Source organism: Brevibacterium epidermidis NBRC 14811 (assembly GCF_001570805.1).
Lineage (GTDB): Bacteria > Actinomycetota > Actinomycetes > Actinomycetales > Brevibacteriaceae > Brevibacterium > Brevibacterium epidermidis.
The window spans coordinates 460,972-516,958 of sequence record NZ_BCSJ01000015.1 but is presented as its reverse complement, the minus strand read 5'-3'; the positions used below and the strand labels follow the sequence as shown (position 1 = coordinate 516,958).

The window sequence follows — 55,987 nt, the reverse complement described above, 5'->3', positions numbered from 1 at the left end:
GAAACCGTGTTCTCGATCCGTTGAATGCTGAAGTGGAAGAAGTGGGTGCCGAAGAGGCAGGAAACATAGGAACCAGGCGAGACCTGGCAGAAAGACCGACGGCCCCGAACCAGCAGTTCGGGGCCGTCGTCGATCACCGTGGCGATCGGTCAGTCACAGACGTGACCGGAGTCTTGAGTTGACGCTGCTCAGGCGGCGTCGGTCTTCGCTGCGTTGACGTCAGCAGGAAGAGCATCCTTGGCGACCTTGACCAGGTGCGCGAAGGTGGCCGAGTCGTTCACGGCGAGCTCGGCGAGCATGCGACGGTCGACCTCGACTCCAGCGGCCTTGAGGCCCTGGATGAAACGGTTGTAGGTCATACCGTTGGCGCGAGCACCAGCGTTGATGCGCTGGATCCAGAGACGACGGAAGTCGCCCTTGCGCTTGCGGCGGTCACGGTAGCTGTAGACCAGCGAGTGGATGACCTGTTCCTTGGCCTTGCGGTACAGGCGCGAGCGCTGTCCGCGGTAGCCGCTTGCCCGGTCGAGGATGACCCGGCGCTTCTTGTGAGCGTTGACCGCTCTCTTCACACGTGCCACGTGTTACTCCTTTAGAAAGTTCGTATCTGCCGGCAGTGCCGGACTCTGATTCAAGCTGTGGGAGTCGATATCGACTGCCCGTGGGGGTCCCGGAGACTGTCCGGGAAAGGAAGACCCGAAAGGGGTCTCACCTGCCCTTGAGCTTGCCCAGAAGCTTGCGGGCCATGGCGCGGTCGCCGCCGGTGATCTCCTGGTCGGTGGACACGCGGCGCTTACGAGCCGAGGACTTGCCCTCGAACTTGTGCTGGTTGTTCACGCCTTCACGCATGATCTTGCCACTGCCAGTCACGCGCATGCGCTTCTTGGCGCTGCTGTTCGTCTTCTGCTTCGGCATAGTGCCGTTCTCCTTTGCAATTCGTCGCCGGCGTCAACCGCCGGCAACTACTTCACACGCACAGACCAGGACGGACCTGGAACGCGACGTACTTAATTTCTCACGCGTCCGGGCGAGCTGAGTTCTTCTCTGCAGCCACCCGGTCGCGACGGGACTTCACCTCGGCGGACTTGCCCTTGGCATCTGCCGATGCCTTCCGGGCCTCCGCCTTGGCGTCAGACTTTGACTTGTGCGGGGCGATGACCATCACCATGTTGCGTCCGTCGACTCGCGGTGAGGATTCGACGGAGCCGAGGTCGGACACATCTTCGGCCAAGCGGTTGAGCAGCTTGATGCCCATCTCGGGGCGGGACTGCTCACGTCCGCGGAACATGATCATGACCTTGACCTTGTCGCCGCCTTCGAGGAAGCGGGTGACGTGGCCCTTCTTCGTCTCGTAATCGTGTTCGTCGATCTTGAGACGGAAGCGGATCTCCTTCAGCGCAGTGTTCGCCTGATTCTTCCGGGCTTCTCTGGCTTTCTGGGCAGATTCGTATTTGAATTTTCCGTAGTCCATGAGCTTGGCTACGGGTGGCTTCGCCTGCGGGGCTACCTCGACGAGGTCGAGGCCAGCTTCGCCGGCGAGATCGAGTGCCTTGCGAATGGCAACGATACCGACCTGCTCACCGTTGGGTCCGACCAACCGGACCTCGGGAACCCGAATCCGGTCATTGATGCGCGTCTCGCTGATGTGTTCACTCCTTTTGCTCAAATGTGGTCGTGACAACGAAAAAGGCTCCCGTTGACACATGCCAAGGGAGCCTGCACACACGAGCAGTACGGTAGACGTACGTTCAGTGAATACACCTCGATCTGGACCCGATCAGACTTTGCCTGACGGACAGATCTTCGGACCCGATCGCTCTTCGCGATCAAGGTGGGAGACAGACTCCGCTTCGCACCAGCTACCAGTGTACTACGCTTCATGACTCTTCGCACATCGAGGCCCTGGTGTGATCGCCGCATTGATTTATATGTCAAGCTTATGGCATGAGTTCTGAAGAATCCGTTCCCGCCGAGGCGATCGCCGACGTTACGCGCGACATCGCCGAGGTCCCCGCTGTCGAGGTCATCACCTCCAGCGCCGTCCACCTCATGTCCGCCGCCGCCGTCAAGTGCGGTCTTGCCGAGGACACCGCCGAAGGCCGCGGTGCCGACCTCCAGGACCTCGACGAGGCCCGCAAGCTCATCACCGCACTGGCCGGGTTCGTCACCGGTGCCGCCACCGTCATCGGCGACCACCATGCCCGCCCGCTGCGCGATGGTCTGCGCAGCCTGCAGCTGGCCTTCCGCGAGGCTTCGGAATACCCCGACGCCCCCGGCGAAGGCCCCGGAGAGAAGTTCACCGGCCCCGTCCGCTGACTCTCCCCCGCTGACCGTTCAGGCCGCGGCCCTCGATCGACGATCGGGGGCCGTTGTCATATCCTCATTCGCCGAGGCGGCCGTGTCCTTGCCCGCAGACGTTCACCGATTCACGCTCCGAGGCGGCCGATCACCTCGGACATGAGATCGTCTTCGACGTGGTCGAATCCCGGCCCGAACTGGCCGAACCGCAGACCGTTGATCAGCCCGATCACAGCAACCCAGATCGTGATGGTCTCCAAAATCACGTGATCGTCATAGTCGAGACCGAGTTCCGCAAGCCCGTCCCGCAGAGGCTGCAGCGCGGCCTCCATCCCTCGCTGCTCCCTATTGGCCCGTGAATTCTTCGCCGCTGATCCGCTCGCTTTCGCACCGCTCTCAGTTGCCACCTCGGTGTCGTTCTGAGTTGCCGCGATCAGCTCCGCGAGCGTCACCATGATCCGAGTCCCCGGCACCACGGTCTGCTCACGCGGTGCCTCATAGTCGGCGATCGGGGTGCCGTAGATGAGCGCCCATCGATTCGGGTAGGCGCGAGACCACTCGAGCATCCTCACGGCGAGAACCTCCACGCTCCGCTCCCCCTCCATGGCTTCGTCGACAGCGTCGGCGATCTGGGTGTAGGCGTCGCGAATGAGGATCGTCAGCAGTTCATCGCGGCTCTTCACGTAGCGGTAGACCGCACTGGAGACGACTCCGAGCTCGCGAGCGATCGCCCGCAGTGACAACCCGTCGACGCCGTCATCGTCGACCATCCTGTTGCCGATCGCGGTGATCTGAGCTTCCGTCTCGATCCGGGCGCGCTGTCGTGGGGTCGTCTCCGTCATGGCTTCACCCTACTTTCCGAGAGCAAAGATAACAATAGTGATCACCGCTCTTGAATTGAACAGCTTCGAGGCCTACGCTGATTTCCGAGAGCACCGCTCTCTGAATAATTGGGACATCCTCGGAAGGACTCGCTATGAGAACAGCCCTCATCATCGGAAACGGACAGATCGGTTCGGAGATCGCCGCCCAACTCGGTGGATCCGGCGTCGCCGTGCGCATCGCCACCCGTTCGGGCGGCAGGGCGCCCGGCGCAGCGCTCTCGGACGATGGAGCACCAGCTGCCACCTCTGACACGCTCCCCACTGAATCGGCTCACCCGTCATCGGGTCCGACCACGGTCTGCGCTCCGGTCCATGTCAAAGCCGATGCGAGTGACCGCAATCAACTGGTGAAGGCTGTCGCCGGGTCAGATGTGATCTTCGCCTGCGCGCACGCGGCCTACGACAGTCGGAAATGGGAGCGGCTCCTCCCCCGACTCGACGCCGCGGTCCTCGACATCGCGGCCGAATTCGACATTCCCGTGGTCTTCCCGGAATCGGTCTATGCCTTTGCCGGCCTCGACGCCCAGATCACCGAGGCATCGCCCTTCGCCCCGGTCGAGGAAAAGGGACGCATCCGACAGCGGCTCATCGAAGCCCGTGCCGCTCATTCGGCGACGTCAGCCAGTGTCATCGCCGGTGATCTGCTCGGCCGCACCGCAGAGAAGTGGTCATCGGTCGTGCGGATGTGCATCACCGAACCGATTTCCGCCGGGCGCCGGGCGATGGTGCCGGCACGCACCGACGTCCCTCACGGCATCACCCTCATCGCCGACCACGCTGCCGCAATGATCCAGGCGGCAGAGGATCTGAAGTCCGTCCCCGCGGGGACGCATCAGCTGCGGATCGCACCGGCATCGAATCCGACCCTGACCGAGATCGCCGACTTCACCGCGGACACTCTTGAGCAGAAGCACAAACGTCCGATCTCGGTGCCGCGCTGGGCGATTCGGGTCATCGGAGCGTTCGAACGCTCCTTTTATGAGCTCAATCAGTTGGCACCGATCTGGCACGAACCCTGCGTCATCGCCCCGGGAGAACTCGCCACCGAGGTCGGCACAACCGACTGGCGCGAAGGTGTGCGGCAGATGCTCTGAGCCGGGTCACGCGGAGACGGCGGTGACATCATTGAGTACGAGCACTGTGTCAGGTAGGACTCTTTCTCAATCGTGGAAGTCTTCCGGCTCCGCTGGGATGCGCTTGGCCATGAGACAGAACTTGTTGCCTTCAGGGTCAGCGAGGACGTGCCAGCTTCCTGACGGCACGACGTCAGTCTTCGTCGCCCCCAACGCCACAAGTCTTTCCAGCTCGTCCGCCTGGCTGCGGTCAGTAGGACAAAGGTCGAGATGCAGAACACTGTCCCCAAATGAATCGTTCGAACGCTCGAAGAGAATGGTCGGAGCATTCAGTGCCCCTGATATTGCGACCCCAGTTTCATCCGTGGCAGCAATTTCGTACCCCAGCGCTTCGCACCAGAATCGGCTCAGCCGATCTGGGTTTCGGGATTTGACTACGAGATCCCCAATTCGACTCACCATGATCAGCCTCCGAGGTGGATTCCGTTGCCCGGTCCCAGCGGCAGGTCGAAGACGAACCAGATGCCCAGCAGCACGGCCCAGGCCAGCCAGAACGGGATGACGAACGGGAACATACGCGAGATCACCGTGCCCAGCCCAGCATTCGGCTCATAGCGGCGGACGAGGCCGAGGAGGACGATCATGTACGGATTGAGCGGGGTGATGACCTGAGTGGCCGAGTCACCGACGCGGAACCCGGCCTGGATGAACGCAGGTTCGTAGCCGAGCAGGGAGAACAGCGGGACGAACACGGCTGCCATGAGCGTCCACATCGACGAGCCGGAGATGATGAACAGGTTGAGCACGCTGGCCAGGAGCATGAAGCCGATGACCGCGGCGAACCCGGTCAGACCGATCGCTTCGAGCCCCGACGCTCCCGCGACGGCGATCCACGAACCGATGCCGGTCCAGTTGAACAGGGCGATGAACTGGCCGAGGATGAACGCGAGGATGAGGAAGGACATCATGTCGATGATCGATTGACTCATCATCCTCACCAGGTCATTCATCGACCGGACGGTGCGCACGACGAAGCCGTAGACGACGCCCATGAGCATGAAGTAGGCGAAGACGATGAACACGATCGACGACAGCAGCGGAGACTCCGGGAGGAAGCCGCCGTCCTCGTTCCGCCATGGTGAGTTCGGGATGAGTACGGAGAACAGGATCACCGCGGTCAGCAGCAGTGCCGCCACGAGCGACCAGATCAGTCCGCGTTTCTCCTCCGGCTCGAGTTCGGCCTTAATCTCGGTGGCATCGTCCTCGCCGGAATCATCTGACGTCGCCGAGGCGTCCCCGTAGGGACTGTCGGGTGCTTGGTATTCGCGGGCCAGGCCGCTCCCCGAAGCGTTCGCGTATTCGCGGGGCACTCCCTTGCGCACCATATTCGGTTCGATGAGCCGGTCGATGATGAAGCCGGCGATGACGGCCAGCACGATCGACGAGGCGATGTTGAAATAGTAGTTCGAGACCGGGTTGACCGCGGTGTAGTCGGTGTTCGGCAGGGTCTCCATCACCGAGGTGGTGATCCCGGCGAACAGTGCGTCGAGGCTCGTGGGGACGATCGACGTCGAATAGCCGGCGCCGGTGGCGGCAAACCCGCCGATGAGGCCGGCCATCGGATGCCGTCCGGCCGCTTTGAATACAAGCGCGGCCAGAGGCGGGATGATGACGAAAGCCGAGTCGGCCATGATCGACCCGACCACTCCGACGAAGCCGACGGCGTAGGGCAGCAGCCATTTCGGACTCTTGCCGAAGGCGATCCGCACGGCCGCGGCGAGCATCCCCGACTTCTCGGCCACACCGACTGCGAGCAGGATCGGCAGCACCGTGGCCAGGGGCGGGAATCCGATGTAGTTGTCACCCATCGTCGTGGTCAGCCACGACAGCCCCTCCCCCGTGAACAGTCCCTTGATCGCGATGGTCTCATCGCCGCCGGGGATGGCCACGGTGACATCGGCCATGGCCATGGCGGTGGACACGAGGCCGGTGATGATGAAGAGCCCGAGGAACAGCGTGAACGGTTCGGGCAGCTTGTTTCCGATGCGTTCGATCCAGTCCAGCGTGCGCTGGCCGAAACCGACCTTCCCATCTGTCGTCGTTGACATGAGCAGTCCTTCTTCTCGGAGGCGAGGGGCTGGGTGTGGAGGTGGCGATCTCAGTCGAAGAAGTGCTCGACGTCGATCGCTCCCCCATCGCGGGCGAATTCGTCGGTCACCGCAGCGGCGAGGGCATCGTCGGCGAGGAAGTCCAAAGCCGTGCACGCGAGACCGTAGGCGCCGTCGAGTGCCGCGGATTCGGCGGCAGGGGTCTTCGCGGCTGCGGCGAATTCACGGGTGTGCAGGGCCACCTCGGCGTCGGCGGTCTTGATGAGGGGATGGATTCCGGGGATCCGGTAGGAGACGTTGCCGAAGTCCGTGGACGCGGCAATCGATTCGTCGAGCACACCGGCGGGAAGCGGTTGGCGCCCGCGCGTCTGTTCGTGTGCGGCCCAACGAGCGGTCAACGTCGAATTCGTACGCACGGGCAACGACGGCGGATGTTCGTCCCAGTCCACGGTGACGCCGGTGCCGGTCATGAGCGCGGCGCCCTTCGCCGCGTCCTCGACCCGGTCGGAGAGCTCTTTGAGCGTCTCGGGGAACTTCGAACGGACGTAGCACTGCACGGTGGCGGATTCGGTGATGATCGACGGCCTCGTCCCGCCGTCGGTGATGACCGCGTGCAGACGGGAGATCGGCGGCATCTGCTGCCGCATCAGGCCGAGTCCCTGATAGAAGAGGTTCGCCGCGTCGAGGGCATTGCGCCCCATGAAAGGCTGCGCCGAGGCGTGGGCGGCGACCCCTGAATATGTGACCTTGAGCAGGCGGCGTCCCAACCACACCTGGTCGGCACAGTCGTATCCGTACCCGTGGACCATGATGGCCGCGTCGACGCCGTCGAAGGCACCGGCCCGGGCCATGACCTCTTTGCCAGAGTGTCCCTCTTCCGCCGGGGTGCCCAGCAGCACGACGGTGCCCGGCACCGCTGCGGGGTCTTTCTCGTACAAGGCGTGGAGGGCGAGGAAGGCACCGACTCCGGCGGTGGCGATGATGTTGTGCCCGCACGCATGCCCGATCTCGGGCAGGGCATCGTATTCGGCGAGGATCGCGATCGTGCGTCCGTCTCCGGATCCCGTCGTCGCCCGCAGAGTGGTCTTCACACCGTAGAGGCCGGTCTCGACGTCGACTCCGTGATTCTCCAGCACCGAGGCGATCGCGGCGACCGAATCGAACTCTTCGAACGCCGTCTCGGCGAGGTCATGGATGGTGTGGAGCAGGCCCGTAAGGTCGCCCTCCGCAGCGTCGAGGCCTGCGGCGATTCCGGACCGACTCGTCTCCGGGGCACCGGTGAAGTCAGAGACCCACTCGGCGGCCTGCTCGGCCCGAGCCCGGGTCTGTCTGGCCATCTCGTCGAGGTAGCTGTCGTCCGGTGCGGTCGAGTGGCCGAGGTCACGGATTTCGCTCATGGGTCACAAGCATAGTTGCCCCGCCGATCTGACACGCCCGGAACGGTCAGACTTCGACGAGGCGGATGGCCAGAGAGTCGATCTTCGCGACGAGTTCCTCATCACCGGCCACGGCTTCTTGGAACCGGCGCACTTCAGCTGGGGCCACCTCGGACTCGACACCGAGAGTGATGCCGAGCTCCGGCCCACCGAGGTGGACGCTGTTGCTGCCGGGGCTCACCCCGATCCGAGCCAACCAGGGGAAGGACTCCGCGATGGCACGCAGACGTTGAGCCACCTCGGCGTCGGCCCAGGACGGAGTCCACGGCTGGGACTGCACGAACGCGAACATGGCCGGGCGACGCAGCAGGAACGAGGACGCGGCTCCCGGGTCGAGGACGACGAGCTGGGATTCGGCTTCGATCGCACCGAGCACGAGCCGTTCGGACTCGATCGGCACGGGGCGGGCGTCGGAATGCCACGCCGTCAGCGGTGGGATTCCGGAGAATCCCGGGGTGCACTCGCGGCCGTCCTCGGCTTGGAGGCGAACCATCGCCATCTCCGAGGAGTTGTCGGCCATCAGCCCGTTGTCACCGACCTCCTGGTCGAGAACCATCGGCACGATCGGGGCGTAGAGCCTGGCCCCGGAAAGGGCCTGGATCACCTGCTGGTGTGCGGCCGGATCCAGGGGTGCCTGAGCGACCTGGGTCATGGCCTCGAGCAGAGCCGCGTCCGCCAGCCCGGTGTCACCGGAGAACGGGTTGGGTTTGAGGTCCCGGCCCTCCCACGCCTGCCCGGCGGAATCCGTCGTGGCGTGGGCGTCGCCTGCCTGGTCGGCAGAGGCGGTGGACCGGGCGTCGTCCGGCTCGTGCGGCCGGTGCGGCTCGTGCGAGTGTGTGCTCACAAGCTCACCGTCCTGCGACGTCGAGGGCTTCTTCCAGAGTGAACTTGCCGGCGTAGAGTGCCTTGCCCACGATCGCCGAGTCGACGCCGAAGGGCACGAGCTCGCGGAGGGCTCGCAGGTCATCGAGGCTCGAGACTCCGCCGGAGGCGACGATCGGAGAGTCGGTCTTCTGCGCGAGATCCTTGAGCAGGTCGACATTGGGTCCCTGCAGGGTGCCGTCCTTGCGCACATCGGTGACGACGTAGCGGGAGCAGCCTGCGGCTTCGAGGGTGGCGAGGACTTCGTAGAGGTCTCCGCCGTCCTTCGTCCAGCCGCGGGCGGCCAGGGTGGTGCCGCGCACGTCGAGGCCGATGGCGACCTGGTCGCCGAAGCGCTTGATCATCTCGGCCGTCCACTCGGGGTTCTCCAGAGCAGCGGTGCCGATGTTGACGCGCTCGGCTCCCGTGTCGAGTGCGCGTTCGAGGCTTTCGGTGTCACGGATGCCACCGGAGAGTTCGACCTTGATCCCCACGGCCTTGACGACCTGGTTGAGCAGGTCGGAGTTCGATCCGCGTCCGAAGGCGGCGTCGAGGTCGACGAGGTGGATCCATTCGGCTCCGCGGTTCTCGAAGTCCTGGGCGGCGTCGATGGGTGAGCCGTAGTCGGTTTCGGTTCCGGCTTCGCCCTGGACGAGGCGGACGGCCTTGCCGTCGGCGACGTCGACGGCGGGGAGGAGGACCAGCTTGTTCGAACTGTCTGTCATTGTGACCTTTCTGCCAGGGTGCCACGGGGTTTGAGGCAACCATAGTCGGTGTGCTCGGTCAGGAGCTGAGTGAGTCTGTGGGGTTGGTGCCGGAGCTGCCGGTGCTGCCTGAACCGCTGCCCGGGCTGCTATCTGCAGAGAATGAGGCGAGCCAGTTGCGCAGCAGCTTCGCGCCCGCCTCGGCGGATTTCTCGGGATGGAACTGTGCGGCCCAGGTGGTGCCGTCCTCGACAGCTGCGATGAAGTCATTGCCGTGGCGGGCGGTCGTCACCGTCGCGTTCGGTGGCGGCTCGGCCGCGGCATAGGAGTGGACGAAGTAGAAGCGTTCGTTCCCGATGCCGGCGAACATGGCCGAATCTGCGGGTGCGTTGACCTTCGACCAGCCCATATGCGGGATGACCGGGGCTTCGAGTGCGGTGACGGCTCCGGGCCACAGGCCGATGCCGTCGGTCTTGACGCCGTGTTCCTCACCGCGGGCGAAGAACACCTGCAGGCCGACACAGATGCCGAGCAGCGGCCGGCCCTGTTCGTGGCGGGCACGGATGAGGTCGACTCCCCCGACGTTCTCCAGTCCGGCCATCACGGCCGAGAAGGCACCGACGCCGGGGACCAGCAGTCCGTCGGAGTCGTTGATGACATCGTGATCGGCCGTGAGCGTGACCTCGGCACCGGCCGCGGCGACCGCACGGACGGCGGAGCGGACATTGCCGGCTCCGTAGTCGAGGACGGCGACCGTCGTCATCGCTTCGCCCCCTTGCTCAGCACCGACCAGATCCTCCACAGGGAGAACCCGAGGACGATGGCACCGAGTGCGGCGACGACCCAGGCGATGGTGTTCCCGCCCAGGGCCAGAGCAATGCCGAAGGCCATCACGAGTCCGCCGAGGACGGCGGCGATGATCCACAGCAGTGCCGTGCGCGCCATGGCTGCCCGGCCCGGGCTCATCGTGGCGGCGCTGGCCTGCAGCTTCGTCATCGAGTCGGTTCTGATACTGCCTTCGACATCGTCTGCGGAAACGGTTTCGAGTAGCAGTCCTTCGAGCACATCCGGCAGGTTCTTCAGCGCCAGACCGGCCGGCACATCGGATTCGCGGGCACCGTGACGGAAGTGGCCGGCATCGATCTGCTCTTCGCTGCGCACGAGGAGGAGGACCTCATGTTTGCCCGCGAGCTTCGAGATCGCTGCGGCCGCCTCGTTGCCGGCTTTGACATCCGTGTCGGCAAGGACGATTCCACTGAATTCGCCGATCGGCACGATGGTGCCGGAGATGTTCGACAGCACGCAGGCGGCGGCCAGCTGCTGGGCGACCCCGAACGGGGTCACGATGACGGTCGTGCTCACAGGACTCCCTTGGTGCTGGGAACGGAGTTGCTTCGCGGGTCGGTCTCGACTGCTTCGCGCAGTGCGCGGGCGAAGGCCTTGAACTCGGCTTCGACGATGTGGTGCGGGTCGCGGCCGCGGACCAGATCGAGATGGACGGTCAGTCCGCCGTTGAAGGCGATGGATTCCAACGAGTGGGAGGTCATCGACCCGGTGAAGTGGCCGCCGATGAGGTGGTACTGCTGGCCTTCGGGTTCGCCTTCGTGGACGAAGTAGGGACGGCCGGAGACGTCGACGACGCACTGGGCCAGTGCTTCATCCAGCGGCACGGCGGCAAAGCCGTAGCGCCGGATGCCGACCTTGTCGCCGAGCGCTTCGCGCAGGGTCTGGCCGAGCACGATCGAGGTGTCTTCGACGGTGTGGTGGACGTCGATGTGGGTGTCGCCGGTGGCGGTGATGTCGAGGTCGATCATCGAGTGCTTCGACAGGGCGGTGAGCATATGGTCGAAGAACGGCACGCTCGTCGAGATGTTCGAAGTGCCGGTGCCGTCAAGGTTGACGGACACGGACACCGTGGACTCGGATGTGGTGCGCGAGTTCTGGGCCTGCCTCATGGAGTGCCTTTCGTCGGGGCGGCTGATGAAGGGGTCTGCGGACGGTCCGCGAGGATGTCCGGGGATTCGGCGAGGATCTCGTCGATGGCGTTGAGGAATGCTTCGGTCTCCCCCTCGGTGCCGGCGTTGACACGGGCGTGACCGGTGATGCCGATATCGCGGATGAGGACTCCGCGGTCGAGCAGCTTCTGCCACAGAACGGCCGGTGAGGAGATGTTCCCGAAGAGGACGAAGTTCGAATCGCTGTCGTGGACGGTGAAGCCCGCCTCGGCGAGGTGGCTCGCCATCCGGTTGCGCGAGTCGATGAGTCGGTCGACGTTGGCCAGCAGCAGCTCCGCGTGTTCGAGTGCCGTGCAGGCCAGCACCTGAGTGATCTCGGACAGGTGGTAGGGCAGGCGGACGAGGCGGAGGACGTCGATGAGCTCGGGTGCGGCCATCGCGTAGCCCAAGCGCAGGCCGGCACAGGCGAAGGCCTTGCTCATGGTGCGTGAGACGACGAGACGGGGCCGGCCCTCAAGCAGAGTCATCGCCGAGGACTTGGCGGGGCGGGAGAATTCCGCATACGCCTCGTCGACGATGACTATCCCTGCGCAGTTGTCATAGGCGGCGTCGATGACGTCGAGGCCGATCGAGGTGCCGGTCGGATTGTTCGGGGTGCACAGGAAGACGATGTCCGGATTCGCACGAGCCACCTCGGCGGCGACCGTCTCGGCATCGAGAGTGAAGTCGTCTTTACGTTCGACATGCTGCCATTCGGCGCCGGTGCCCGTGGTGATGAGCGGATGCATCGAATAGGAAGGGGTGAACCCGAGTACGGTGCGGCCCGGCCCACCGAACGCCTGGACGATATGGCTGAGCACTTCGTTCGAACCATTCGCGGCCCAGATCATGGAGGGATCGAGGTCGACGGAGTCTCCGGCGCGTTCGTTCACACCATTCAGGTAGGTGACGAGGTGTTCGCGCAGTGCGGTGAACTCGCGGTCGGGGTATCGGTTGAGTCCTGCGAAGTGATCATCGACGGCGGCGCGCATGCTATCGACGACGACGCCCGGAAGCGGATAGGCGTTCTCGTTGACGTTGAGCTGGACCGGCACATTGAGGTGCGGAGCCCCGTATGGCTTGAGGCCGACGAGGTCTGAACGCACTGGCAGAGAGTCGATGTTTCCCACGGCAATCATTCTACCGAGAGGCCCCCGCCGCCCGGGCGGCGGGTCGGGCATCGAGATCGGCCGGTCGGCTCACCCGATCGGACGGGTCAGCGCGCTGCCGGTCGGGCCGGCGCCATCCCGGTCGAGCAGGGTTCGACCTCAGCGAACGGGGACGTCGAGGGTCTGTCCGGGGTGAACCGTCGGGGTGTCCAGGTGGTTGATCTCGACGATATCGGCAACGACATCGCGGGTGTCGCGGTCGATGCCGAGGTTCGAAGCCACGGTCCACAGCGATTCGCCCTCACCAACGACGACTGACTCGGCGTCGATGCCGATGCTCTCCGTCTCCGATTCGGCGACAGCAGCGGCCGAGAACGACTGGGTGGCGAGGAGGACCGCCCCGCCGATGACGACGAGAGCGACGAGCAGGGTCCGGAGAAGGCGCACAGCCTGGCGTCCACGAGGGGTCAGGTGCAGCTCGGTGTTCTGTGCAGACATCGCATTACCTCTTTCATTCGTACGATTCCACCAGTAATCGGTAGAACGTCTGTTCTATTCAACATGCCAATCGAACAAATGTCCAGTCCAACTCGAACATCTATGCGACAATGAGAGGGAACCAGCGTTGTTGATTGATCTGTCAGAACCATCTCAGTCGGCACTGACACGAGAATTTCCGAAGCGGAGATCACGGCGTTCAGCGGCAGGGAATAGAACGAAGGGGAACGAGCAATGGTTCAGAACAAACGAGGCAGAGGCAGGCCTCGCAACGAAGATGTTGCCAGCGAGATCGCTGCCGCTCGCACCGATGACGACGTCGTCCAGATCCCTGAGGGGTCATCCGGTGAGGGCGACTTCCGCCTCACTCCCCGTCAGCGTCTCGTGCTCGAAACCATCGAACGCGCCGTCGTGACCAACGGCTACCCGCCGAGCATGCGCGAGATCGGCAAGGCCGCCGGGCTGGCCTCTCTCTCCAGCGTCGCCCATCAGCTCTCCCAGCTCGAACGCCTCGGCTATGTCCGCCGTGACCCGAAGCGCCCGCGTGCCATCGAAGTGGTCAATCCGTTCGAAGAGGAAGAGGCCGAGCGCGCGAAGTACGAGGAGCTGGCCAACAACACTGTGCAGGTGCCGGTCGTCGGTCGCATCGCCGCCGGTGGCCCGATCCTGGCCGAACAGGAAGTCGACGATGTCTTCTCCCTGCCGACGCAGGTCGTCGGCTCCGGTGAGATGTTCCTGCTCAAGGTCGTCGGCGATTCGATGATCGAAGCCGCCATCTGCCACGACGACTGGGTGGTCGTGCGCAAGCAGCACACCGCTGACAACGGTCAGATCGTCGCCGCCCTGCTCGACGGCGAGGCCACGGTAAAGACGCTTAAGCGCAAGGCCGGTGAGCAGTGGCTGATGCCGCAGAATGAGAACTACGAACCGATCGACGGCACCTACGCTCAGATCATGGGCCTCGTCGTCGCCGTCATCCGCCGCCTCTGATCCTTCGCCGGCGCCCCGCTGCCGGAACACAAAAGCCCGCGACCGATTCGGTCGCGGGCTTTTGTGTCATCCCTCGTCGGTTTCGGCCAGCCGAGCGAGGCTCTTGCGGACGAGGCCGGAGTTCGTCGTGGGCCACATCCTCGGCATCGAGTTGACGAGGAATCCGGCGTACCGGGCCGAGCGCAGCCTCGAGTCGAGCACGGCCACCACTCCCCTGTCCTTGGTCGACCGGATGAGGCGTCCGGCCCCCTGAGCCAATCGCAGTGCGGCATGCGTGGCCGACACAGCCATGAATCCGTTGACTCCCCGCTGGTCGGCATCGCGTGCCCGCGCCTGCATGAGCGGATCGTCGGGGCGCGGGAAGGGCAGCCGGTCGATGATGACCAGGCGGTTCGTGCGTCCCGGCACGTCGACGCCCTGCCACAGGGACATGGTCCCGAACAGGCAGGTCTGGTCGTCGGCAGTGAACTGGGAGACGAGGGAGGGCAGTCCGTCATCGCCTTGGAGCAGGATCGGGAAATCGAACTTCTTCCGCAGATGTTCGGCCGCCGCATTCGCGCCCGCCCGGGAGGAGAACAGTCCCAGAGCACCGCCGTTCGAGGCCTCGACGAGTTCTTCGAGCTCGGTCAGCGCCTCGTCGCTCAGCCCGCTGCGTCCGGGTTTGGGCAGGTGGGAGGCAACGTAGAGGATACCCTGCTTTCCGTAGTCGAATGGAGATCCGACATCGAGGCTGTCCCATTTCGGGGCGTCGGGTCCGAAGAGTCCCAAGGAGGCTGCGACCGCGTCGAAGTTTCCACCCAGGGACAGAGTCGCCGAGGTGGCCACGACGGTGGATTCCTCGAAGATGCCGTTGCGCATGGTGCCTGCCACGCTCAAGGGCGCGACGACGAGGTTCGTCGTCTCCTTCTCTCTGAAAGTCGAGCGGGAAAGCCAGATGACGTCGTTCTTGCCAGGATCGCAGAAACGTTCGGCGAGTTCGAAGATCTCCTGGCAGCGGGCTTTGGCCATCTGGCGACCGGCATCGGCTTCCTCGGTTTTGCCGCCGATGTCGTTGATGATCTGGCGGGCGGAGTCGCGGATCTGCGCCAGGGCCAGTCCGAGTGCCTCGCTCATGTGCAGAATGAGTCCCTCGGGCACCGAGGTCTGGGCGCGTTCGAGTGCCGCCGCTGCGGAGTCCAGCAGTGAGACGACTCCGTCCTGGACGGTCGTGTGTTTGCGCACGGAGCTCGTCGCGGCCGAGAGCATGCTCGTGTTGATCTGCCCGGACAGGGCACTGGTCACCCGGTCCTTGAGCTCGTGGGCCTCGTCGATGATGATGACATCGTGTTCAGGGAGAACGTTCGATTCCCCGAAGGCGTCGATGGCCAGCAGGGCATGGTTCGTCACGACGATATCGGCTTCGGCGGCCTTGTTCCGTGCGATTTCGGCGAAGCATTCGGTAAACAGCGGGCAGTTCGAACCGAGGCAGTCGAAGGCGTTGACGGAGACCTGTGACCAGGCGCGATCGCTGACGCCGGGCAAGAGGTCGTCGCGGTCGCCGGTGTCGGTGGTCTTCTCCCAGGTGCGGATCCGTTGGATCTCCTCCCCCAGGCCCGAGCGTTCGGCCGGTTTGCGTCCCGCCTCGGCGTCGGCACCGAGGTCGAAGAGCATGCCCTCCCCTTCATCGGGGTACCCGCCGGAGAGCTTGTGCTTGCACACATAGTTCCGCCGCCCCTTGAGCAGCGCCGCCTGCGGCAGCGGATCAAGGTCCTTCTTCACGGCTTTGAACAGTCGCGGCAGGTCACGGTGGATGATCTGCGTCTGCAGGGCCAGGGTCGCCGTGGACACGACGACCTTCCCACCGGTGCGGGTGACGTATTCGGCAGCCGGCACAAGATAGGCAAGGGATTTACCGGTACCGGTTCCCGCCTGCACGAGCAGGTGGATTCCTTTGTCCAGCGCCGAGGCGACCGCCTGCGCCATCTCCTGCTGACCTTCTCGTGGCGATCCGCCGATGGCGCCGACAGCGGATTCGAGGAGGTTATCGACCGCTTTCACTCGTCGATGACCAGGTCCGGACGTTGGAATTCGCGCAGTTCGTCGACGAGCTCGGCCGGCACCTTGACCTGCAGGCTGGTGCCTTCCACGCCGTGCGATTCGTGTTCGACCGTGCCGAGGGCGTAGATCTTCGACACGAGGTCACCGCGCTCATAGGGAATGAGCACGGTCATGTCGATGTCCGGGACGGGAAGGCGGTTCTCGATGGCATCGATGAGGTCATCGATGCCTTCCTTCGATACGGCGGAGACGAACTGCGCATCGGGATACTCCGCGCGCAGCCCGGTGATCACAGCCTCCTCGGCGATATCGGACTTGTTGAACACGAGAAGTTCGGGGATGTCCCCGGTCTCGACGTCCTTGAGCACGTCGCGCACGGCCTGGATCTGCCCGTGCGGATCCGGGTGGGAGGCGTCGACGACGTGGAGGAGCAGATCCGAACCGGCGGCCTCCTCCAGGGTCGAGCGGAAGGCTTCGACGAGCTGGTGGGGCAGGTTGCGGACGAAACCGACGGTGTCCGTGTAGGTGAAGACGATGCCATCGGCGGTCTTGGCCTGGCGGACGGTCGGGTCGAGGGTGGCGAACAGGGCGTTCTGCACCATCACCTCGGCGTTCGTGAGCAGGTTGAGCAGGGAGGACTTGCCCGCGTTCGTGTAGCCGACGATCGCGACGGAGGGCACATGGTGGCGGGCGCGGTTCTTCCGCTTCGTCTCTCGGGACGGTGCCATGGCGTTGATCTCACGGCGCAGCTTCGACATGCGTGCGCGGATGCGGCGGCGGTCGAGTTCGATCTTCGTCTCACCGGGGCCGCGGGAGCCGATTCCGGCACCGCCTGCGACACGGCCACCGGCCTGCCGGGACAGCGACTCACCCCAACCGCGCAGACGCGGCAGGAGGTATTCGAGTTGGGCGAGTTCGACTTGGGCCTTGCCTTCGCGGGATTTCGCGTGCTGGGCGAAGATGTCGAGGATGAGCGCGACGCGGTCGACGACCTTGACCTTGATGACGTCCTCGAGTCCGCGCCTCTGGCTGGGGGCGAGTTCGGAGTCGATGATCACGGTGTCGGCACCGACGCTGGCGACGATATCGGCGAGTTCGGCGGCCTTGCCCTTGCCGAGGTAGGTACCTGGGTCCGGCTTGTCGCGGCGCTGGATGAGCGCGTCGAGGACTTCGGAACCGGCTGTTTCGGCCAGGGCTGCGAGTTCGCGGATCGAGTTCTCGGCTTCGGCCTGAGTGGTGTTCCAGATGCCGGCGAGGACGACGCGTTCGAGGCGGACCTGACGGTATTCGACCTCGGTGATGTCTTCGAGTTCGGTGGAGAGTCCGGCGACTCGGGTGAGCGCGGCGCGCTCGGCGAGGTCGAACTGGTCGTCCTCGTGGGTGGTGTCATGATCATCGAGGGCTTGGGCGCCTCGGGAGAGCACACGGTCGAGCATCGCGTTGCGACGCTCTTTGTCTTCAGACGTCATTCATTCCTTTGTTCTGTGCCGTCGGTGGCGATTCGCACCGACAGTGGTGTCCATCAATTCTCCCACAGCCGTCTAGACTGAAACGGTGGCAGAGCACTATTTCACCGAATCACCGAGCAGCGAGGCCAAGTCGCGGGAGCTCAACCTCGAGTTGGCCGGCCGCGCCGTCACCGTCGAAACCGTATCAGGCACGTTTTCGCCCACTCGTCTCGACCTCGGCACGGCTGTGCTGCTGCGGCATCTGCCTCAGCCGCCGGCCGGCGATATCCTCGACCTCGGCTGCGGATGGGGGCCGATCGCCCTGCACACGGCCTTGGATGCCCAGGACGCCGAGGTGGCTGTGCGAGTATGGGCACTCGACGTGAACTCCCGGTCCCTGGAGACCACGGCGGCGAATGCGCGCAGGCTGGGTCTCGAGACGATCAACACCGTCACGGCCGCGGATGTTCCCGAGGACTTGCAGTTCGCCGCGATCCGTTCGAATCCGCCGATCCGCATCGGCAAGGAAGCGCTGCACGAACTCTTGGAGACCTGGCTGCCGCGCCTGGCGCCGGGCGGCCGCGCCGACCTCGTCGTATCGAAGAACCTCGGCGCCGATTCTCTGCAGAAGTGGATCGCCGGGATGCTTGGTGACGGGTTCGAAGTCGTGCGCACGGGATCGTCGAAGGGTTTCCGCGTGCTCACGGTCGAGCGCGACTGAGTTCAGCCGATCGTGCCGCTGGCGACGAGGACCGCGGGGCCGGCGAGGCTGACGCGTCCGCTCGTGCCCTCGGCGTTCGGTTCGATCTCAATGCGCAGCTGACCGCCGGGCACGTCGACTCTCCACTGCAGAGGCGACTTCTCACCGGCCCAGTGGTGGGCTGCGATCGCTGCCGCGCAGGCTCCGGTTCCGCAGGAGCGGGTCTCACCGACACCGCGTTCGAACACGCGCATGCGCAGGGCGCCTTCTCCCCCGGCCACATCGGACCGAGCGGGTTCCATGACGATGTATTCCACATTGGATCCCTGCGCCGGGACGGGGTCGAGGACGGGTGCATCGCGCAGTTCGGCTGCGGCGAGTTCGGCGTTCTCGGCCAGGGCGACGACGGTGTGCGGGTTGCCGGTGGATACGCGCAGTCCGGGACGGGCGACGTCGATGCCGCCGGTGGTCACGAGTACGCTGCTCGCGGGGTCGAGTGACCATTCGCCCATGTCGATGGTGTACCAGGCGTCGCTGGCGGATCCGGGTCCGGCTGTACCGGTGTCGACGACGTCGTCTCCGGTTTGGACGCCGAGGGCGGGATTGAGGGTGGTGCGCACGGCTTTGATGCCGTCACGGGTGCCGACGAGGATCTCGCGGGCATCGGCGGGGACGCGACCGCTGGTCAGGAGTGCGTGGGCGAAGACGCGAACGCCGTTGCCGCACATCTCGGAGAGGCTGCCGTCGTTGTTGTAGTAGTCCATGAACCATTCGGCACCGGCTTCGGCCTGTTCGGCGGCTCCCGGGATGCCGCTGGCGGCGGAGCGGACGATGCGGATGATGCCGTCGGCGCCGAGTCCGGCCCGTCGATCGGCCAGGGTGGCGACGGTTTCGGGATGCATCTCCAGTGTGCTGTCGTCGTCGGAGAGCAGAACGAAGTCGTTCTGGGTGCCGTGCCCCTTGACGAAGCTGACATCGGTCCAGGCGGCGAACGGGGTATCCGGAGTGCTCATGGCTCCATCTTATCTGTGAGCGTCCAGTCGGGTCTTCAGTGCCCGTTCAGGACGTCGAGTGCAGTCGCCAGATTCTGTTCGGCGTCGGCGGCGCTGCCGTCGATCCAGCGGATGCGCGGGTCGCGGCGGAACCAGGTGTCCTGTCGGCGTGCGAACTGCCGGGTGCGGATCGTCGTCTCTTCCTTCGCCTCGGCGGCGGTGAGCTCTCCGTCCAGATGGCGTTGGATCTGTGCGTATCCGATGGCACGTGATGCTGTCTTGCCTTCGGCCAGCCCAACGCCGAGCAGACGCGTCACTTCGTCGACCCATCCGTGCTCCCACATGAGGTCGACGCGGGTGGCGATGCGCTCGTGCAGAATGGCCCGGTCCATGCTCAAGCCCAGGTGGATGGTCGGTTCGATCTCCTGGTAGTCCGGCAGTTGGGCGCTGAAGGGACGCCCCGTAAGTTCGATGACTTCGAGCGCTCGTGCGATACGTCGTTGGTCGTTGACGGTGATCTTCTCGGCCGCTTTCGGGTCGAGTTCGCGCAGCTTCTGATGCAGCATCCACCGGTCTGTTGCGACCTCGGCCTCGAGGCGAGCCCGCGCCTCGGGGTCGGTGCCGGGAAACTCCATATGATCGACCGCGGCACGAACGTAGAGCCCGGACCCGCCGACGAGGATCGGCCGCAGACCGCGCCCCCGGATGTCCGCAATCGCTGCCCGGGCACGTGCCTGAAAGTCCTGCACGTTCGCCTCTTCGTTGACGTCGAGGATATCGATGAGGTGATGCGGAATCCCCCGACGCTCATCGATCGGCAGCTTCGCCGTGCCGATGTCCATCCCTCGGTAGAACTGCATCGAATCCGTGTTGATGATCTCCCCGCCGAGGCGGTCGGCCAGATCCAGCGCCAGATCCGATTTCCCGGTGGCGGTGGCTCCGACGACGGTGATGATCGGCGAAGTATCCTCAGCCATCGGCGATCACTCCCAGAGTCCGGTGCCGCAGAACGTCCGCACTTCGTGGACACGTTCGTCGACGATCGGTTCCAGAGACGAGAAACGTGCACCCTGGTCGACGGCGTGGCGGATACCAGCAGCCAGCACACTGAGGTTGGCAGCCATGGTCTCGGCTTGGTCGCAGAGGTCGAGCAGTCTTTCGGTGTCGATCGACGTCCCGGAGGTGAGTGTCTCGATGACGGCATGATCGAATTCCGGAGCGCCGTCGATCGGGGCCAGGGGTGCGTCCTCTGTTGCAGCTCCGGACAGGTCGATGGGGAGCAGAAGGTGCTCGCTCGATCCGAGCGGGCCGATGTCGACGCCGGCGGCGTGAGCGTGAAGGATCGCGACGATGACGGCGGGGTCGGCCGCCTCGGCGAGTCTGCGTTCATCCATCGTCAGGGTATCAACGGTGTCGACCCAGTCGGTCCCGGACAGCAGCCGACCGGTGCGAGTATCGACGCCGCGATCGATTCCCCAGCCGCCGAGCCCGGCCACGGGTGGCAGGGTCTCAATGGGCAGGGCCCAATCGGTCTGCGTACTCACGGTATCGCGGGCGGCAGTCCGCAGTTCGGCCATTCGCGCCGTCTCGCTGCGGTCGATGTTCTCGAGCAGCACGGGGGCTGCCGGGATGATGGCGAAGGCGCCCATCTCAGCCGCGGGGGCGGATGGTCGGCATGCCGAGGTTCGTTGCACCGGCGGCGCCCTGTCCGGGGCTCGGTGCGCCGCAGCTGTCGGCCTGAGCCCGGTCGTAGGCGTCACCGGCTCGAGACGGGCGTACGGAGAATCCGGAGTCGGCGAGGAGGAAGTAGGGTTTCGCCTCGGTGACGGTGGCGGTGACGAAGTCGCCGGGCCGCGGCATCTCGGCGCCTTCGGGGATTCCGACGTGGACGAGACGATTGTCTTCGGCGCGACCGCTCAGTCGTGGGGAATCGCCGTGGGGCAGCTTGGTCACGAGCACCTCGACCTCACGGCCGATCTGGGTCTTGTTCTCGTCCCAGGCGATCTCGTCCTGCAGTGCGGTGAGGCGTTCGAACCGCTCCTGCACGACATCCTTCGGCACCTGGTTGTCCATCGTGGCCGCCGGTGTGCCGGGGCGGATGGAGTACTGGAAGGTGAAGGCCTGGGAGAACCGGGCGCGGCGGACGATGTCCATCGTGCCTTGGAAGTCCTCTTCGGTCTCTCCGGGGAAGCCGACGATGATGTCAGTGGTGATGGCAGCGTGCGGGATGCGTTCGCGCACGGTGTCGAGGATATTCATGAACCGTTTGGTCCGGTAGGAGCGGCGCATGGATTTGAGAATCGTGTCCGAACCGGACTGAAGCGGCATGTGCAGCTGCGGCATGACGGTCGGGGTCTCGGCCATCGCGTCGATGACGTCGTCGGAGAATGCGGCCGGGTGCGGGCTGGTGAAGCGGACCCGTTCGATGCCCTCGACATTGCCCACGGCGCGCAGCAGTTTCGCGAATGCGCCTTTGTCGCGGAACTCCGCACCGTAGGAGTTGACGTTCTGGCCGAGCAGGGTGACTTCGACGACTCCGTCGGCGACGAGTGCTTCAACCTCGGCGAGGATGTCGCCGGGACGGCGGTCCTTCTCTTTTCCGCGCAGGCTGGGCACGATGCAGAAGGTGCACGTGTTATTGCAGCCGACCGAGATCGACACCCATCCGGAGTGCTGGGATTCGCGGCGGCTGGGCAGAGTGGAGGGGAAGACGTCGAGGCTTTCGAGGATCTCGACCTGCGCTTCCTCGTTGTGGCGTGCGCGTTCGAGCAGCGCGGGAAGGGATCCCATGTTGTGGGTGCCGAAGACCACGTCGACCCAGGGGGCCTTCTTAACAATGGTGTCCCGGTCCTTCTGTGCCATGCATCCGCCGACGGCGATCTGGAGGCCGGGATGGTTCTCTTTGACCTTCGCGAGCTGGCCCAGGTTGCCGTAGAGCCGGTTGTCTGCGTTCTCGCGGACGGCGCAGGTGTTGAAGACGACGACGTCGGCCTGGTCGTCGGTGTTCGCCTGAACGTAGCCGGCATCGTCGAGCAGTCCGGACAGACGCTCGGAGTCGTGCACGTTCATCTGACATCCGTAGGTCTTGACCTCGTAGCTGCGAGGGGTGGTTCCGGATGCCGTCGGGGAGTCAATCAGTTCAGTCATGGCGCACCCATTCTAGCCGTTCCCCACGTGCCGTTTCAGTCTTCTGCGAGCACTTCCCGTGTGACCTTGATGCAGATCGCCGAGGGGAAGCCGCGGCGGGCGAGCATGCCGAGGATTCTGCGCTCTCGCACCGCATAGTCGAGGCGCCGGGTGGAGGCGGCTTTCTTCTCGGCGACTTCGCGCGCGAGTTCTTCCTCGCCGTCGATGTCGGCCACTGCGTCGGCGGCCAGTTCGGGGCTGATGCCTTTCTTGCTCAGTTCGCGTTTGAGCACGGACCGGGAGAGTTTCCGGTTCTCGCGCTGTGCCCGTGCGAAGCGGTGGGCGAATTCTTCGTCGTTGAGCAGACGGGAGTTCTGCAGCTTCTCGATGAGGACATCGATCGCTTCGGGCATGAGGTCGCGTTTGAGTAGCTTCTTGCGCAGTTCGTCACTGGAGTGATCGCGCATGGCGAGCATGTTCATCGCCGTCTTCTTCGCCTGGGCGTAGTCAGCGTCGAAGTCGGGCTCGTCGTCTTCGTCCTGGTCGAAGCTCAGCCCGGGTCCGGCAACGAAATCCGGGGTTCCGTCATCCCCACTGTCGAGGAAGTCCGGCACAGAGCTGCCGTCTTCCGGGAGAAAGTCCGGTCCGTCGTCCGCGGCGAGGAAGTCGGGGGTTGAGTCGGTACCGCCCTCGACCCATCCGTTGTCCGGTTCTTGCGTTGAACGCTTCCAGCTGCTGGATTTCTTCTTCCGTCGCGAGTTCGCGCTCGCACCCGAGCGTGCAGACGTACCCGAACGCGCAGATTTGCCCGAACTCTTTCGCTTGCCGGTTCGGCCGCCGCCGGTGACATCATCGTCGTTGAGCCCGGAGAGACCGGCGAAGAATCCGGCCTCTCCTTCGGCATGGCGTTGGTCGATCTCCGAGATCGCGCTGCGCAGCTGCGAGAGCGTCTCGGTCTGAGGCGAGCCACCGTGGCCGGAGTCCCCCGCGCCGACCTCGCTGGTCGATGCGGTGGACTCGTTGCCGGTGAACTCGTCGTCAGTCGACGAGGCGTCAGGAGACTTCGACGTCATCCGTCTGTGCTTCTCCGGCTGCCTCGGCGTCTTCTTCAGGTTCGTCGACCTTGATCAGACCGAGCTTGTGCTTGATCTTCAGCTCGATCTCTTCGGCCAGGCCCGGGTTGTCGCGGAGGAAGTTGCGGACGTTCTCCTTGCCCTGACCAAGCTGATCGCCGTCGTAGGTGAACCAGGATCCGGACTTCCGCACAATGCCGTTGTCAACACCCATATCGATGAGGCTGCCCTCGCGGGAGATGCCCTGACCGTAGAGGATGTCGAACTCGGCCTGCTTGAACGGCGGGGCGACCTTGTTCTTGACGATCTTCGCCCGGGTCCGGTTGCCGACCGCGTCCTGACCTTCCTTGAGGGTCTCGATGCGGCGGACGTCGATGCGCACGGAAGCGTAGAACTTCAGCGCCTTACCACCCGAAGTGGTCTCCGGGGAACCGAAGAAGACGCCGACCTTCTCACGCAGCTGGTTGATGAAGATGGCGGTGGTCTTCGACTGAGCCAGGGCGCCGGTGATCTTACGCAGAGCCTGCGACATCAGTCGAGCCTGCAGACCGACGTGGCTGTCGCCCATCTCGCCTTCGATTTCGGCCTTGGGCACAAGGGCCGCGACGGAGTCGATGACGATGACGTCGAGGGCCCCGGAGCGGATGAGCATATCGGCGATCTCAAGCGCCTGCTCACCGGTGTCCGGCTGGGACACGAGGAGCTGATCGGTGTCGACGCCGAGCTTCTTCGCGTACTCGGGATCGAGGGCGTGCTCGGCATCGATGAACCCGGCGATTCCGCCGGCCTTCTGAGCGTTCGCCACGGCGTGGAGAGCCACGGTCGTCTTTCCGGAGGATTCCGGACCGTAGATCTCGACGACGCGACCGCGCGGCAGACCGCCGATGCCCAGTGCGATGTCGAGAGCGACCGAACCGGTCGGGATGGAGGCGATGGGCTCACGCACACCGTCGCCGAGGCGCATGATCGCGCCCTTGCCGTAGTTGCGATCGATCTGGCCCATTGCGGCTTCAAGTGCCTTCGACTTGTCTCCGCCGGTGGGAACCTGAAGGTTCTTGGGTGTACGTGCCATGACGTCTCCTCTTCGTTGCTTTTCCGTTGAGACCAAGGCTAGAAGATGGCACTGACATAACGACAGAGGATGCGATTCCCCCGTGGATAACCAGCCACTCATGGTCACAGGTCCCGTGATTCCTCACCAGGTTAACCCACATGGGAACAGGTGTTCTATATATTCGGGTGTGTCGCGTGTTTCATTCGATCGTGTGGATCACCGCGACGGCCGAAATAGCTGCGCGCGGCAGCGAAAAATCAGAACGGCGTCGAGCGCGGCTTCTCTTTGCCGAGGCGACGGGATTCGGGAACGCCCATGGAGTCGCACACGGCGATCCAGATGTCGCGGGGTTCGACGCCGGCTTCGAATGCCTGCGCAGCGGTCCGCGAACCGAGGGAGCTCAGAGTGAGGTCGGTGTGCAGGGAGGCGGCACGAGCCTCACCGAACTCCTCGTTCATGAGGATCCAGTAGAGCGTGTGCCGCATCAGGGCTTAGCGGCCAGGCGCGGAGAAGAGTATCCCTCGGGGTGACCGAGGATCTTGTCCGAGAGCTCCTGCGGAATGGTGTCGGGGATCTGCACGCCTTCTTCGAGCGCGAAGCGATCCGACACGGACGACAGCAGTGCCGACAGCGGCAGGTCGAGTGCTTCACAGATCGCGGACAGCAGCTCCGATGAGGCTTCCTTCTGTCCACGTTCGATCTCGCTGAGGTAGCCGAGCGAAACGCTGGCTCCGGTCGAGACATCGCGAAGGGTGCGTCCTTGACGACGGCGGGCAGACCGAAGTGCGTCGCCGATTTCGACTCTCAGTAACATAACGCGGCCCTCCCTTTGTCAGCGCGTCCCGTCAATGTAGTTCCAACAACCTTACAACCTGGCCGTGACACAGCACCAACCCGGTGCCCCGAGCGGATGGTATTGCCAGTCCATTCGAAGACTTTGGAGAATTTTCGTCCGATGGTCATCACTCGGTCAACCCCGCGGTGGACGATCTTATTCCGCGTCCGTCTCGCTACCTGTCTCGCGACCCGTTCCGGACCCTGCCTCCGGCCCGAAGGCGAGTTCGCCGACGAATTCATCGAGATTCGTCGCCATCGCCTGTACCGTCTGGCTGCGGATGGCGTCACGATCACCGGTGAACTCGTGTTCGAAGACCTTCGCCTTCCCGCCGAAGGCGATCGCGGTATAGACGAGTCCGACGGGTTTGTCGTCCTGCGGATCAGGACCGGCGACTCCCGTGCATGAGATCCCGATATCGGCCACGCACTGCGCAGCCGTGCCGACGGCCATCTGCGCGGCGACGACCGGGTCGATCGGCCCGGTCTCCTCGAGGTGGTCGGCATCGACTCCGGCGAGGCTCGCTTTGAGGTCGGTGGCGTAGGTGACCAGTCCCCCACGCACCACGGCCGATGCTCCCGGCACATCGACGAGTGAGGCGACGAATCGTCCGCCCGTCAGCGACTCCGCCGATGCCAGCGAGATCCCAAGCTGAGTACAAGTGGAGATGATGCGGCGCGCGGTCGCCATCAGCTCTGACTCAGCCACGCTGCGCGTTCCCGCCGGTCTTCGCGTCCTTATACAGCTTCGCCGCCTGCACGCAGTAGTCGACGCCGGTGACGATGGTGACGACGATGGCCGCGGTCATGATGATCCATGCGATGACGAGCAGGATCGTGTAGACGACGGGAGGCACCATGTCGGAGAGCGGGAAGATGAGCAGGAACAGCGCGATCGCTGCGGTCTGGAGCACGGTCTTGATCTTGCCTCCGCGCGAGGCGGGCATGACGGCGATGCGGATCATGAAGAACCGCAGCACGGTGATGCCGAATTCGCGGACGAGGATGATCACGGGCACCCACCAGGGCAGTTCGACGATGATCGCCAGACCGATGAGTGCGGCCGCCATGAGTGACTTGTCGGCGATGGGGTCGGCGATCTTGCCGAAGTTCGTGATGAGGTTGTTCCGCCTGGCCAGGTAGCCGTCGACGAAGTCGGTGAACATGGCCACCAGGAACACGACGAGCGCCCACCAGCGCAGTGTCACATCGTTGCCGCCGTCGGCCAGCAGAAACACGAGGAACAGGGGCACCATGAGGATGCGTAGCACCGTGAGTGCGTTGGGCACGTTCCACGGACTCGGTTCTGCAGAGGGCTGCTGAGAGGCTCCGGCCTCGACTCGATCGTTCACATTCCCAGCCTATCGGAGTGAGCTGAGCAGATCATTCCAGCCGTGGATACCTCAACCACAATCGCCGAGGCGTGCCCGGATCCGGTCTGTCCGGACTGGCCGTGGCCACCGTCGGTCGGGACGTCGGCAGAGGCGCCGCCGGAATCCTCGGGTGGGGTCTCGCCCTTGATGATGGCCAGGGTGCCCGGCAGGTCGTCGGGGCGCACGAGCACGTCGCGGGCCTTCGAACCTTCGGAGGGTCCGACGATTCCGCGGGACTCCATGAGGTCCATGAGGCGACCAGCCTTGGCGAAGCCGACGCGCAGCTTGCGCTGGAGCATGGAGGTCGAACCGAACTGCGTGGTCACGACCTGTTCGATCGCCTGGAGCAGCAGTTCGAGGTCGTCTCCGATGTCCTCGTCGATGACCTTCTTCGGGGCTTCAACGGCCACGTCTTCGCGGTAGTTCGGCTTGAGCTGGCCCTTGACGTGTTCGACGACCTTCTCGATCTCGGACTCGTTGACCCAGGCTCCCTGGACACGCATCGGCTTGGCCGCACCCATCGGCAGGAACAGGGCGTCACCCTGACCGATGAGCTTCTCTGCGCCGGGCTGGTCGAGCACGACTCGCGAGTCTGCCAGCGACGAGGTTGCGAACGCCAGACGCGAGGGCACGTTGGCCTTGATGAGGCCGGTGACGACGTCGACGCTGGGTCGCTGGGTTGCGAGCACCAGGTGGATGCCGGCGGCACGGGCCAGCTGCGTGATGCGCTGGATCGAGGCTTCGACGTCGCGCGGGGCGACCATCATGAGGTCGGCGAGCTCGTCGACGACGACCAGCAGGTACGGGTAAGGCTGGAGGACGCGTTCAGAACCGGCCGGTGCCTGGATGCGGCCTTCGCGGACGGCCTTGTTGAACTCCTTGACGTGCTTGAACCCGTAGTTCGCGAGGTCGTCGTAGCGGGCGTCCATTTCGCGCACGACCCATTCGAGCGCCTCGGCGGCCTTCTTCGGGTTCGTGATGATCGGGGTGATCAGGTGCGGAATGCCTTCGTAGATCGTCAGCTCGACGCGCTTGGGGTCGACGAGGATCATGCGGACCTCGTCGGGGGTCGCGCGCATCATGATCGAGGTGATCATGGAGTTCACGAAGCTCGACTTACCGGCACCGGTGGCACCGGCGACCAGGAGGTGGGGCATCTTCGAGAGGTCGGCGACGACGAATCCGCCTTCGACGTCCTTACCCACACCCATGACCATCGGGTGGTCGGTCTTGCGGGCGGCCTTCGAACGGAGCACATCGCCGAGGGCGACGTTCTCACGGTCGGTGTTCGGGATCTCGATGCCGATGGCCTTCTTGCCGGGGATCGGCGAGAGGATGCGCACGTCGGCGCTGGCCACGGCGTAGGCGATGTTCTTCGACAGCGCCGTGACCTTCTCGACCTTCGTTCCGGCCCCGAGTTCCACCTCGTAGCGGGTGACTGTGGGGCCACGGGAGAATCCGGTGACCTCGGCGTCGATCTTGAACTGCTCGAGCACATCGCGCAGGGCCTCGACGACGCGGTCGTTGGCCTCCGACCGTTCCTTCGCGGGAGGTCCGGGCTGGAGGTTGTCCGAGGCGGGCAAGGTGTAGGTGACGTCGCCGGCGAGGGTGAGCTGTTCGACGCGTTCAGGCAGCTGCTCCGTGGGTGGAGGTGCGGGTGCGTTCGTGATCGGCACCGGCGCCGGGGCGGCAGCAGGGTCGGGCTTCTTCGCCTGGTTCGCGGCGTCGTCGTCCATCCCGATGGTCTTCTTCAGCTCGGCCATCTCGCGCTCGGCCTTGGTCGGGCGGCGCTGACCGGGCTTGAGCTTCGGCTCCGGGTCGGTCTCGATGCGGGTGGTGTCGGCTTCTTCGTCGCTGACGTCGTTCTCGTGGATGTAGGCCTTGTCGTAGGCCTTCGTCACGGCATCGTCGTCGGCGGAGTCGCCATCGGGGATGTCGGTCTTCTTCTTCCGGCTGCGGCGCTTGGCGCCCATCACCGGTTTGAGATCTGAAGTGCGGCCGTTCTCGGCAACGAGGTCGGACTGTTTGGTCTCGCCCGCCTCGGCGTCGGTCTGCGGTCGAGCCCCACCGGTGAGTCGGTAGTACAGGTCGGTAAGGCGACGGGGAATCGCGCGCACCGGTGTCGCGGTGACCACAAGCAGGGAGAACAGTCCGAGGAGGACGAGCAGCGGCACGGCCACGTAGACGGTGGTCGCGACGACAAGCGGTGAGGACACGACGAATCCGAGGGCGCCTCCCCCGTTGGCCATGGCCTCACGCGAGTTCGTGAAGGTCGGGTTGCCGGCGGCGATATGGGCCAGGCCCGAGGCGGCGAGCAGACCGAAGATCATCCCGATGAGGATGCGGTTGTTGCCGCGGTTGTCGTCGCCGCGCAGGAACAGGCGGATCGCATAGCAGGTGAAGACCACAGGCAGGGCGAGTGCTACGCGGCCGAAGGTGCCTTCGACGATTCCGCGGACGCCGTCGCTGATCGCGCCGGGGATGTTCCACCATTCGAAGGCTGCGATGATGATCGAGAGTCCGATGAGGAAGAAGGCTGTGCCGTCCCGCTTCGTCGGTGATTGATCGGTCGGTTCGTCGCTGAGAGTCTTACGCGCACGGTTTCCGGCCATGTGGGCCACTCCCCTCCATGCACCGGTGACAACGTTTGTCCCGGGTTCTTCGGTCCCCGCTTGACCGGACCGACCAGCGTTTTTGCGCGCTGTGCGTTTCCCGGAACCAGAAGCGGGGGAAGTCGTTCTGGTCGCCATGTCTCTCATCTTAGGACGATATTGCGCTCCTGCCCAGCAAATCCGCAGGTTTCGGCGTGTGGCGCACCGGGCGGCTGAGCCTTCAGCGGGCGGGCTGCATCGGGTGAATTTCGATGTCAGCCGCACATTTCATCGAGAAACGGGTGCTGCATCGAGACATAAGAGGTGGAAGTAGGGCGAATCCGCGGCGTTGAGGGAGTTAAATGGGTCCAGAGTGCACGTTTTCCCGGCCATTTTGGCATTCTGTCCCCACTTAACCCATCGATCTCCGCAGATCCCACCTGCCAGCGGACTCCTGGCCTCAAGAAGGCCGATATGGCTGCGAACCGGGGATGAGCCCGGCTCCGACAATGCGCTTGCCGTCCGCGCGGGCGAGGTGGCGCCCCAACTCCTGCGGAACGAGGTCCATCTTGTCCAGGTCGACGTCCCGCCGATAGGGGTACTTGCCCTTGCGGGCGATGAAGACGAACTCTCGCCCCGGCCTGTCCGGGGCGTCGCGGATCTCTTCGACGTTGAAGCCGGTGTCTTCCAGTGATTTCGTCAGCTCATCTCGGTCACGGAATTGCAGGCAGCTTCGCTGTTCGACCCGGCGACCGTCTCGCTCGAAGACCAACACCCCGATGAAGTCAACGAATCCGCCATAGCTCGCCTCGTACTCCACCCACGACTCGACCGTCCCTTCGCCGTCGACCTCGGCCACGGAATAGGTGTTCTCCTTCGTCCACTCGAACCACGCCTCCCGCTCGGGGATCCGTGATTCGAAGACGATGAGCCCGCCTGGTCGCAGACTGCGCCTGATCGCCATCAGCGTCTCCGACCACTTTTCAGCTCCGAGAATCGCCTGTGCCACGTTGGCCGTCATGAACGCCATGTCCGCCTGCAGCGGCGGCAGGTCCGCGGCGACTCCGTGGACCCATGTCACCTGGTCGGAGTTCGGCTTCTTCCGTGCCATGTCCAAAGCGAGTGCCGATGGATCGACGCCGACGACTTCCACTCCCCGACCGGCGAGCATCGTTGCGAACGTTCCAGTTCCGCATCCGACATCCACCACCGAGGCGGCCCCGAACTCATCGACCATCGCCGCGTAGACGTCGAGGTCGTCCCGCTCGGGCCCCTCGAAGATGTCGTAGACAGCCGCACAGCGCGCGTCGACATAGCTGTCAGCGACGTCATCAGCGGTCATGCGGATCGCTCGGGTGCATGGCGATGAACAGACCCCACTGAGTGGCGCCGTCCTTCTTGCGCCGACTGCGGAACTCTTCGAACAGCTCATCGATCCGCGACCGGAATTCCTCAACCTCATCCTCGGTGAGCATCGCGGCCATCCGCCCCATCGTCCGCTCCTCATACGGCGCGGCGGTGAATTCGGTGGTGAAGGCCTCGAGCATTTCGGCCGTCATATCGCCGGTGTTGAGGAACCAGCTTTTGCCCGTGGCGAGGTACGGGATCTCCCTGGACCCGCGCTTGCCCCGCCGCGCCTCCTGAGGTTCGAGGAATCCGGTGTCGGCGAGCATCCGCACATGATGGAGTGAGGTCGCGGGATTGAGGCCGGTCGCCTCGGCGATCTCCCGATTGCTCAGTGCCTCGTCCAGACACAGCCGCAGGATCCGAATCCGAATGCTCGACGCCAGCGCCTTGGCCTCGGCGTCGGTGGCGTCCCTGCGTTCCACGGCTCGGGCGAGGGCGGCCGCGGCAGGTGTGTCATCGTTCATGCCTCAACGCTAGCGAGTGATAGGGAGAAGTCAATCAATCCCCCAAAGTGATTGACTTTCCCCAATCACTCGTGGAGCATTACTGATTGACAACCCTCAATCACTGACATTCGATCACTGATCCTCCGCCCGCGGTCTCGAGGAAGAGCCATGGCAGCAGCCGACCAACCGCCGTCGAGCGAACCACAACCGCAGCACGGCCCGACCTCATCGCAGCGGCCGAAACACGTCTCGCTGTGGAGACACCGCGACTTCATGAAGTTGTGGGCAGGCGACACGGTCTCTGTGTTCGGATCCGAGCTCGTCCTCTTCGCTCTCCCCCTCATCGCCGTGCAGCTCCTCCACGCCGACGCCTTCGAAATGGGAGTGCTCGCAACGCTGGAATCCGCAGCTTTCCTGCTCATCAGCCTGCCCGCCGGGGCCTGGGTCGACCGTCTGCCGAAGAGACTCGTCATCGTCTCCGGCGACATCATCCGCGCCGCCATCCTCCTGACCATCCCGCTGGCCTGGGCGTTCGACGCCCTGAGCATGGTCCAGCTCTATCTCGCAGCGGCCGGGGTCGGAATCGTCAGCGTCTTCTTCGACGTCGCCAATCAGTCCTATCTGCCCGAACTCGTCGACGGCGACGCGATCTCCGACGGCAACGGCAAGCTCCAAGCCAGCCAGCAGACTGCCGGAGTTGCCGGTCCCACTCTGGCCTCCGGCCTGGTCACCGCGATCGGTGCCCCACTGACCATCGGACTGACCAGCATCTGCATGGGACTCTCCAGCATCCTCGTCGGACTCATCAAACACCGCGAAACCCCACGACCGGCCGAGGGCCGGGCCGGATTCGTCGCCGAGATTCGGGAGGGACTCGGCTTCGTCCTCGGTCACCCGCTGCTGCGCCGGATCACTGCCTGCACAGGTCTGACGAACTTCGCGTCGTCGGGCATCTTCGCGCTCCTCGTGTTGTACGCCCTCACCACGCTCGGTCTTCACCAGGTCGAACTCGGAATCATCATGTCCGTCGCCTCGGCCGGTGGCATCCTCGGCGCACTCACGGCGGCGTGGGTGCAGAAGATCCTCGGCGAAGGAACGAGCATCGCCGTGTCCGCGCTGATCGGCAGTCTCTGCTTCCTCGGTGTTCCGCTCGCTTCCGTCCTGCCGGCGCTGCCGACCCTGCTGATCAGCTGGTTCCTTGTGACCTGGGCGGTCGTCGTCTACAACATTGCGCAGGTGAGCTTCCGGCAGCGCCTCTGCCCGAAGCCGCTGCTGGGCCGGATGAACGCGTCCATCCGCTTCCTCGTATGGGGACCGATGCCGTTGGGCGCATTCCTCGCGGGCATCCTCGGCGACAGGCTCGGAGTGCCGAAGACGATGTGGATCCTGGCAGGCTGTGCACTCCTCGGCTCCCTGCCGGTGCTTGCTTCCTCGCTGCTGCGGATGCGCGAACTCCCCCGCGAGCTCGATCTGCTCGGCAGTGACTAATCAGCTCAGCGAGTGGCGTAGAGGTGCTCGGGGCGGCCGGTGTTGCCGTACTGCAGAGACACCGTGATCGTGCGGGCCTCGGCGAGCTTCGCCAGATGCCGCTGCGCGGTCGCACGGGAGGCACCGACCGCCTCGGCGACCTCGAGGGCCGTCATAGGGCCGCTCGCCTCCTCGAGTGCTGCGAGAATCCGGGTCGTCGTCGACGATCCCGCCGGGCTCGCTCCGGTCCCGCCGACGGCCGCGGCATCGTGGAGGTTGCGCAGCTGCCGCTCGAGATCGGTCTGCCCGACCTTCTCCCGCTCCCAATAGCGGAGGAATCGAGCGTAGCGGCGCAGGAAGTTCTGCAGCACCTCGGCGGCGAAGGGCTTGACGATGTACGTCATCGCCCCCGCGCGCAGCGACGAGCGGACCACCTGCGGATCCGTGACCGCCGAGAGCACGATCGCGTCGATATCGGTCTCGCGGACGAGGTCGACTCCGGTGCCCTCCGGCAGCACATAGTCCACGAGGAGCAGGTCGACGTCGTTCTCGGCGATGACGTCGCGTGCCGTCCTGAGATCTCGGACGGGTTCGAGCGCCGTGAAGCCGGGCACCTCGTCGACGTAGCGGGCATGGATCTGCCCGACGAAGAAGTCGTCATCGAGCACGAGAACGTTGACCATCATCTTTCCTCTTTCGTTGGGAAGTCGTTGTCATCGGCGGTCGCATCGCCCTCGCCGGCAGGGTCGTCGTAGGAAGAGTCGTCGCCAGCAGGGTCGTCGAGAGCGTCGGGCAGGCGCATGGCGAAGCTCGCCCCGCCGAGGTCCGGGTCGTGGGCGTCGATGAGCCACACCGCTCCCCCTCCCTTCTCCGCGACTCGGCGGCTGAGCGCGAGTCCGATGCCGAGTCCGTGACCATCCCCCGTGCCGGTGCCCGTCGTCAGTCCGATTCCGAAATCCGGCGCCGAGTCAGTCGTCGAGGTCGAGAATCCCTCGTCGAAGATCTTTTCCGCCACCTCGTCGTCGATTCCGTCGCCGGTGTCCGTGACGACCGCGTGGAGTTCCGTTCCGGAGCTGAGCACCTGCACTTCGACCCGTCCCCCGGCCTCGGCATACCGCTGCCCCGCGACGGCTGCGCGCACGGCGTTGTCGATGAGGTTGCCGAGGATGAGCGTGACCGCTTCCGGATCGCGTACCGCCCCGACGGCCAAGGAGTCCGGGGTGACGGCCAGGTTCACTCCCGCCTCGGCGGCGGTCGTCCCCTTGGCCTCGAGAACGGCGCGCAGGTACGGGTCGGAGATGAGGTCGATGTCTTCGACCGGGGTCGTGATCGGCCCGGTGCCCAGCAGCGAGGATAAGTAGGTGTGGGCTTCGTCCGTCGCGCCCGTGTCGACGAGGCCGAGTACGGTGTGCAGCCGGTTGGCGAACTCGTGACGCTGGGTGCGCAGGGCCCGGGCCATGGCGGTGACGGATTCGAGCTGGCGGGCCATCGTGAGCATCTGCGTCTCGTCCCGCAGGGTCACGACCCCGCCGACGGAGACTCCGTCGCGCTGCACCCGCACGGCCGTGGCCAACAGGATCCGGTCGCCTAACGTGATCCGCCGCCGCAGAGCCCCCTCCGGTGGAGCTTCGGCCATGAGCGCGGTGACCTCATCGGGCACGCCAACCAATTCGTCAGAATCCCTCGCCGAGGCGGTCCCGAGCAGCTCCTTCGCGTTCGAGTTGCTCAGGGTGAGCTTTCCGTTCGTGTCGAACCCGAGCACCCCGTCGTCGAGGCCGTGAAGCACGGCGCCTTGATCGCGGGCCATCTCGGCGAGCTCTTCGGGTCCGACGCCGAGCGTCTCCCTCCGCAGCCGGCGCCCGAGCATGACCGACACGACCCCGCCGAGCGCCAGGGCGAGCACCGCAACCGTGCCGAGCAGGATGAGTTCGCGACGGACGTCGGCATCGAGCACGGAGGCGAAGATGCCGACCGAGACCTCACCGACAACGGTCTTTCCGTCCTCACTCGAATAGATCGGGACCTTCGCCCGCACCGTCTCGCCCAGGGTTCCGGATTCGTGAGAGACGTTCTCGCGTCCGGCCAGCGCCTCGTCCGGAGACGTCGAGACCTTGTGCCCGATCTTCGACCGGTCGGGGTGGGTAAGTCGGATGCCGCGGTCGTCAGTGATGACGGCGAAGGTGATGCCCGACCGGTCGCGCAGATCATCGGTGATCTTCAGCATCGAGGTCACGAGCTGCTCATCGGGCTCAGCGGCGTGTTCGGCCGAAGCCTGCGTGGCAGCGGCACGGACGTCCGGATCGATCGCCAGCGTGCGGGCAGTGGACAGCGCCTTCGTCTCGGTCACCTCGGTGACGGTGCGCGCTCCCATCCACGCGAACACGCCGGTGACCAGGGTAAGGATCACGATGACGAGCGCGAGCTGAGAGATCAGCACACGACGGGAGAACGAACGATGGGGCCGGGGCACGCGCTCAGCGTAGCCGCGTTTGAGCGCAATGCGCAAAAGGCACGCAACGATCTAAAAGTCATCAGCGCACACAAACGCGCGGAGCACGTGACCTGGGCCCTACGGTGTTTCGAGCCTCACATTCGCCTTCGAAGGAGAAGCTCGTGCTTGTCATTCTCGGTTTCGCCATGATCCTCGTCTTCATGACGCTGATCATGACCAAACGCCTCTCGCCGATCCTCGCGCTCATCCTCGTGCCCACGATCTTCGGCCTCTTCGCCGGAGCAGGTCTGGGCATCGGGGAGATGGTCATGGACGCGATCGCCTCGATGTCGTCGACGGCAGCCCTGCTGCTCTTCGCCATCATCTACTTCGGCATCATGATCGACGTCGGCCTCTTCGACAAGCTCGTCGAGTTCATCCTCAAGGTCGCCGGAAACGACCCCGTCAAGGTCGTCCTCGGCACCGCGCTGCTCACTGGTGCGGTGTCCCTCGACGGTGACGGATCGACGACGTTCATCGTCGTCACCGCGGCCATGCTGCCGATCTACCAGCGCCTCGAGATGTCGCCGGTGGTGCTCACCTGCGTGGCCGGTCTCATCAACGGCAGTCTCAACATCGTCCCATGGGGCGGACCGACAGCACGTGCCTCCTCGGCGCTGCAGATCGACGCGAACGAGATCTTCGTTCCCATGGTGCCCTCCCTGGTGGCGGGCCTGCTCGTGTGCCTCGTCTTCGCCTATGTGCTCGGCATTTCCGAACGCCGCCGTCTGACCAAGAACGGCGTCGCCTGGGTCGAGGACCGCAAATCGAACCGTCGCAAGGACCTCGTCGGCGCCGTCGCCGGAGCCACTTCCGGCACCGCCGCCAGCAGCTCGGCCACCACCGGCAGCTCAGCCACGACCTCCGGTCACGGGGCGGTCAACTCCGGCGCCGCCTCGGCGAATGATGACACCGCCACCGAGGCGGGACCCGGCAACGCTGACGACGCGACTGATACGTCCGGTTCCGGCACGGGCCTGTCGAACACTGCGCTCGATCCGAACCGTGCGACCCTGCGGCCGAAGCTGTTCTGGTTCAACCTGGCCCTGACCGTGGCCGTGATGGTCCTGCTCATCGTCGACATCCTGCCGCTGCCGTACCTGTTCATGATCGGCACCGTCATCGCGCTCATGGTCAACTTCCCGAAGATGAAGGACCAGCAGGAGGAGCTCGCTTCCCACGCGACCGCGATCATCTCCGTCGTCGCCATGGTCATGGCCGCGGGCGTGCTCACCGGCATCATGTCCGGCACGGGAATGGTCGACGCGATGGCCGAATGGCTCGTCGAGGTCATCCCGAACTCGATGGGACCCTACATGGCCGTTATCACCGGCCTGCTGTCGATTCCGATGACCTTCTTCATGAGCAACGACGCCTTCTACTTCGGCATCCTGCCCGTGCTCGCTGAGACCGCCTCCCACTTCGGCATCTCCGCCGCCGATATGGCCCGCGCCTCGATCACCGGCCAGCCCGTGCACATGCAGTCACCGCTGGTGCCCGCGATCCTGCTGCTCGTGTCCCTGTCCGGCGTGGAGCTCGGCGATCACCACAAGAAGGTGCTGTGGCGCGCGCTCATCGTCGCCCTCGTCATGCTCGCCGTGGGTGTCGCCATCGGCGTCATCGGAATCGGCTGAGCGGAGACCTGCGATGACTGATCTCTATTCGTCCCCACAGCGCCGTTTCCCTGCCCCATCCCGGCAGGTCACTGCCTCGCCGAACATCGATGCGGCTGTCGCGACCGTGGTTCTCGCGCTGCGTCCGGATTCCTCGGACGAGGTGCTCGCACAGGCGATCGCCGCGGCTCGCCGTGAGAACGCGGCGGTGCAGGCGGTCGTGTTCGCCACGGATACGACGACGGCCCCGTCGACGTCGTCCCTGGCCGAATGCACGAAGTTGGGTGCAGCCCTCGCCGAGGCGGGGCTCGAGTATGCCGTCCACCGTGCCGGTCCCGATCCAGCTGAGCAGATCCTCGGCCTTGCCGACGAGCACGACGCCGCGGTGATCGTCATGAGCACGAAGCGTCGCTCACCGGTGGTGAAGCTGCTGCTCGGGTCGAGCGCGCAACAGGTCATCCTCGAAGCCGAGTGTCCCGTGCTGCTTGTGAAGTAGACGTCCGGATCAGGTGTCGCGTCGGTCGCGCGGCGGCAGTCGCGGGGCGCTAGACCCCGGCGATCCCTCGCCCCGGGGCGAGAATCCCCCGCGGGTCGACAAGTGCTTTGAGCTCGTGCAGCCCCTGCCGTCCCGGCTGCGGTCCCCACGCGTCGACCTCGTCCCAGACCGGTGCGGGCGCATGGATGAGCCGAGCGGCGATGAAGTGCAGTCCGAAGCTGCGGAGATGTTCGAGGACGACGCGCGTGGCCACTCCCGGTTCGGATTCCGGAGCGCCGACGCCCAGCTCGAACGACCCTGTCGCGCTGCCGCGCAGCTGCAGCGGATAGCCGATCGTCGTCTCCAGTCGGTCGACGGCATCGATGAGGGTCGGAATGAAACTCGGTGCCACGGACACTCCGATGGTCGCGGCCAGTCGCGCTCTGCTCCCCCACCATTCCGGTTCCCCACACGGGGTCGCCCCGGGAACCCAATCCACGAGGTGGCCCACCTCGGCCTCGACTTCGTCGGTCTCCCCTTCGATGAGAAACACTGTCGCCGCCGGTGAACCGGGTGGGCGTTCGATGACGACCGCATCGGGGACGCGGCGGGCGATGACGAGGTCGGCGGCCGCCTCGGTGCCGGGAATCCACACGAACCGCTGAGTTTCGGGTCGCCGGGTCAGACGGATCTCGGCCTCGGCGATGATCGCCCGGGTCCCCCACGATCCGGTGACGAGTCGGCGCAGATCCCGGCTGCTCAGATCCGGGTGGAGGCCGTGGGCTGTGCGGGCGATGGTCCCGTCGGCGGCGACGGTCGTCACGGACAGGACTGTCTCAGCCAGCCGCAGCCGGCGCAGTTGGCGCGGCCCGGTGGCCGCGGTGGCGATCATTCCGCCGAGGGTGGCGCCGGCATCGATGCGGTCTGGGGGAAGGTCGGCGAGGATCTCCCGTCCCGATGGGGCCGCGGACCTGTTGAGCGCGCTGATCCGGGTTCCGGCTCCGGCGCGGACGGCATCGCCGGCGTTGAAATGGTCGGCCACCTCGGCGATCGAGGTCAGGTCGATGAGCAGGCCCGGAGTCGACGCGGGCGGATGATCGTCGAAGGCGGTGCCTCCGCCGAACACGGCGACGGTGCGGTTCTCGGCGTGAGCGCGGGCCATGAGCTCGGAGAGTTCGGCAATGCTGCTGGGACTGGCCAGTCGGGGCAGTTCGTCTGTGGTCAGGCTCATCCGCATCTTCCGTTCCTGCTGTCTCGGGCGCTGCGCTGCGTGCGTGTGTATGTCGAGCTTAGCGAAGAACGCCCCCGAAATCGGTGCTCACGGCACAGATTTCGGGGGCGTTCGGCGTGGTCACCGGCTGCGAACGCGCGTGCCCGGGTCGGGGCGTGCGGTGCGGCCGGAAACGATCACGACGGACCGATCACGGCATGCGGGCGTAGGCCGGCAGGGTGAGGAAGTCGACGTACTCGGGGTCGAGGGCGACCGAGACGAAGGTGTCGGTGGCGTCCTTCCAACCTGCGTCGTCCCCGGGCAGCTTGGCGACCTCCTCGGCGACGATGCGCTCGACGAGTTCCTTCGTCACCTTCTCACCGGAGTCCAGCGTGATTCCGGCATCACACCACTGCCACACCTGGGAGCGGGAGATCTCGGCGGTCGCGGCGTCCTCCATGAGTCCGTTGATGGCGACCGCGCCGTTGCCTTCGAGCCAGGCGCGCAGGTACTGGATGCCGACAGACACGTTGGTGCGCAGACCGGCCTCGGTCATCGCGCCCGGGGTCGACTTCACGTCGAGGAGATCGGCGGCGGTGACGTTGACGTCTTCGCGCTTGTTGTCGATCTGGTTGGGCTTGTCGCCGAGGGTCTCCGTGAAGACCTCCTTGCAGAGTGCAACCATTCCGGGGTGAGCGACCCAGGAACCGTCGAAACCGTTGGAGGCCTCACGCGACTTGTCCTCGCGGACCTTGTCGAAAGCGGCCTTGTTCGCGGTTTCGTCCTTCGAGGGAACGAATGCGGACATTCCGCCGATGGCGTGCGCCCCGCGCTTGTGGCAGGTGCGCACGAGCAGTTCGGTGTAGGCGCGCATGAACGGCACCGTCATCGTCACGTCCGAACGGTCCGGCAGCAGGTAATCGGAGCCGCGGGAGCGGAAGTTCTTGATCACGGAGAAGATGTAGTCCCAGCGTCCGGCGTTGAGTCCGGCGGAGTGCTCACGCAGCTCGTAGAGGATCTCCTCCATCTCGAAGGCCGCGGTGTAGGTCTCGATGAGCACGGTGGCGCGGATGGTGCCGCGGGACAGGCCGAAGGCATCCTCGGCGTGTTCGAAGACCTGGTTCCACAGACGGGCTTCGAGGTGGGACTCCATCTTCGCGAGGTAGAAGTAGGGGCCGCGGCCCTTCTCGATCTGGATCTGGCCGGCGGTCGAGAAGTAGAGCGCGAAGTCGACGAGCGAACCGGAGGTCTCCTCACCGTCGATGAGGATGTGCTTCTCGGGCATGTGCCAGCCGCGGGGGCGCACGACGATGGTCGGCAGCTCCTCGTCGGGGGCGAGCTTGTATTCCTTGCCCTCGGGCGAAGTGAAGTCGATGTCGCGAGTGAGCGAATCGAGCAGGTTGATCTGGCCCTGGACGACCGAATCCCACTGCGGGGTGTTCGCGTCTTCCTGGTCGGCCAGCCACACCTTCGCGCCGGAGTTGAGCGCGTTGATCGTCATCTTCTTGTAGGTTGGGCCGGTGACCTCGACGCGGCGGTCTTCGAGGCCGGGTGCCGGAGGGGCGACCTGCCAGGAGGGATCGTTGCGGATCTCGGCGGTCTCGGGGAGGAAGTCGAGATCCTTGCCTGCGGCGATCTCGGCTTGGCGCTTCTTGCGCGCCTCGAGGCGCTCGAGACGGTCGCCGTTGAACTTCCGGTGCAGGTCGACGATGAGCTCAAGCGCCTTGGGCGTCAGGACCTTCTCAGCCCCGTCCGGCAGCTCACCGGTGATCTCCATCCCGGCGGGGATGTCCAGGTTTTCGATATGAGCGGTCATCGATGGTTCTCCTTAGTCAGCACATCGGTGCTGCATCCTTATCCACATCTGGTGATGCGATATGTTCGCTGGTCAACGGGGTTTTGACTGCGACATTTTCACATCGTGAAAATGTTTGTTCACACAACGAAAGAATATGAGGTGATGCACGTCTCGTCAAACCCTATCCTGCATTCGAGACGGTGTGTTCATTGACTCCGCCCGTGGGCCTGGAGAGGATAAGGGGAACATTTCTCATGGACTCGCCGAGGCAGCCCCATCGTCACCGACCACCCCTGATTCCCGGTCGGTTGAGGAAGATCGTCGCTCCAGGTCAGGTCCTTGACACTTGCGGCAACGACGCCGCGGATCGGACTCACGGTGGACAACCTCGCTGTTGCAGCACTCTTGGCCCTCTCCCCCATCCTCTTGGCCGGAATCCTTCTCATCGGGTTCCGCTGGCCGGCCAAATATGCCATGCCTGTCGGACTGATAGCCGCCGCGCTCGTGGCGAACTTCGCCTGGAAGATCGAGTGGGTGACGATCGGTGCCTCGGTCGTCCAGGGCCTCCTCGTTGCGATCGGCCTGCTCTGGATCGTCTTCGGTGCACTACTGCTGCTGGCCACGATCACGCGGTCGGGGGCGATCGAGACGATCCGCTCCGGCTTCATCGCGATCTCTCCGGACCGGCGCGTGCAGGTCATCATCGTCGCGTGGCTCTTCGGTTCCTTCATCGAGGGTGCCGCCGGCTTCGGCACTCCCGCCGCCGTCGTCGCCCCGCTCATGTTGGCCCTCGGCTTCCCTGCGATCGCCGCGGTCCTCGCCGGTCTCATCATCCAGTCGACACCGGTGAGCTTCGGCGCCGTGGGCACTCCGATGGTGGTGGGCATCGGCTCCGGGCTGGCGCAGGAGGACGGGACGATGTCGGCCGATGTCGCCGAACGCGCCGGTCAGCTCGGCCTCGGCCAGGCCGAGTTCGTCGCTCACACCGCCACCCAGGTCGCGCTCATCCACGCCTGCTGCGGCATCCTTATCCCGCTGCTCCTGTCGTGCCTGATGACCGGGTTCTTCGGTGCCAATCGGCGCTTCGCCGACGGCCTGGCGATCGCCCCGTTCGCGATCTATGCGGCCGTGGCGATGGTCGTCCCCTACCTCGTCGTGGCCAATCTGCTCGGGCCCGAGTTCCCGTCGCTGCTCGGCGGGCTCATCGGGCTGGCCATCGTCGTGACAACCTCGCGGATGGGCTTCCTCATGCCGAAGAAGACCTGGGACTTCGCACCACGTGAGACGTGGCCGGCGTTCTGGATGGGCACGGTCGACCCGAACAAGGAGAAGGCGCAGCTGACCAAGAAGATGTCACTGGCCCGCGCATGGTCGCCCTACCTCATCGTCGTCGCGCTGCTGCTCATCACGCGCAATGTGCCCGCGATCAAAGAGTTCCTCAACGGTCCGGCCGTCATCCAGATCAACAACATCTTCGGCACTCCGATCAGTCAGAACATGGATCTGCTGTGGTCGCCGGGCGCGATCTTCGTCCTCGCCTGCGGGCTGACGTACTTCATCCACCGGATGACGAAGAAGCAGATCGCGGGCTCCTGGCAGATCGCCGGTTCGCAGATCGCCGGCGCCGCCGTTGCCCTGCTGTGCTCCCTGCCGCTGGTGCGCGTGTTCATCAACTCCGGTGCCGACTACAACGGTGCGGGTCTCGATTCGATGCCGGTCACCCTCGCCGAGGCGGCCGCCAGCTCCGTGGGCGACGCCTGGCCGCTGTTCGCCCCCTTCGTCGGCGCTCTGGGTGCGTTCGTCGCGGGATCGAACACGGTCTCGAACGTTATGTTCTCGCAGTTCCAGTTCTCCACCGGCACCGCGATCGGCGCGGCCAGTCCCGAAACGGTGGTCGCGGCTCAGGCGGTCGGTGGGGCCGCTGGAAATATGGTGGCCGTCCACAACGTCGTGGCCGCCTCGGCGACAGTGGGACTCATCGGTCGGGAAGGCGAGCTCATCCGGCGGACCTCGATCCCGATGCTCGTCTATTCGCTGGCCGCGGGTGCTCTGGCGTTCGTCGGCCTCAACGGTCTGGGCTTCAATGCGGGCACCGTCGTCCTCACCGCGCTCGTCGTCGGCATCGCCGTCGTCGTGGTGATGATCCGCCGCTCCCCGGGCAAGCCGCTGCCGGGCCTTGAGGCAGGAGCTGGCGCGGGCGACGCGGCAGGCGACGCAGCCGCCGACAACATACGCAGCGCGGACCCCGACGACGGGCAGGAGCCCACCGCCCGCACCTGAGCGCTGCGCTCAGCAGTTGCTTCCTGCGGGTGGATCCTCCGCGATTTCCATCGGGATTTCGAGGCGGATCTGCCCCAGGCGACACCGCCCGGAGCGGACTGCCGCCGGAGTCATCGCCTTTTGATCCATTCATCGGGTTCAAACGCGATGTGCCGATCAAAAGGCGATTCGCCCAGAACACGACAACGCCCGCAGAGCCTCACGAGGAGGCATCTGCGGGCGTTCGCGGTTTCGTCTGTGCAGCAGACCGACAGTCGAGCCGACCGCAGACGGAGTCTCAGACGATGACGACCATGGGGACGATCATCGGCTTGCGGCGCAGCTTCGAGGACACCCAGCGGCCGATGGTGCGGCGCACCACCTGCTGGAGCTGGAACTGATCGGTGGTGCCGTCGCGCAGCGCATCCTCGACGGCCTTCTGCACCTTCGGAACGATTGAGTCGAAGACGTCATCGGACTCGGCTACACCGCGGGCGTGGATCTCGGGTCCGGCGATGAGCGACTTCGTCTGCGAGTTCACGGCCATGAAGATCGTCACGAAGCCCTCACCGGACAGGACGAGACGATCTTTGAGGTCCGCCTCGGTGATCTCACCGACCGACGAACCGTCGACGAATACGTAGTTGCAGTCGACGGCGCCGACGACCTCGGCGTGACCGTCCTTGAGGTCGACGACCCAGCCGTCATCGGCCAGGACGATGTTGTTCGGGTCGACTCCGGTCGCCTCGGCGTGGCGGGCGTTGGCCAGCAGGTGACGCCATTCGCCGTGGACGGGCATGACGCCGCGGGGTTTGACGATGTTGTAGCAGTAGAGCAGCTCGCCGCCGGAGGCGTGGCCGGACACGTGGATCTTCGCGTCGGCCTTCGAGATGACACGAGCGCCGAGCTTCATCAGGCCGTTGATGACCTTGAACACGGAGTTCTCGTTACCGGGGATGAGCGAGGAGGCGAGGATGACGGTGTCGCCGTCGCCGACGTCGACGCGGTGGTTGCGGTTGGCCATCCGGGACAGGGCGGCCATCGGCTCACCCTGCGAGCCGGTGCACATGAGGACGATCTGGTCCTCGGGGTAGTCGTCGACCTTCTTGATGTCGATGAGCGTTCCGGCCGGCACGTTGAGGTAGCCGAGGTCTTCGGCGATCTTCATATTGCGCACCATGGAGCGGCCGACGAGGGCGACCTTGCGGCCGTGGGCCGTCGCGGCGTTGAGCACCTGCTGCACGCGGTGGACGTGGGAGGAGAAGGAAGCGACGATGATGCGGCGCTCGGCGGTGCCGAAGAGGTTCTCGAGCACGGGCCCGATGTCCTTCTCCAGCGCGGTGAAGCCGGGGACCTCGGCGTTCGTCGAGTCCGTCATGAACAGGTCGACACCTTCTTCGCCGAGGCGGGCGAAGGCGCGCAGGTCGGTGATGCGGCCGTCGAGCGGCAGCTGGTCCATCTTGAAGTCACCGGTGTGCAGGATGTTTCCGGCGCCGGTGCGGATGAACACGGCCAGGGCGTCGGGGATCGAGTGGTTGACGGCGACGAACTCGAGGTCGAAGGGACCGAGCTGGTCGACGTCGTCTTCCTTCACCACGCGGGTGATGGGCTTGATGCGGTGCTCTTTGAGCTTGGCTTCGATGAGCGCGATCGTCAGCTGCGAACCGAGGATCGGGATGTCGCCCTTGCGGCGCAGCAGGTAGGGAACGGCGCCGATGTGGTCTTCGTGGCCGTGGGTCAGGACGAGGCCGACGATGTCATCGAGGCGGTCGTCGAGGTAGGAGAAATCGGGGAGGATGAGGTCGACGCCGGGCTGGTCCTCTTCCGGGAAGAGCACACCGCAGTCGACGATGAGGAGTTTGCCGTGGTATTCGAAGACGGTCATGTTGCGGCCGACTTCGCCGAGTCCGCCGAGTGCGACGATGCGGACGGCTTCTTTGTCCATCCTCGGCGGGAGGGACAGTTCTTGGGTCAATGCATTATTCACTGAGGTAACCACTCCTGGTCAATTGGGCGGCGACGAACGCCATCTGGTCCTCATCAGCTGGGAGCAGCGGCATACGCACGTCGCGGTTGTCGAGTATTCCTTGGGCCTGCAAAGCGGCCTTCGCCGAGATCACTCCCGGCATGTGGTTCATGAGCGCATCCACTACGTCCGCGGTGTCGCGGGAAAGGGTGCGTGCGGTGTTGAGGTCGTTGTTCGCCACTGCGGCGACCATCGCTGCGAATCGATCGGAGCAGACGTGCCCGGCCACGGACACGAGCCCGAGGGCGCCGAGGGACAGCAGCGGCAGGTTGAGCGCGTCTTCGCCGGAGTAGTACACGAGCGAGGAGTTGTTCATCACGAACGAGGAGGCGAAGAGGTCGCCCTTGGCGTCCTTGACCGCGAGGATGTTCGGATGGTCGGAGAGCCGCAGGAGGGTGTCCGTGATGATCGGGGCACCGGCGCGGCCGGGGATGTCATAGAGCATGACCGGCAGGTCGGTGGAGTCGGCGGCCGCGCGCATGTGGGCTTCGATCGCCGGCTGGGTCGGCTTCGAGTAGTACGGGGTGACGAGCAGGATCCCGTCGGCTCCGGCATCGGCCGAGCGGCGGGAGAGGTCGATGGTGTGCGCGGTGACGTTGTTGCCGGTGCCGGCGACGATCTTCGCCCGCTTGCCGATGACGCCGCGGACGACGCGGATGAGTTCGACCTTCTCATCGTCGGTCGTCGTCGGAGATTCGCCGGTGGTGCCGGAGACGACGAGCATGTCGTTGCCGAGCTCGACGAGGTGGTTCGCCACCTTCTCCACGGACGCATAGTCGATGCTGCCGTCGCGTTTGAATGGGGTCACCATTGCAGTGCCGACGGAACCGAAAGCGTCAATGGCAGTCGCTGCTGCCTGGTCACCGAGAATCGCCATAGAACCAGGATAGCGCCCACGTCCTCTCATGAGTGCAGTGGTCCACCCGCGTTGCGGGTGTCGTTCGCCTCGCCAGTCCTTCGCCGAGGCGGCCGCGCCGTCCGTGGGCACGCCGCAGAGCGCGCATGGTGAGAGGCAGATCACGCCCGGTGGGCGGAGATCGTCTACGCTTGGACCCTGCCCGCCACCGAAACAAAGGAGTTTTCGATGACCCGCACCCGCATCCGCGATTTCCACGATGATGATCTCGACGGAATCATCCGTCTCTTCGAGGCCGCCGTCCCAGAATCTGCGGATACTCCCCCGCTCTATCCGCTCTCCGAGGTGTTGGCCGCCTGCCAGCGCAATCAGGCCGTCGTGGCCGTCCGCGATGAGGAGATCGTCGGTGCCGCCGTCGGCCGCGCCGCCCATGGTCAGGGGGTGCTCGTGTTCTTCCATGTCCTCGACGAGGTCCGTGTCGATCCGGAGCAGGGCACCCGCGCCGAGGCGGGGCTGCTCGATGCGCTCGAACGCCGTCTCATGCCGCTGGGCTTGGGGAAGCTCTCGATGCTCATTCCCGCCGGAACCTCGGCCTGCGATGGTCTGGTGGCCAACGGCTTCGAGACCCGGTCCGGGCTGAAGTACGTGGAGCGGCACTTGCCCGTCCAACGTCGTGAGCTCGACCGGCTCAAAGCGGTCGGGGGACGGATCCTGCCGCGCCACCTCTGGGACGGGGTGAGCGGAATGCAGGAGGAGAAGGACATGCTCGAGGACCGCCTCGTCGTGCCTTTGGCCGAACCGGATCTCGCCGATCATTTCGGCGTGGTGCCGCCTCGGGCGGTGATGCTCTTCGGTCCGCCGGGGACGGGGAAGACGACGTTCGCGAAGGCGGTGGCATCGCGGTTGGACTGGCCGTTCGTCGAGGTGTTCCCGTCGCGTCTGTCCGGTGAGCCCGGCGGTGTGGCCGCGGGTCTGCGCACGACGTTCGAGCAGATCAACGAGCTCGAGCATGCCGTGGTGTTCATCGATGAGGTCGAGGAGATCGCGTCGAAGCGCGGGGGTGAGCCGCCGTCGCCGACGCAGGGGGTGACGAACGAGCTGCTCAAGCAGGTTGCGGAGTTCCGGGATCGGGAGGGCCGGCTGCTCGTCTGTGCCACGAATTTCGTCCGCGCCCTCGATGCGGCGTTCCTGCGGCACGGGCGCTTCGACTACGTCATTCCCATCGGACTGCCCGATGCGACCGCCCGGGAGGCGATCTGGTCGCGCTACATTCCCGAACACACGATCGCCGGTGTCGATCTCGAGGTGCTCGTCCATGCCAGTGACGGGCTGACCCCGGCCGATATCGAATATGCGGCGAGGCGTGCATCGCAGGAAGCTCTGGCGTCGTCGCTGCGCCAACAGCAGGTCGATATCTCATCCCGCACAGAAGTGCTCTCGACCGATGACTACCTCGAGGCGCTGCGAGCGACTCGGGCGACGGTGTCCGAGGAGACGGCCCGGGAGTTCAGCGAGGACGTCGACTCGATCGCGCGGCTGTGACCCGACTTCCTATCCTTCGAGCAGGCGGTCCGCGGTCTCGATGAGGATCCGCGTCATGGTGCGCGGATCAGGTCCGTGGCCGGCGACGGTGGCGAGGTCGAAGCCGTCGATGATGGCGATGAACGTGTCGACCACCTCGGTGGCGGAGAGGTCGAAGAGTCCGAATTCGTGCCTCTCCAGTCCGTCGTCGACGATCGTCCTGAACAGCTTCCGCCACCCTGCGAACACAGCATCGACGCAGTTCTGCAGGCCTTCGTCTGTACGCGCGGCGGTGACGAGCTCGAGCCAGATCCGCGACCGCTGCTCATGCATTCCCACCCCTTGCACGGCGGCGAACGCATTGTGGAGACGATAGCGAGCCATCCGTCCGCGCGGGTCATCGCCCTGTTTCGCCATCTCTTCGAGGTGCAGCAGCACCGTCGCGGTCTGGAATGAGAACGCCTGGGCGAGCAGGTCGTCACGGGACTCGAAATAGTACTGCACGGTGCCGATCGACATGCCGACCGCTTTCGCCACGTCTCCGAGCCGGACGGCGGAGGGTCCTCTGGCAACGATGGCGTCGAGGGTCGCTTGGATGATCGCGAACTTCTTCGCCTCGGCCTGCTCGGGCGGCTGAGCCGGACGCGGGGTCATGCCGTGACCGCCTGTTCGTCTGCGACTACCTGCTCCCTGGTGGCCAGATCGGTGGCTGCGGTCAGTCCTTCGTACACGGCCTCCTCGACCGTGCGCGGGGCCAAGGCGTCTCCGATCACCGTCACCGAGGCGGCCCCGAAGTCAAGGTCGACCGGAACCGACCTGGGTGCCGCCGACACGATCGTCGCGGCGACATTGTCGACCTCGTGGACGACTTCGCAGAGTGTGGACTGCAGGTAGCCGGTATCGGCGTCGACGCCGACGAGGCGGGAGTCGTTGATGAAGTCGATCCGACCGGAACGCAGTGCCTGAGAGACGAGCAGAGTCCGCGTGTACTGCTGGATTGCGGCTCCCGCGAAGTTCGCCGCCGTCGCCAGACTCACGTGTCGACCGGCTTCGGCCAAGCGCAGGGCGATCCCGAGTCCGATCCAATCGCCCTTCCAATCCGTGACGAGCACACGGCCGGGAGGCAGGACCGGGTCCTCGCGCAGAAAGTCGCGGGCGCCGATGACGAAGGCGTCGTCGGCGACCTCGAGGGCGGGCATGCGCTGCTCGGCTCCCGTGGCGATGATGACATGGTCGGCGGCCACCTCGGTGATGAGGTTCTGGGTGGCCGGTGCGGAGGTGCGGATATCGACTCCGGCGCGGGCCGCCTCGGCGGAGAGGTTCGTCGCTGCTCCCCCGAATTCGGACCGGTACGGCAATTCCTGGGCCAGCAGCACAGCCCCGCCGAGGTGGGGCTCCCTCTCGCACAGGACGACGTCATCGCCCTGTTCGGCGGCGACCGCGGCGGCCTTGAGTCCGGCCGGTCCCCCGCCGATGACGAGGACTGTGCGGCGGGTGCGGACTGTCGGTCGGGGAAGGAAGGTCAGTTCCCGACCTGATTCGGGGTATTGGATGCACGAGATCGGCACGCCCTGTTGGAAGTGGCCGATGCAGGCCTGGTTGCAGCCGATGCAGGCGCGGATCTCATCGACTCGGTCGGCAGAGGATTTGTTCGCGATCTCGGGGTCGCAGATCATCGCGCGGGTCATGATCGCCATGTCGGTGCGGCCTTCGGCGATCGCGGTTTCGGCTTCGTGGGGTTGGTTGATGCGGCCGGCAACCATGACGGTCTTGTCCGTGATCTTCTTGACCTGCTCGGACAGGCTCGCGGCGTAGCCCGGGTCGATCTGCATCGACGGCACGATGTGGACGGCGCCCTGCAATGTGGAGGAATCGCCGGCAGTGATCGAGTAGTAGTCGAGGCAATCGACGTCGTCGGCCTGGAGGGAATCGAGGTGGCCGATGAGGTCGAGGATTTCGGTGGCGACGAGACCGTCCTCGGTCTTCTCCTCGCCTGAGATCCGCAGACCCACCACGACGTCGGGGCCCACGGATTCGCGGACGGTCTGGGCCACCTCGGCGAGGAACCGGCGGCGATTCTCCGGGCTGCCGCCGTATTCGTCGGTGCGGGTGTTCACGGACGGGTTGAAGAACTGGATGGGCAGGTAGCCGTGGCTGGCGACGATCTCGACGCCGTCGATTCCGGAGTCGGCGATGCGCTTTGCGGCGCGTCCATAGCCGGCGATGATGTCCTTGATCTCGTCGGTGGACAGCGCTTCGGGCACGACCTTGAACCTCTCCTGCGGTTCGTCGCTCGGGGCTTTGGCGCGGGGTGCCATTCCGCGCTCGCCGTCCATGACTTCGCGGCCGGGGTGGAAGAGCTGGGCGAAGATCGTGGCGCCATGACGGTGGACCGCCTCGGCGACGGCTTGGTATCCGGGGACGGAGGATTCGTCAGTGGCCATGAGGACGTGGCTGGTGTAGCGGGCAGTCTCGTGGACGCCGGAGACTTGGAGGACGATAAGTCCGGCCCCGCCCTTCGCGCGAGCTTCGTGATAGGCGACGAGGTCGTCGCCGATGTGGCCGTGATCGTCGAGGACGGTGTCGTGGCCGGACGAGACGATGCGGTTGCGGATCGTTGTAGAGCCGAGGGTGATGGGTTCGAAGAGGTGCGGGAACAGCTTTGACATGATCGTCCTTGATCAGTTCGTCGTGAGGGGCTGACTCAGTTATTCATATCACCGTATGACTAACGGCGACAAGGGTGAACCTTGTCCGCTCTCCGTGCGCTCGCTTAGCATTGGACTACGCTGACAGTGATGCCGCCTCGGTGCGGGACGAAGGGGTTGACCATATGGAAAGCATCCGAGAGCGCAGCCTTGGACCCGTGCGAGTCGACCTTGGCCGAATGAAGAGTTCCGACTGGCCCGGGCCACTGAAGGTGGCGATCGTGTTGTTCCCAATCTTGGGAGTCGTCGCCATGATCTCAGCCGTCATCTTCATCGTCCGGATGCTGCACTCCGCTAGCCAACATGAGTCCGGCCAGACTGCGGGAGCGATGATCGCGTGGGGACTCGGCGGGCTCTTCTTCCTCGTCGGAATACTCTTCGTCTGCGGCGGCTTCCTCATACTGTCATTCATGCTGACGATGACCGTGAAGATCCACGACGGCGGATTGGTCGTCGTCCGCAGGTGGTTCCGCCCTCTGCACGTGTCCTGGTCCGAAGTCGCCGCGATCGCCCCACCCGAGCCCGGCGACAGCTCTCACGCCTGCCGGCTGCTGCTGAGGAGCGGCCGCAAGGAAATCATCGAACGCCTCAGTCTGCCGTCAATCCGCGATCACACCGGTCAGATCATTCCTCATCCGGATGTGCGGTTAGTCATCGACCATTTCCTGGCCTGGCAACAGGCTAATGGGGTGCGCTGAAAGCTCTCAGAGCTGGTTGCCCGAGACCGCGAAGGTGTCGCAGCTGTTCAGCCCCTCGTTGTATCCGGTGGTGAACCATTTCTGACGCTGCTCGCTCGAGCCGTGGGTGAACGATTCCGGATTGACGAATCCGGACTGTTCCTGGATGTGATCGTCGCCGACGACGAAGGCCGCGTTGAGGGCGTCGTCGAGCTGTTCCTTCGAAGGCTCCTCGAGGTACGGGGTACCGTTGTCGTCGGTGAGCGTGGTGACTTTGCCCAGCCAGGCACCGGCATAGCAGTCGGCTTGGAGCTCGGTACGAACGCCGTTGCTCTCCGGTCCGGTGCCGTTGTTCGGATGTTCCCTCATCACGCCGGTGATGTTCTGGATATGGTGTCCCCACTCGTGGCCGACAATATAGAGCTGTGCAAGCTCATCAGCGGAGGCACCATACTGCTGGCGCAGAATGTCGAAGAAGCTCGGATCGATGTAGACGCCCTGATCGGCCGGGCAATAGAACGGTCCGACCTGATTCGAGGCGGTGCCGCAAGCTGTCGGAGTCTGACCGTCGACAAGTGTCATCGCCGGAGGCTCGTAGCCGTCGACCTTCTGGGCCCAATAGTCGTCGAGGACGACCTGTGCTCCGGCCATGCGGCAGTCGATGTGCGTGTTCGCGTCCTCACCCGTATCGCACTGCGACATGCTGGTTCCGCTTGACTGGTTCTGGCTGCCGCCGTCGTCCGGGGTGATGCCTCCCATCAGTCCTGTGACATCAACGCCGAGAAGCGGTCCGATGAGGAAGATGAGCAGGCCGACGATGCCCACGCCGCCACCGCCGACTATCGCGGTGTTGCGGCCGCGTTTGCTCGTCCTGTTGCCGCTGATATCGGCGTTCGGGTTGAAGGTCATGGCATAAAGATACCCCGGGAGCGTACAAGGGAGGGCGAGCAGATGGGAAGTCGTGTGAGAATCGTTCCATGAGCTCTCACCCGGCGGAACCCCACCGAGCGCACGACGCGAACTCCACAGCCACCTCGGCGAAGGTGCTCCGTCGGCTCAGCCCCGACGGGCGGCTCATCGGACTCGATGTCGCCCGCGGGATCGCACTTCTGGCGATGATGGTCACGCACATCTTCGCGCTCGGCGACGAAGCGGGGATGCCGACCTGGGCGGCGGTGTTCGCCGGTCGTGCCTCGGCGCTGTTCGCGGTCCTCGCCGGCTGCTCTCTGGTGCTCTCGACCCGGTCACGGCTGGCGGTGTCGGGGCGGCTGCGCGATGCGGCGCCGAGCGTGCTCATCCGCGCGGCAGCCATCGTGCTCATCGGGCTGTGCCTCGGGTCGATCTCCGGGCTGCTGGCGGTCATCCTCGTCAACTACGGGATCATGTTCGCGCTCGCCCTGTTCTTCCTGCGGCTGCGGGCCGGCGCCCTGTTCGCGATCGCCGGGGTCTGGATGGTCCTCTCCCCGGTCGTGTCGATGTGGGTGCGCTCGACGTTCCTCCTCGAACCGAGCTACCTGCCGATGGGCTTCTTCGACCTGGCGACGCCGGGGACGATGCTCACTGATCTGTTCCTCACCGGCTATTACCCGGTGCTGCAGTGGCTGTCCTATATTCTGCTCGGCATGGCCGTGGCGAAGCTCGACATCGGCCGCCATCTGCTCGCACTGTTCACGGCCGGGCTCGGACTGTTCGTCGTCGGTCGCGGTGTCTCGTGGATTCTGCTCAACGTGTTCGGCGGGGATGCCGCACTGGTGGCTGTGTCGGAGATGTGGGGCACGGATCTCACAGCCGCTCTGTTCACCGGCAGCTACGGGGTCACTCCGGCGACGTCGTGGTGGTGGTTGGCGATCGCCGGGCCGCATTCGGGGACGCCGTTCGATCTGCTCTCCACGGGCGGAACCGCGGTGATGACGATCGCCGTTTGCCAGGCTACGGCGGTGCTGTTGGGTCGTCGGTCGTGGCTGCTTTCGCCGCTGTCGGCGCCAGGGTCGATGCCGTTGAGTGTGTATTCGGCGCATGTCGTGCTGCTGGAGATCACGCGACGTCAGATCGTGGGCAATCCGATGGAGGTGTCCGCGACGCCGGGCGAGCAGACCCTCGAGTTTGTCATCCACGCGCTCACGTTTGTGCTGCTGCCTCTGCTGTGGAAGCTGGCCATCAGTTCACGCGGCCCGCTCGAGGGCGGGATCGCGGGCATCATCAGGGCGGCGTCGCCGGGGCCTAAGCGCCCTGCTTCTGACCTTCCCGGAAGAGGCTGATCGACTTACGCATCGTGGCGCGTGCCCGTTTGCGGTCGCCGCTGGCGTCGTAGGCGCACGAGAGGCGGAACCAGGACCGCCAGTCATCAGGGGCTGCCTCGGCTTCGGCCTGGTACTTCACGAATTCCTCGTCGGCGGCCTCGCGGATGATCTTCCCGCCCGGAGTCCTGGGCAGGTCGTCGACTGGCAGTCCGCCTTCCTCGCCGAGGATGCGCGCGAGCTTCTCCGTACGGGCGCCGAAGACGAGTTCGACGATGAGCGTCCAGGCACCGATGACGGGCAGGACGAACAGGGCGATGCCCATGATCTTGGGGATCATCGCGGGTTCGCGCACGAGGATCCACGCCCGCTGTCCCATGAGGACGAAGTAGAAGACGAGGACGACGGAGACGACGATCGCTCCGATCTTGGCCTTCGACATCAGAGGTCGAGCATGTTCTCGAGGCCGTGGATGAGCCCCGTATAGTCGGCGATCGAGCGCACCGCGGTGACGATGCCGGGCATGAACGCCGAAGTCGAGTGCGAGTCCGTGCGGATGGTCAGGGCTTCGCCGTCGGAGCCGAAGAGGATCTCCTCGTGGGCGTTCATGCCCTGCTGACGGATGGCGTGGACGTGGATTCCGTCGATGACCGCACCGCGGGCACCCTGCGGGTCGGATTCCGTGGAGTCGGGAACAGCTGGCAGTCCAGCTGCGTTGCGGGCCGCGGCGATGCGCTGGGCCGTGTGATTCGCGGTTCCCGACGGAGCGTCGAGTTTGCGGGTGTGGTGGATCTCGACGACCTCGGCCGAGTCGAAGTATGGGGCCGCGAGTTCGGCGAAACGCATGGCCAGGACGGCACCGATCGAGAAGTTCGGGGCGATGAGAACAGCTGTCTTCGGGTGGTCTTTCAGCGTGGATTCGAGCCGTGCCAGCCGGTCGTTGTCCCAGCCGGTGGTGCCGACGACGGTGTCGATGCCGTTCTCGACGAGGAAGGTGACATTGTCCTCGGTGGACTTCGGCACGGTGAGTTCGACGGCGACGTCGATGTTCTGATCGAGCAGGGTCTCCAGGGAGTCGCTGCTGCCGAGTGCGGCGACGAGCTCGAGTCCTTCGGCGTTATTGATCGCATCGACGGCGTGGGATCCCATCCGACCCTTGGCTCCGATGACGGCTACGCGAATGCTCATATGCTGTGACTCCTTGTGTGACGATCCCTGCGAGGTGCGATGATCCCTGCGATCTCCGCCAGCCAGTCTAGCGACTCCATCGCCGCCGCCCCGCATCCAGTGACCATCCGAACACTCCTTGTTGCTACCTGACGGGGGCTCAGATACCTGGCGCCAGGTTGCTCAGCCCCCGTCAGGTAGTTCTGGAGGGTGAGAATGAGGTCAGTGTGGAGCGGCCATTGGTAGGCGTGGTCCGGGGTGCCGCGGGTCTCCACTCAGACGAGCGCAGATCTCGGTGTCATAGCGGGTGCCGTCGTAGAGCAGCTTCTCTCGTTCGCGGCCTTCGACGATGAAGCCCGCATTCTTTGCGACTGATGCCGAAGCCGGATTGTTCACTCGGTAACCGAGTTCGAGCCGATAGATCCCGAGATCGTCATGCAGGAGATCGACGAGGCTGCGCAGCGCCGCCGATACCAAACCCTGGCCGCGGGCTTCAGCCACTGACCAATAGGAGATCCACGCACTCGAGTGCCGGCGCTCAATCCCGGAAGCCATGACGTTTCCGAGGATTCGTTGTTCCGATCCGTCGCCATCATCGGCATCGTCACCGTCGTCGACACCGTGGCCGACGATCGCCCGGGCGCATAGCTCACCGGCCGCCTCGGCGTCGGTGATGGTTTCGATCCATGCCCGGGCACCGGTGATCGTGCGGTCATCGGGAATGTTGCTCAGCAGGGCGTCATCGGCCCGTTCAAACACCTCGGCCAATGCCCCGGCGTCGTCTGAGTGCCACGGTCTGACAATTGCGTTCATCCGGCCACCCTATCCGCAGCCGCCCGACCGACGACGTCTCCGACAGCGCCCGTTTCGCACCCCCACAAGCACGTGACGGCGGCCCAGCAACCTCGCGCGAGGTTGCTGGGCCGCCGTCAGGTAGCAATTGGAGTCTCAGCCGAGGAGGAGGCCCTTGGTCTGAGCGACTGCGCGGTCGAAACGTGCGCCGGCGTCTGCCCAGTTCACGATGTTCCACCAAGCCTTGACGTAGTCGGGCTTGACGTTCTGGTAGTCGAGGTAGAAGGCGTGCTCCCACATGTCGAGCTGCAGAACCGGGGTGCCACCGAGCTGGATGTCGGACTGCTGGTCCTTGAGCTGCTCGATGAAGAGGTTTCCGCCGAGCTGGTCGTACACGAGGACGGCCCAGCCGGAGCCCTGGATCGTGGTGGCTGCGGTGGTGAAGTGCTCGCGGAACTTGTCGAAGGAACCGAACTGGTCATCGATGGCTGCGGCGAGTTCACCGACCGGCTTGTCTCCACCGTCCGGGGACATGTTGTTCCAGAAGATCGAGTGGTTGACGTGTCCGCCCAGGTTGAACGCGAGGTCGCGGGTCAGCTTCGGCACAGCGGCGAGGTTACCGGACTCGCGGGCTTCGGCCAGCTGCTCAACGGCGGTGTTGGCGCCCTTGACGTAGGTGGCGTGGTGCTTGTCGTGGTGCAGCTCCATGATGCGAGCCGAGATATGCGGCTCAAGAGCGGAGTAGTCGTAGGGCAGTTCCGGAAGTGTGTACTGCTCAGCCATGAGATTCCTCCTGATCAGATTTGATGACCACCACATCGGTGGCTTCATTTCGACCCTATCCCAGGGTCTCATCTCGAACAACAAGGGGTCCGCAAGTCCTATTCCCTTTTGTCCGAACCTTTCCGGTCATCCGAGGTTGCGGGAGATGAGCAGGCGCATGATGTCCGAGGTGCCTTCCTCGATCTCCTCGAGTTTGGCATCGCGCATCCACTGCTCGACCGGATGCTCGCGCGAATATCCCCACCCGCCCAAGGTCTGTACCGCAGCCCACGTGCAGAACATCGCCGTCTCCGAGGCGCTCAGCTTCGCCATCGCCGCCGTCGACGTCATCGTCTGCCGGTCAACGGCATCCCCGGCGTCGAGCATCCGCGCGGCGTTGAGCACCTGCAGCCAGGCCGCATCGATGCGCGAGGCCATATCGGCCAGGCGGAAGGCCACCGCCTGATGGTCGATGATCGTCGTCCCGAACTGGGTCCGCTCCCGCGCATAGTCACGCGCGTATTCGAATGCCGCCCGTGCCGTGCCCAGTGCCGCCGCCCCGAGTACGACACGGGAGACGTCGAAGGTGCGCATGAGTCCGTAGAATCCCTGCCCCTCCTCGCCGAGGCGGCCCGAGACCGGCACGAACGCGTCGGAGAAGAAAATCTCCCGACACATGATCGCCCGCTGGCCCATCTTCTTCATCGGCGCCCCGAATTCCATTCCCTCGTTGTCCCGGGGCAGGAGGAAGGCGCTGATTCCGCGGGAGCGCTGAGTCTGGTCGGTCTTGGCGAAGACGACGTAGAAGTCCGCGAGTCCGGCGTTGGAGATCCACGCTTTCTGCCCGTTGAGGACGTAACCGCCGTCTACGGGGTCCGCCCGCGTGATGATCGAC

At 65.0% G+C, this 55,987-nt stretch carries 54 protein-coding genes (1 of these 54 cut by a window edge); 11 read left to right on the top strand and 43 right to left on the bottom strand.

Annotated elements, in window-relative coordinates:
• Positions 1–188: 188 nt before the first annotated feature.
• From rplT to infC, 3 genes are all read right to left on the bottom strand, one after another.
• Positions 189–578 (bottom strand): 50S ribosomal protein L20, encoded by a 390-nt coding sequence (gene rplT / locus BEP01S_RS13495; RefSeq protein WP_025779787.1) that lies wholly within the window; start codon positions 576–578, stop codon positions 189–191.
• A gap of 127 nt (positions 579–705) precedes the next feature.
• On the bottom strand, positions 706–912 hold the full coding sequence (rpmI, locus tag BEP01S_RS13490) for a 50S ribosomal protein L35 (RefSeq protein WP_062244103.1): 207 nt from the start codon (positions 910–912) through the stop codon (positions 706–708).
• 100 nt (positions 913–1,012) lie between these two features.
• Positions 1,013–1,663, bottom strand: a complete 651-nt coding sequence (infC, locus tag BEP01S_RS13485) for a translation initiation factor IF-3 (protein WP_244882237.1) — start codon at positions 1,661–1,663, stop codon at positions 1,013–1,015.
• A gap of 278 nt (positions 1,664–1,941) precedes the next feature.
• Here infC and BEP01S_RS13480 point away from each other — a divergent pair, with 278 nt between their 5' ends.
• A complete protein-coding gene (locus tag BEP01S_RS13480) occupies positions 1,942–2,313 on the top strand; it encodes a DUF1844 domain-containing protein (RefSeq protein WP_039206663.1) in 372 nt (123 codons plus the stop codon).
• Positions 2,314–2,423: 110 nt separating this feature from the next.
• Here BEP01S_RS13480 and BEP01S_RS13475 read toward each other — a convergent pair whose 3' ends face one another.
• Positions 2,424–3,137 carry a TetR/AcrR family transcriptional regulator gene (locus tag BEP01S_RS13475; RefSeq protein ID WP_062244097.1) on the bottom strand — a complete coding sequence of 238 codons (714 nt, stop codon included), beginning with the start codon at positions 3,135–3,137 and terminating at the stop codon, positions 2,424–2,426.
• Positions 3,138–3,271: 134 nt separating this feature from the next.
• Between BEP01S_RS13475 and BEP01S_RS13470 the strand changes: the two genes are divergently transcribed.
• Positions 3,272–4,273, top strand: a complete 1,002-nt coding sequence (locus BEP01S_RS13470) for a Rossmann-fold NAD(P)-binding domain-containing protein (protein ID WP_062244095.1) — start codon at positions 3,272–3,274, stop codon at positions 4,271–4,273.
• A 66-nt stretch (positions 4,274–4,339) separates the two neighbouring features.
• Here BEP01S_RS13470 and BEP01S_RS13465 read toward each other — a convergent pair whose 3' ends face one another.
• The 10 genes from BEP01S_RS13465 to BEP01S_RS13420 all read right to left on the bottom strand — a co-directional run bounded on the left by BEP01S_RS13465 (position 4,340) and on the right by BEP01S_RS13420 (position 12,962).
• Positions 4,340–4,714, bottom strand: coding sequence for a VOC family protein (locus BEP01S_RS13465; protein ID WP_062244092.1), 375 nt, complete (start codon positions 4,712–4,714; stop codon positions 4,340–4,342).
• Between the two features lie 2 nt (positions 4,715–4,716).
• The gene (locus BEP01S_RS13460; protein ID WP_062244090.1) at positions 4,717–6,360 is read right to left on the bottom strand and encodes an AbgT family transporter; all 1,644 of its coding nucleotides are present in this window, start codon (positions 6,358–6,360) and stop codon (positions 4,717–4,719) included.
• Positions 6,361–6,410: 50 nt separating this feature from the next.
• Positions 6,411–7,757: a M20 family metallopeptidase gene (locus tag BEP01S_RS13455; protein ID WP_062244087.1), complete on the bottom strand. Its 1,347-nt coding sequence runs from the start codon at positions 7,755–7,757 to the stop codon at positions 6,411–6,413.
• Positions 7,758–7,803: 46 nt separating this feature from the next.
• Positions 7,804–8,640, bottom strand: a complete 837-nt coding sequence (locus BEP01S_RS13450) for an SseB family protein (RefSeq protein ID WP_083532716.1) — start codon at positions 8,638–8,640, stop codon at positions 7,804–7,806.
• Between the two features lie 4 nt (positions 8,641–8,644).
• Positions 8,645–9,382, bottom strand: a complete 738-nt coding sequence (priA, locus tag BEP01S_RS13445) for a bifunctional 1-(5-phosphoribosyl)-5-((5-phosphoribosylamino)methylideneamino)imidazole-4-carboxamide isomerase/phosphoribosylanthranilate isomerase PriA (protein ID WP_062244085.1) — start codon at positions 9,380–9,382, stop codon at positions 8,645–8,647.
• 58 nt (positions 9,383–9,440) lie between these two features.
• Positions 9,441–10,124, bottom strand: coding sequence for an imidazole glycerol phosphate synthase subunit HisH (gene hisH, locus BEP01S_RS13440; protein ID WP_062244083.1), 684 nt, complete (start codon positions 10,122–10,124; stop codon positions 9,441–9,443).
• Positions 10,121–10,723 carry a hypothetical protein gene (locus tag BEP01S_RS13435; protein WP_062244081.1) on the bottom strand — a complete coding sequence of 201 codons (603 nt, stop codon included), beginning with the start codon at positions 10,721–10,723 and terminating at the stop codon, positions 10,121–10,123. Before BEP01S_RS13435 ends, hisH begins: the two co-directional genes overlap by 4 nt.
• Positions 10,720–11,316, bottom strand: coding sequence for an imidazoleglycerol-phosphate dehydratase HisB (gene hisB / locus BEP01S_RS13430; RefSeq protein WP_062244078.1), 597 nt, complete (start codon positions 11,314–11,316; stop codon positions 10,720–10,722). The genes BEP01S_RS13435 and hisB overlap by 4 nt, the downstream gene beginning before the upstream one ends.
• Positions 11,313–12,485 carry a histidinol-phosphate transaminase gene (locus tag BEP01S_RS13425; RefSeq protein WP_062244076.1) on the bottom strand — a complete coding sequence of 391 codons (1,173 nt, stop codon included), beginning with the start codon at positions 12,483–12,485 and terminating at the stop codon, positions 11,313–11,315. Before BEP01S_RS13425 ends, hisB begins: the two co-directional genes overlap by 4 nt.
• Before the next feature lie 138 nt (positions 12,486–12,623).
• The gene (locus BEP01S_RS13420; protein ID WP_062244074.1) at positions 12,624–12,962 is read right to left on the bottom strand and encodes a LysM peptidoglycan-binding domain-containing protein; all 339 of its coding nucleotides are present in this window, start codon (positions 12,960–12,962) and stop codon (positions 12,624–12,626) included.
• A gap of 234 nt (positions 12,963–13,196) precedes the next feature.
• On the opposite strand from BEP01S_RS13420, the gene lexA reads away from it, so the two are divergent.
• Positions 13,197–13,952: a transcriptional repressor LexA gene (gene lexA, locus BEP01S_RS13415; RefSeq protein WP_062244073.1), complete on the top strand. Its 756-nt coding sequence runs from the start codon at positions 13,197–13,199 to the stop codon at positions 13,950–13,952.
• Positions 13,953–14,018: 66 nt separating this feature from the next.
• On the opposite strand, the gene BEP01S_RS13410 is transcribed toward lexA, so the two are convergent.
• Positions 14,019–15,989, bottom strand: a complete 1,971-nt coding sequence (locus BEP01S_RS13410; RefSeq protein ID WP_039206651.1) for an ATP-dependent DNA helicase — start codon at positions 15,987–15,989, stop codon at positions 14,019–14,021.
• Positions 15,986–17,458, bottom strand: coding sequence for a GTPase HflX (gene hflX / locus BEP01S_RS13405; RefSeq protein WP_062244071.1), 1,473 nt, complete (start codon positions 17,456–17,458; stop codon positions 15,986–15,988). Before hflX ends, BEP01S_RS13410 begins: the two co-directional genes overlap by 4 nt.
• An 85-nt stretch (positions 17,459–17,543) precedes the next feature.
• Between hflX and BEP01S_RS13400 the strand changes: the two genes are divergently transcribed.
• The gene (locus tag BEP01S_RS13400) at positions 17,544–18,158 is read left to right on the top strand and encodes a class I SAM-dependent methyltransferase (RefSeq protein ID WP_039206649.1); all 615 of its coding nucleotides are present in this window, start codon (positions 17,544–17,546) and stop codon (positions 18,156–18,158) included.
• A gap of 2 nt (positions 18,159–18,160) precedes the next feature.
• On the opposite strand, the gene dapF is transcribed toward BEP01S_RS13400, so the two are convergent.
• The 13 genes from dapF to BEP01S_RS13335 all read right to left on the bottom strand — a co-directional run bounded on the left by dapF (position 18,161) and on the right by BEP01S_RS13335 (position 31,051).
• A complete protein-coding gene (gene dapF / locus BEP01S_RS13395; RefSeq protein ID WP_062244070.1) occupies positions 18,161–19,150 on the bottom strand; it encodes a diaminopimelate epimerase in 990 nt (329 codons plus the stop codon).
• Positions 19,151–19,185: 35 nt separating this feature from the next.
• Positions 19,186–20,106 carry a tRNA (adenosine(37)-N6)-dimethylallyltransferase MiaA gene (miaA, locus tag BEP01S_RS13390; protein ID WP_039206647.1) on the bottom strand — a complete coding sequence of 307 codons (921 nt, stop codon included), beginning with the start codon at positions 20,104–20,106 and terminating at the stop codon, positions 19,186–19,188.
• Between the two features lie 6 nt (positions 20,107–20,112).
• Positions 20,113–20,778, bottom strand: a complete 666-nt coding sequence (locus BEP01S_RS13385) for a hypothetical protein (RefSeq protein ID WP_062244068.1) — start codon at positions 20,776–20,778, stop codon at positions 20,113–20,115.
• A gap of 1 nt (position 20,779) precedes the next feature.
• Entirely contained in the window at positions 20,780–22,276 is a 1,497-nt protein-coding gene (gene miaB / locus BEP01S_RS13380) for a tRNA (N6-isopentenyl adenosine(37)-C2)-methylthiotransferase MiaB (RefSeq protein WP_062244066.1), read from the bottom strand.
• A gap of 35 nt (positions 22,277–22,311) precedes the next feature.
• Positions 22,312–23,328, bottom strand: coding sequence for a regulatory protein RecX (locus BEP01S_RS17165; protein WP_062244065.1), 1,017 nt, complete (start codon positions 23,326–23,328; stop codon positions 22,312–22,314).
• Entirely contained in the window at positions 23,309–24,400 is a 1,092-nt protein-coding gene (recA, locus tag BEP01S_RS13370) for a recombinase RecA (RefSeq protein ID WP_062244064.1), read from the bottom strand. Before recA ends, BEP01S_RS17165 begins: the two co-directional genes overlap by 20 nt.
• Before the next feature lie 239 nt (positions 24,401–24,639).
• The gene (locus BEP01S_RS13365) at positions 24,640–24,867 is read right to left on the bottom strand and encodes a DUF3046 domain-containing protein (protein WP_025779743.1); all 228 of its coding nucleotides are present in this window, start codon (positions 24,865–24,867) and stop codon (positions 24,640–24,642) included.
• Positions 24,867–25,196, bottom strand: a complete 330-nt coding sequence (locus tag BEP01S_RS13360; RefSeq protein WP_062244061.1) for a helix-turn-helix domain-containing protein — start codon at positions 25,194–25,196, stop codon at positions 24,867–24,869. The genes BEP01S_RS13365 and BEP01S_RS13360 overlap by 1 nt, the downstream gene beginning before the upstream one ends.
• A 177-nt stretch (positions 25,197–25,373) precedes the next feature.
• Positions 25,374–25,925 (bottom strand): CinA family protein, encoded by a 552-nt coding sequence (locus BEP01S_RS13355; RefSeq protein WP_306306267.1) that lies wholly within the window; start codon positions 25,923–25,925, stop codon positions 25,374–25,376.
• A complete protein-coding gene (gene pgsA / locus BEP01S_RS13350) occupies positions 25,918–26,568 on the bottom strand; it encodes a CDP-diacylglycerol--glycerol-3-phosphate 3-phosphatidyltransferase (protein WP_062244060.1) in 651 nt (216 codons plus the stop codon). Before pgsA ends, BEP01S_RS13355 begins: the two co-directional genes overlap by 8 nt.
• Positions 26,565–29,201, bottom strand: a complete 2,637-nt coding sequence (locus tag BEP01S_RS13345) for an FtsK/SpoIIIE family DNA translocase (protein ID WP_306306269.1) — start codon at positions 29,199–29,201, stop codon at positions 26,565–26,567. The genes pgsA and BEP01S_RS13345 overlap by 4 nt, the downstream gene beginning before the upstream one ends.
• A 439-nt stretch (positions 29,202–29,640) precedes the next feature.
• Positions 29,641–30,522, bottom strand: coding sequence for a class I SAM-dependent methyltransferase (locus BEP01S_RS13340; protein WP_083532714.1), 882 nt, complete (start codon positions 30,520–30,522; stop codon positions 29,641–29,643).
• Positions 30,512–31,051: an ArsR/SmtB family transcription factor gene (locus tag BEP01S_RS13335; RefSeq protein ID WP_062244059.1), complete on the bottom strand. Its 540-nt coding sequence runs from the start codon at positions 31,049–31,051 to the stop codon at positions 30,512–30,514. The genes BEP01S_RS13340 and BEP01S_RS13335 overlap by 11 nt, the downstream gene beginning before the upstream one ends.
• Positions 31,052–31,201: 150 nt before the next feature.
• On the opposite strand from BEP01S_RS13335, the gene BEP01S_RS13330 reads away from it, so the two are divergent.
• On the top strand, positions 31,202–32,521 hold the full coding sequence (locus tag BEP01S_RS13330) for an MFS transporter (protein ID WP_167348281.1): 1,320 nt from the start codon (positions 31,202–31,204) through the stop codon (positions 32,519–32,521).
• Positions 32,522–32,526: 5 nt separating this feature from the next.
• On the opposite strand, the gene BEP01S_RS13325 is transcribed toward BEP01S_RS13330, so the two are convergent.
• The gene (locus BEP01S_RS13325; RefSeq protein WP_244882234.1) at positions 32,527–33,186 is read right to left on the bottom strand and encodes a response regulator; all 660 of its coding nucleotides are present in this window, start codon (positions 33,184–33,186) and stop codon (positions 32,527–32,529) included.
• Positions 33,183–34,970 carry a sensor histidine kinase gene (locus BEP01S_RS13320; RefSeq protein ID WP_083532744.1) on the bottom strand — a complete coding sequence of 596 codons (1,788 nt, stop codon included), beginning with the start codon at positions 34,968–34,970 and terminating at the stop codon, positions 33,183–33,185. Before BEP01S_RS13320 ends, BEP01S_RS13325 begins: the two co-directional genes overlap by 4 nt.
• Before the next feature lie 143 nt (positions 34,971–35,113).
• On the opposite strand from BEP01S_RS13320, the gene BEP01S_RS13315 reads away from it, so the two are divergent.
• A complete protein-coding gene (locus BEP01S_RS13315; RefSeq protein WP_062244057.1) occupies positions 35,114–36,625 on the top strand; it encodes a CitMHS family transporter in 1,512 nt (503 codons plus the stop codon).
• A 13-nt stretch (positions 36,626–36,638) separates the two neighbouring features.
• On the top strand, positions 36,639–37,100 hold the full coding sequence (locus BEP01S_RS13310; protein WP_039206629.1) for a universal stress protein: 462 nt from the start codon (positions 36,639–36,641) through the stop codon (positions 37,098–37,100).
• Positions 37,101–37,149: 49 nt separating this feature from the next.
• Here the strand turns inward: BEP01S_RS13310 and BEP01S_RS13305 are convergent, their stop codons facing one another.
• Together BEP01S_RS13305 and aceB are read right to left on the bottom strand one after the other, a co-directional pair.
• On the bottom strand, positions 37,150–38,310 hold the full coding sequence (locus BEP01S_RS13305; protein ID WP_062244055.1) for an FAD-binding oxidoreductase: 1,161 nt from the start codon (positions 38,308–38,310) through the stop codon (positions 37,150–37,152).
• Between the two features lie 190 nt (positions 38,311–38,500).
• The gene (gene aceB / locus BEP01S_RS13300; RefSeq protein WP_062244053.1) at positions 38,501–40,105 is read right to left on the bottom strand and encodes a malate synthase A; all 1,605 of its coding nucleotides are present in this window, start codon (positions 40,103–40,105) and stop codon (positions 38,501–38,503) included.
• A gap of 321 nt (positions 40,106–40,426) precedes the next feature.
• On the opposite strand from aceB, the gene BEP01S_RS13295 reads away from it, so the two are divergent.
• The gene (locus BEP01S_RS13295; protein ID WP_306306266.1) at positions 40,427–42,367 is read left to right on the top strand and encodes an L-lactate permease; all 1,941 of its coding nucleotides are present in this window, start codon (positions 40,427–40,429) and stop codon (positions 42,365–42,367) included.
• 277 nt (positions 42,368–42,644) lie between these two features.
• Here the strand turns inward: BEP01S_RS13295 and BEP01S_RS13290 are convergent, their stop codons facing one another.
• Together BEP01S_RS13290 and dapA are read right to left on the bottom strand one after the other, a co-directional pair.
• Positions 42,645–44,291, bottom strand: a complete 1,647-nt coding sequence (locus tag BEP01S_RS13290) for a ribonuclease J (protein ID WP_062244049.1) — start codon at positions 44,289–44,291, stop codon at positions 42,645–42,647.
• A gap of 34 nt (positions 44,292–44,325) precedes the next feature.
• Positions 44,326–45,249 carry a 4-hydroxy-tetrahydrodipicolinate synthase gene (gene dapA, locus BEP01S_RS13285; RefSeq protein WP_062244047.1) on the bottom strand — a complete coding sequence of 308 codons (924 nt, stop codon included), beginning with the start codon at positions 45,247–45,249 and terminating at the stop codon, positions 44,326–44,328.
• 207 nt (positions 45,250–45,456) lie between these two features.
• Between dapA and BEP01S_RS13280 the strand changes: the two genes are divergently transcribed.
• Positions 45,457–46,770, top strand: coding sequence for an ATP-binding protein (locus tag BEP01S_RS13280; RefSeq protein ID WP_062244045.1), 1,314 nt, complete (start codon positions 45,457–45,459; stop codon positions 46,768–46,770).
• Positions 46,771–46,779: 9 nt separating this feature from the next.
• On the opposite strand, the gene BEP01S_RS13275 is transcribed toward BEP01S_RS13280, so the two are convergent.
• Together BEP01S_RS13275 and BEP01S_RS13270 are read right to left on the bottom strand one after the other, a co-directional pair.
• Entirely contained in the window at positions 46,780–47,403 is a 624-nt protein-coding gene (locus BEP01S_RS13275) for a TetR/AcrR family transcriptional regulator (RefSeq protein ID WP_062244043.1), read from the bottom strand.
• Positions 47,400–49,418, bottom strand: a complete 2,019-nt coding sequence (locus BEP01S_RS13270; protein ID WP_083532712.1) for an oxidoreductase — start codon at positions 49,416–49,418, stop codon at positions 47,400–47,402. The genes BEP01S_RS13275 and BEP01S_RS13270 overlap by 4 nt, the downstream gene beginning before the upstream one ends.
• A gap of 260 nt (positions 49,419–49,678) precedes the next feature.
• On the opposite strand from BEP01S_RS13270, the gene BEP01S_RS13265 reads away from it, so the two are divergent.
• Positions 49,679–50,155 carry a hypothetical protein gene (locus BEP01S_RS13265; RefSeq protein WP_156483889.1) on the top strand — a complete coding sequence of 159 codons (477 nt, stop codon included), beginning with the start codon at positions 49,679–49,681 and terminating at the stop codon, positions 50,153–50,155.
• A 6-nt stretch (positions 50,156–50,161) separates the two neighbouring features.
• Here BEP01S_RS13265 and ypfJ read toward each other — a convergent pair whose 3' ends face one another.
• A complete protein-coding gene (gene ypfJ / locus BEP01S_RS13260) occupies positions 50,162–51,043 on the bottom strand; it encodes a KPN_02809 family neutral zinc metallopeptidase (protein ID WP_062244035.1) in 882 nt (293 codons plus the stop codon).
• Positions 51,044–51,111: 68 nt separating this feature from the next.
• Between ypfJ and BEP01S_RS13255 the strand changes: the two genes are divergently transcribed.
• Positions 51,112–52,392 (top strand): heparan-alpha-glucosaminide N-acetyltransferase domain-containing protein, encoded by a 1,281-nt coding sequence (locus BEP01S_RS13255; RefSeq protein ID WP_062244031.1) that lies wholly within the window; start codon positions 51,112–51,114, stop codon positions 52,390–52,392.
• On the opposite strand, the gene BEP01S_RS13250 is transcribed toward BEP01S_RS13255, so the two are convergent.
• The 5 genes from BEP01S_RS13250 to BEP01S_RS13230 all read right to left on the bottom strand — a co-directional run.
• A complete protein-coding gene (locus tag BEP01S_RS13250) occupies positions 52,355–52,813 on the bottom strand; it encodes a tetratricopeptide repeat protein (RefSeq protein WP_039206615.1) in 459 nt (152 codons plus the stop codon). The genes BEP01S_RS13255 and BEP01S_RS13250 overlap by 38 nt on opposite strands.
• Complete coding sequence (gene dapB, locus BEP01S_RS13245) at positions 52,813–53,559, bottom strand: 4-hydroxy-tetrahydrodipicolinate reductase (RefSeq protein WP_039206613.1); 747 nt, start codon at positions 53,557–53,559, stop codon at positions 52,813–52,815. Before dapB ends, BEP01S_RS13250 begins: the two co-directional genes overlap by 1 nt.
• Positions 53,560–53,760: 201 nt before the next feature.
• A complete protein-coding gene (locus BEP01S_RS13240) occupies positions 53,761–54,351 on the bottom strand; it encodes a GNAT family N-acetyltransferase (protein ID WP_062244028.1) in 591 nt (196 codons plus the stop codon).
• A gap of 135 nt (positions 54,352–54,486) precedes the next feature.
• On the bottom strand, positions 54,487–55,113 hold the full coding sequence (locus tag BEP01S_RS13235; RefSeq protein ID WP_039210893.1) for a superoxide dismutase: 627 nt from the start codon (positions 55,111–55,113) through the stop codon (positions 54,487–54,489).
• Positions 55,114–55,239: 126 nt separating this feature from the next.
• A protein-coding gene (locus BEP01S_RS13230; protein ID WP_062244026.1) for an acyl-CoA dehydrogenase family protein crosses the window boundary here: on the bottom strand, positions 55,240–55,987 show its 3' portion. Its footprint extends 419 nt past the window's final position; the window shows 748 of its 1,167 coding nt (coding positions 420–1,167); the start codon falls outside the window, past its right edge — the gene reads right to left on this strand; its stop codon occupies positions 55,240–55,242.

Bases quoted from the DNA above. Each gene is read 5' to 3' on its own strand.
- rpmI (WP_062244103.1), bottom strand. From the start codon at position 912: ATGCCGAAGCAGAAGACGAACAGCAGCGCCAAGAAGCGCATGCGCGTG.
- BEP01S_RS13480 (WP_039206663.1), top strand. From the start codon at position 1,942: ATGAGTTCTGAAGAATCCGTTCCCGCCGAGGCGATCGCCGACGTTACG.
- BEP01S_RS13475 (WP_062244097.1), bottom strand. From the start codon at position 3,137: ATGACGGAGACGACCCCACGACAGCGCGCCCGGATCGAGACGGAAGCT.
- BEP01S_RS13470 (WP_062244095.1), top strand. From the start codon at position 3,272: ATGAGAACAGCCCTCATCATCGGAAACGGACAGATCGGTTCGGAGATC.
- BEP01S_RS13465 (WP_062244092.1), bottom strand. From the start codon at position 4,714: ATGGTGAGTCGAATTGGGGATCTCGTAGTCAAATCCCGAAACCCAGAT.
- BEP01S_RS13460 (WP_062244090.1), bottom strand. From the start codon at position 6,360: ATGTCAACGACGACAGATGGGAAGGTCGGTTTCGGCCAGCGCACGCTG.
- BEP01S_RS13455 (WP_062244087.1), bottom strand. From the start codon at position 7,757: ATGAGCGAAATCCGTGACCTCGGCCACTCGACCGCACCGGACGACAGC.
- priA (WP_062244085.1), bottom strand. From the start codon at position 9,382: ATGACAGACAGTTCGAACAAGCTGGTCCTCCTCCCCGCCGTCGACGTC.
- hisH (WP_062244083.1), bottom strand. From the start codon at position 10,124: ATGACGACGGTCGCCGTCCTCGACTACGGAGCCGGCAATGTCCGCTCC.
- hisB (WP_062244078.1), bottom strand. From the start codon at position 11,316: ATGAGGCAGGCCCAGAACTCGCGCACCACATCCGAGTCCACGGTGTCC.
- BEP01S_RS13420 (WP_062244074.1), bottom strand. From the start codon at position 12,962: ATGTCTGCACAGAACACCGAGCTGCACCTGACCCCTCGTGGACGCCAG.
- lexA (WP_062244073.1), top strand. From the start codon at position 13,197: ATGGTTCAGAACAAACGAGGCAGAGGCAGGCCTCGCAACGAAGATGTT.
- hflX (WP_062244071.1), bottom strand. From the start codon at position 17,458: ATGACGTCTGAAGACAAAGAGCGTCGCAACGCGATGCTCGACCGTGTG.
- dapF (WP_062244070.1), bottom strand. From the start codon at position 19,150: ATGAGCACTCCGGATACCCCGTTCGCCGCCTGGACCGATGTCAGCTTC.
- miaA (WP_039206647.1), bottom strand. From the start codon at position 20,106: ATGGCTGAGGATACTTCGCCGATCATCACCGTCGTCGGAGCCACCGCC.
- BEP01S_RS13385 (WP_062244068.1), bottom strand. From the start codon at position 20,778: ATGGGCGCCTTCGCCATCATCCCGGCAGCCCCCGTGCTGCTCGAGAAC.
- miaB (WP_062244066.1), bottom strand. From the start codon at position 22,276: ATGACTGAACTGATTGACTCCCCGACGGCATCCGGAACCACCCCTCGC.
- BEP01S_RS17165 (WP_062244065.1), bottom strand. From the start codon at position 23,328: ATGACGTCGAAGTCTCCTGACGCCTCGTCGACTGACGACGAGTTCACC.
- recA (WP_062244064.1), bottom strand. From the start codon at position 24,400: ATGGCACGTACACCCAAGAACCTTCAGGTTCCCACCGGCGGAGACAAG.
- BEP01S_RS13365 (WP_025779743.1), bottom strand. From the start codon at position 24,867: ATGCGGCACACGCTCTACTGGATCCTCATGAACGAGGAGTTCGGTGAG.
- BEP01S_RS13360 (WP_062244061.1), bottom strand. From the start codon at position 25,196: ATGTTACTGAGAGTCGAAATCGGCGACGCACTTCGGTCTGCCCGCCGT.
- BEP01S_RS13345 (WP_306306269.1), bottom strand. From the start codon at position 29,201: ATGGCCGGAAACCGTGCGCGTAAGACTCTCAGCGACGAACCGACCGAT.
- BEP01S_RS13340 (WP_083532714.1), bottom strand. From the start codon at position 30,522: ATGACCGCTGATGACGTCGCTGACAGCTATGTCGACGCGCGCTGTGCG.
- BEP01S_RS13335 (WP_062244059.1), bottom strand. From the start codon at position 31,051: ATGAACGATGACACACCTGCCGCGGCCGCCCTCGCCCGAGCCGTGGAA.
- BEP01S_RS13330 (WP_167348281.1), top strand. From the start codon at position 31,202: ATGGCAGCAGCCGACCAACCGCCGTCGAGCGAACCACAACCGCAGCAC.
- BEP01S_RS13325 (WP_244882234.1), bottom strand. From the start codon at position 33,186: ATGATGGTCAACGTTCTCGTGCTCGATGACGACTTCTTCGTCGGGCAG.
- BEP01S_RS13310 (WP_039206629.1), top strand. From the start codon at position 36,639: ATGACTGATCTCTATTCGTCCCCACAGCGCCGTTTCCCTGCCCCATCC.
- BEP01S_RS13305 (WP_062244055.1), bottom strand. From the start codon at position 38,310: ATGAGCCTGACCACAGACGAACTGCCCCGACTGGCCAGTCCCAGCAGC.
- aceB (WP_062244053.1), bottom strand. From the start codon at position 40,105: ATGACCGCTCATATCGAAAACCTGGACATCCCCGCCGGGATGGAGATC.
- BEP01S_RS13290 (WP_062244049.1), bottom strand. From the start codon at position 44,291: ATGGACAAAGAAGCCGTCCGCATCGTCGCACTCGGCGGACTCGGCGAA.
- dapA (WP_062244047.1), bottom strand. From the start codon at position 45,249: ATGGCGATTCTCGGTGACCAGGCAGCAGCGACTGCCATTGACGCTTTC.
- BEP01S_RS13280 (WP_062244045.1), top strand. From the start codon at position 45,457: ATGACCCGCACCCGCATCCGCGATTTCCACGATGATGATCTCGACGGA.
- BEP01S_RS13275 (WP_062244043.1), bottom strand. From the start codon at position 47,403: ATGACCCCGCGTCCGGCTCAGCCGCCCGAGCAGGCCGAGGCGAAGAAG.
- BEP01S_RS13270 (WP_083532712.1), bottom strand. From the start codon at position 49,418: ATGTCAAAGCTGTTCCCGCACCTCTTCGAACCCATCACCCTCGGCTCT.
- ypfJ (WP_062244035.1), bottom strand. From the start codon at position 51,043: ATGACCTTCAACCCGAACGCCGATATCAGCGGCAACAGGACGAGCAAA.
- BEP01S_RS13255 (WP_062244031.1), top strand. From the start codon at position 51,112: ATGAGCTCTCACCCGGCGGAACCCCACCGAGCGCACGACGCGAACTCC.
- BEP01S_RS13250 (WP_039206615.1), bottom strand. From the start codon at position 52,813: ATGTCGAAGGCCAAGATCGGAGCGATCGTCGTCTCCGTCGTCCTCGTC.
- dapB (WP_039206613.1), bottom strand. From the start codon at position 53,559: ATGAGCATTCGCGTAGCCGTCATCGGAGCCAAGGGTCGGATGGGATCC.
- BEP01S_RS13240 (WP_062244028.1), bottom strand. From the start codon at position 54,351: ATGAACGCAATTGTCAGACCGTGGCACTCAGACGACGCCGGGGCATTG.
- BEP01S_RS13235 (WP_039210893.1), bottom strand. From the start codon at position 55,113: ATGGCTGAGCAGTACACACTTCCGGAACTGCCCTACGACTACTCCGCT.